This window comes from Terrabacter sp. MAHUQ-38, from assembly GCF_014518425.1.
Lineage (GTDB): Bacteria > Actinomycetota > Actinomycetes > Actinomycetales > Dermatophilaceae > Terrabacter.
In genome coordinates this window covers 1-55,047 of the sequence record NZ_JACVCU010000007.1, presented here as the reverse complement: position 1 = coordinate 55,047, position 55,047 = coordinate 1, and the positions used below count along the sequence as shown (strand labels likewise).

The following is a 55,047-nucleotide window of genomic DNA, read 5'->3' as shown; positions in this document are numbered from 1 at the left end:
CGAGCTGCCGTATGCCGCCCCGCTCGTCGAGCTGCGCGACGCGGTGCTCGCGGGTGGCCGGCTCACCGTCTGCACGCAGTGCGCGGCCCGGCGCGAGCTCAGCGAGGAGCAGCTGGTCGAGGGCGCCGTCATCAAGGGCGCGGCCGTCTTCGTCGAGGAGGTCCTGACGCCGGGCGCCCAGGCCCTCGTCTACTGATCCGTCAGGCCCCGACGTCTGGCCTCAGACGGTGCAGAGCGCGGGTCAGGTGAGGACGGAGAAGACGTGCACGACGGCGCCGACCGCGAGCACAGAGCCCGCGCCTGCCCCGATCTGGCCGCGCAGCGTCAGCATCGCGGGCTGGAGCGCGAGGACCCTGCGGAACGACCACGAGACGGTGCCGACGGCGGCCCCGATGCCGACAGCCTCGAGCGCACCGACCTCGGCGACGCGAGTGGTCGCGACGACGGCGGCGAGCACGGCAACCACGAGCGCGACGGCTCCGAGCAGCGGCGCGGCGGCCCGCACCCCGGCCAGCAGGTCGGTGACGACGGCGGCGCCGACGGCGGCCATCGCCACGACTGCCACCGCCTGGCCACGGTCGCTGTTGGCGGCGACGACGGCCGTGGTGCCCGACGCGATGATGACGAGCCCGCCGAACGCCGACAGGAGCGTCAGCACGAGCCCCTCGCGGCCGGTACGGCGCACGAGCTGACCGAAGAAGGCGAGCACGACGCCGAACGCGGCGGCGGCCGGCACCCACAAGAGGTCCTCTCGGAGCGCGCTCAGCACCATCGCGACGGCGGCGACGGCGAGCACCCCGGTCGTCGCCGACGGCGTGAACGACCCGGTGAGGACGGGCCATCCCCAGGCGACCGCGAGGGCCAGCACCAGCGTCACGGCCAACGTGGCGGCATACCCGGTGCCCTGGGCGACCAGGAGCGCGACCGCGGCGACGAGCGTGGCCGCGACGCTCGCCCAGCGGACGCGGTCCGCGCCGACCGGCGTGAGGGGCAGCCGGAGCGACCCGCCGAGGACGCCGCCCGGGACGTCACGCGAGGCCCCGTCGTCGTCGGGGCCGGGCTCGCGGAGGGCCGCACTGTCCTCAGGCACGGGGGCCATTGTGCATCACCCGCCGGCGAACGGCGGCAGGACCTCGACCGTCGCGCCGTCGCTGACGGGAGCCTCGCGCGTGACCTTGCGGCCGTCGAGCAGGAAGCTCGCGACCCGTGCCACGCGGGCGAGCTCGGGATGCGCTGCCACGGCAGCGTCGACGACCGCACCGACCGTGCCGCCGGGGAGGACTTCGCCGTCGGTGCCCGCAGCCGCACGCGCCGCGGCCCAGTAGCGCACCGTCACGGTCGTCGTCGCGCGCATCTCGCTCCGTCTCAAGGTTCATCGGGTCTGGTCCCTGCGTGACCAGTCTCGCCTATCCTGCAGGAGATGGCCCGACTGCTGCTGCTGACCAACGCGCTCGCTCCGAGCGCCGAGGTGCTGCCTGCCCTCGGGCTGCTGAGCCACACGGTGCGCATCCTGCCCGCCGAGGCCACCGCGCTCGTCGACTCGCCCGACTGCGACGTCGTCATCATCGATGCGCGGCGGGAGCTGGCCAGTGCCCGCTCGCTCTGCCGGGTCCTGCGCACGACCGGGATCGGCACCCCCCTGCTGGCCGTCCTCACCGAGGGCGGCCTCGCCGGCCTCACGGCCGAGTGGGGGCTCGACGACGTACTCCTCGACTCCGCGGGCCCGGCCGAGGTCGACGCACGGCTGCGCCTGGCCATGACGAAGGGGCAGGACGACGAGGCCGACCTCGACATGCCGATCACCTCGGGTGAGCTCGTCATCGACGAGGCCAGCTACTCGGCGAGGTTCCGTGGGCACCCGCTCGACCTGACCTACAAGGAGTTCGAGCTCATCAAGTACCTCGCGCAGCACCCCGGCCGTGTCTTCACGCGTGCCCAGCTGCTGCAGGAGGTCTGGGGCTACGACTACTACGGCGGCACGCGCACCGTCGACGTCCACGTGCGTCGCCTGCGGGCGAAGCTCGGGCCCGACCACGAGGCGCTGATCGGCACGGTCCGAAACGTCGGCTACCGCCTTGTACCCGACCGCGCCGGGGCGGACGCCCCCGCCAGCAGCCCCCAGCCGGCGACGACCTACCCGGTCGACTGAGCGGACGGCCCGGCCCCCTTGTGGGGACCGGGCCGCCGCTCTCTGCTGTCAGTGTCCTCCGAGTCTCACGGGACGAACGTGACCCGGTCGAGCGGGCCGGGAACGTACGGCGAGTGCGCCTCGAGGTAGTTGGCGAACGCGTCGATGTCGAGCCCACCGAAGTACTTGCCGGTCCCGTCCCGGAACGCCGGGAACCCGTCTCCACCGTCCGCGAGGAAGTTGTTGGTCACCACCCTGTACGTCGCGGCCAGGTCGATCGGAGCACCGTTGATCTGGACGTTGCTGACCGTCGCCCGGTCATGGGTGTAGGTCAGTCCCGCACTCGTCGCGAGGACGTAGGGACGGGTCGGCGCACCCGAGGAGTTGACGAACTGCTGGTTCAGCACGTTCACGATCTGCTGCCCCGTCAGGTTCAGTGAGACGAGGTAGTTGTTGAACGGCTGCACCGTGAACGCGGCCTCGTAGGTCACGTCGCCCGCAGCGTTCTCCAACAGGTCTGCCCGGATGCCGCCCGGGTTCATGAACGACACGACCGGAGCTACGCCACCCGGCGGGATCGTCGACGGGTCGGCGAGCTGGGCGTCGGCGATGAGGTCCCCGAGCGGGGACTCGCCTGCGTCGTTGGCCGTGCGGCTGACCGAGGAGCCGGACACCTGGCCGATGACCTTGTTGGCGATCGATGCCACGAGCGTCTTGTACTTGGCGATGAGCGCGGACTCGCCGGCGTCCTTCGCCACGTCCCGCGAGACGATCCGGTTGACCGAGTCGGCCATCGTCGGGCGGATGATGTCGGACGTGCGACGGTCGTACTTGACGTTGGTCTCGGTGTAGAGGCGACCGAACGACGAGGCGGACGTGACGAGGCGCGGGTTGTCGGCCTTGTCGGGCAGCGCACACACGTAGGGCTGGTGCGTGTGACCGGAGACGATCATGTCGATGGCCGGGTCGAGCCGGCTGTTGATGTCGAGGAGCGCGCCCGAGAGCGTGCCGCCGCGACCGCAGACGTAGTCGTAGTCGGCGCTGACCTGCGAGGTGACACCGGTGGCCGGGTCGGTCCACGGCATACGGCTGAGGTTGCCACCCTCGTGGAGCAGGACCACGATCGCGTTGACGCCCTGCTCCTTCAGGACCGGGACGAGGGCGTTCGCGGTGTCGGCCTCGTCCTTGAACGTGAGCCCTGCGACACCCGCGGCCGTGACGATGCTCGGCGTGCCCTCCAGGGTCATGCCGATGAAGGCGACCTTCGCGCCGTTGAACGTCTTGATCGCGTACGGCGGCAGGATCGTCTTGCCCGTGGCGATCTCGACGACGTTGGCGGCGAGGTAGGGGAAGGATGCGCCGGCGAAGGAGCCGTCGGGACACGAGTTCTGGTTCGCGGCGCCGTCACCGTCGTCGATGCACCCGCCCGCGTCGAGGCGCTGCAGCTCGCGGAAGCCCTCGTCGAACTCGTGGTTGCCCACCGCCGCGACATCGAGGCCCAGCTCATTCATCGCCTCGATCGACGGCTCGTCGTGGAAGGCCGCGGAGAGCAGCGGCGTGGCGCCCACGAGGTCGCCCGCGGCGACGGTGACGGTGTTCTCGTGCCCGGCGCGGGCCTGCGCGAGGTGCGTCGCGAGGTACTCCACGCCACCGGCGTTCGGCCCGGACTCGAGGATCTCGGTCACGTTGCCGTCCCTGTCGGTGTCATTGACATCGACGAAGTGGCCCGTGACGACACGGGCACTCGATCCGCTCGGCGTCTCGAGGTTTCCGTGGAAGTCGTTGAACGACAGGATCTGGATGTCGATCTGCGACTTGCCTGGCGCCTTGCTCGCGTCCGGCGCGGCGGTCGGTGCCGCCAGAGCGGGTGCCGCGAGCGCCGCGACGCAGGCACCTGCGATGGCGACGCCGGCGATGCGGCGGGTGGAACGGGACATGTCTTCCCCTTGTTCATCGATGGTGATCGTGCCGTGGGCACACCGGCGGAGGGTGATCCCCCGGTGCGGGCGAAACGGGGCTCGGGCACGTGCAGGTCTCGTGAGTGCAGTCCGGCGTGCCGTTCGCCTCGACTTCTTCAGGTGTCAGCGGGCTCCCCGTTGCCCCCTGACGCGGACCTTAACCCCAAACAGCCGCCTCCGGGGGGTTGCGAGGGACTGTGGTGGAATCGCCGTATGCCGCGCCCGACGGTCGCCCTGCGCGACGCGATCACTCCGCTCAGCCCCGACGAGTCAGAGGCTGTGCTGGCGCTGGCCGGCGACGCCGCGGCGGCCGACGGCTCGCAGCCCTTGTCCGAGCAGTTCCTCCTGGCCGTGCGGTCTCGCGAGCACGTCGGCGTCGTGCACCTGCTCGCCCACTCCCCCGACGGTGTCGTCGTCGGCTACGCACAGGGCCGGTCCGGTGACGGCCTGCCGTCCGGCGAGCTCGTCGTGGCGCCGGCAGCCCGGCGGACGGGCGTCGGCACGGCCTTGCTCCGGGGCCTGCCGGACGGCATACGCGTGTGGAGCCACGCGACCGGCGACGCGGCGTCGGTGGCATCGGCGTTCGCCGTGGCGAACGGCCTCGTGCCCGTGCGCTCGCTCCATGTCATGGGCCGCTCGCTGCGCCGCGGACCCGCGTGGCCGGCTCCGTCGCTCGACCCCAGGTATGCCGTGCGCTCCTTCGTGCCGGGGCGTGACGAGGACGCGTGGCTGGCGCTCAACGCGGCGGCGTTCGCGCACCACCCGGAGCAGGGGTCGCTGCGCCGCGCCGACCTCGAGCAGCGGATGGCCGAGCCCTGGTGGGACCCGGCCGGGCTCATCCTCGTCGTCGAGGCCGACCACCCCGACGTGCTCGCGGCGTCGCACTGGACGAAGGTCGACCCGCCCGGAGGCGAGGTCGGCGAGGTCTACGTCGTGGCGGTCTCGCCGGACCGGCAGGGCCAGGGTCTCGGGCGGGCCGTCACCGTGCTCGGCCTCGACCACCTTCGCGGGCTCGGCCTCGACCGGGTGGTGCTCTACGTCGACGAGGACAACGTCGCGGCGGTACGCACCTATGCGGCGCTCGGCTTCGAGGACCTCGAGGTGCACCGCCAGTACGCCCGGCCACCCGCGGACCGTACGGGGGCCGAGCCCGGTGAGCGCTGAGACGAGTTCACCCTCCCGTTGCCTTTCGGTGCCACGATGAACGCATGAGCACCGGCAGCCTCACCACGCCCGACCTCGACGAGCACGGCACGTCGCCCGCTGACGCGCCCGACGAGCTCGCCGACGACGCGACGGCCGAGGCGGGCTCGGAGGCCGCCGAGGTCAGCTCGTTCACGAGCACCGTCCCGACCCGTCGCGTCACGGCCCGGGCTCCCAACGGCCGGTTCGTCGGCCCGGGCGTCGCACCCGACCACGTGGGCGACCTGCCGGCCGACCGGTACCTCGAGCGCGAGCTGTCCTGGCTGCAGTTCAACGAGCGGGTGCTCCAGCTCGCGATGGACCCGGCCGTGCCGCTCCTCGAGCGCACCCGGTTCCTCGCGATCTTCGCCGACAACCTCGACGAGTACTTCATGGTGCGTGTCGCCGGCCTCAAGCGACGCATCGCGACCGGCCTCGCGGTGCGCACCGCTGCCGGCATCGAGCCTCGCGAGCTCATCGAGCGGATCGCCCGGCTCGCGCACGAGCTCATGCACCAGCACGCCGGCGTCTTCCAGCAGGACGTGCGCCCGGCGCTCGACGACGAGGGCATCACCATCGTGCGCTGGGACGACCTCGACGACGACGACAGGGAGCCACTGCACTACTTCTTCGCCGACCGCGTCTTCCCGGTGCTGACGCCCCTCGCCGTCGACCCCGCGCACCCGTTCCCCTACATCTCGGGCCTGTCGCTCAACCTGGCGGTGCTGCTGCAGAACCCCAAGACCGGCAGCGAGCACTTCGCCCGCGTCAAGGTGCCGCCGAGCCTGCCCCGTTTCATCCTCGTCGAGGAGGACCTCGACTCCGAGGTCGACCGCAAGCGCTTCGTGCCGCTCGAGGACGTCATCGCCAGCCACCTCGACCAGCTCTTCCCCGGCATGATCGTGCAGGAGCACTTCTCCTTCAGGGTCACCCGCAACGAGGACCTCGAGGTAGAGGAGGACGACGCCGAGAACCTCCTCACCGCGCTCGAGAAGGAGCTGACCCGGCGCCGCTTCGGTCCGCCGATCCGTCTCGAGGTCGAGGAGGAGATCGACCCCAAGGTGCTCGACATGCTCGCTCGCGAGCTGCAGATCAGCGAGCGCGAGATCTACCGCCTCCCGACTCCGCTCGACCTGCGCGGCCTGTTCACCATCGCCGACGTCGACCGTTCCGACCTCGAGTTCCCGAAGTTCTTCCCCCGCACCCACCCCGACTTCGCGCCGACCGAGAGCGCGAAGGCCATCGACCTGCTCACGGCGGTGCGCCACAAGGACGTCCTCGTCCAGCACCCCTACAACTCCTTCTCGACGTCGGTGCAGGCGTTCATCGAGCAGGCCGCGAACGACCCGAAGGTCCTCGCGATCAAGCAGACGCTCTACCGCACGTCAGGTGACTCGCCCATCATCGACGCCCTCATCGACGCCGCCGAGGCCGGCAAGCAGGTGCTCGCGGTCGTCGAGATCAAGGCCCGTTTCGACGAGGTCAACAACATCTCGTGGGCCCGCAAGCTGGAGGAGGCAGGCGTTCACGTCGTCTACGGGGTCGTCGGCCTCAAGACGCACGCCAAGCTGTGCCTCGTCGTGCGCCAGGAGTCCGACGGCCTCGTGCGCTACTGCCACATCGGCACGGGCAACTACAACCCCAAGACGGCCCGCGTCTACGAGGACTTCGGCCTCTTCACGACCGACCCGCAGGTCGGCGAGGACCTCTCGCGCCTGTTCAACCTGCTGTCGGGCTTCGCGCCGCGAAGCAAGTTCAAGCGCCTGCTCGTCGCTCCCCGGTCGGTGCGCTCGGGGCTCGTCGACCTCATCGATGAGGAGATCGCCATCCACGCTTCGCGCGCCAAGGGCGCCGAGCCCGGCCGCATCGTGCTCAAGGCCAACTCGATCGTCGACGAGGCGCTCATCGACGCCCTCTACAGGGCGAGCATGGCCGGGGTCCACGTCGACATCTGGGTGCGGGGCATCTGCGCGCTGCGTCCGGGCGTCGAGGAGCTGTCCGAGAACGTTCGCGTGCGCTCGATCCTCGGCCGCTTCCTCGAACACTCGCGGGTCTTCTGGTTCGAGCACGGCGGCGACCCACAGGTCTACATCGGCAGCGCCGACATGATGCACCGCAACCTCGACCGCCGCGTCGAAGCCCTCGTGCGCATCGCCGACCCGGGGCACATCGCGGAGCTCGCCGACCTCATCGACCTCGCCTTCGCCGAGACGACATCGCGTTGGGACCTCGGCTCCGACGGCCGCTGGGTGCGCCACCACCTCGCCGAGTCGGGCGAGCCCCTCGACGACCTCCAGGAGAAGCTCATCGAGCGCCACGACAAGCGGCGCCGCAAGGCCCGCCGCCGCTGACGGCACCCCGGACGCCGGCGCCCTCCCCCGGGGGTGGTGCAGGTCGTGCCGCCTACGGTGAGGCCATGAGGTGGCAGCGCACGAGCACCCAGCAGCTCACCGCCGACCCGGAGGCGGTGTGGTCGGTCGTCGGCGACCCGCGCCGCTGGCCGGAGTGGTGCGCGACCACCCACTCGGTCAAGCTCGACGGAGAGCCCCGCAGCGGCGGCTCGGGCAGCTTCCTGCCCGCGGCGGGCTGGGCGCGTGAGCTGCACCGTCGCACGGCACCGCCGCTGCGTCTCGTCACCGTCGCGGCGCCGCGGACCCTCGTGCTCGAGCAGCCCAACCCGGGTGGGGTGATGCGTGTCGAGTGGTCCCTCACGCCAGTCGACCGCGGCGGCACGCTGCTGAGCCAGCGGGTGCGCGTCACCGGGCCGCTGACCGCTCCCGTCGTCCTGGGCGTCGCGCGTGCCCTCGCGGACGGCTGGCCCGAGCAGGTCGCTCGCCTGGCGACGCTCGTCGTCCCGACCTCGACCGGGCTGCTCAAGGTCGTCGTCGCCGGCGGCTCTGGCACGCTCGGACGGGCTCTCGCAAGTGACCTGATGGCGCGTGGCCACGAGGTCGTCGTCCTCACCCGCCGCGCCGACGCGGCCCTGCCGTACCGGCAGGTCCAGTGGGACGGCGTGCGCCAGGGGCCGTGGACCAGCGAGCTGGCAGACCCGGAGCGGACCGCCGTCGTCAACCTCGCGGGGCGGCTCGTCGACACGCGCCCGACCCCGGCCAACGTCGCCGACCTCCGCGAATCGCGGGTCCGCCCCACGCAGGCCCTCGTCGAGGCGAGCAGAGCGCTCGAGCGGCCGCTGGCCCGCTGGGTACAGGGCTCGACGACCGCGATCTGGTCCGACGCCGGTGAGGCCAGGGTCACCGAGGCGACCCCGCTGCCGACCGGGCCGGCGGCCCTGCCGCAGATGACCGGCGTGGCTGCGCCGTGGGAGGCCGCCGCGCACGGCGCCGCGACGGACCACCTCGTCGTGCTGCGGACCTCGATCGTCATGCAGTCGGGCTCGCCCGCCTTCGATCGGCTGGCCGGTCTCACGCGCGCCGGGCTCGGTGGCCGCGTGGCGTCGGGTCGCCAGTGGTTCAGCTGGATCCACATCGAGGACTGGTTGACGCTCGTCAGGGCCGCGCTCGGGCTCGACCGGCAGGTCACGGTGCCCGCCGGGGTGGTCGTCGGCGCGGCGCCCGAGCCCGTGCGCAACGCCGAGCTCATGGCGAGCCTGCGTCGCCACCTCCGCCGCCCGACGTCACCGCCGACGCCGGAGCTGCTCGTGCGCCTCGGCAGCATCCCGCTGCGCACCGACCCCGCTCTCGGCCTCACCGGCCGGCACTGCACGTCGGACGTGCTGCGCGACGCCGGCTTCACCTTCGCCCACCCCACGCTCGACGGAGCGCTCGACGACCTCCTGCACTGACTGCTTGCACTGACCGGTTGCACCGACAGTTGCACTGGACTGCTGCACTGACCGGCATACGGGCACACCGCGCGCATGGGGCCCGTTCGGCGTCCGTGTCGGGCAGACTGACGCGCGTGGCCTCAGTGATCCCAGCCGCCGGCACGCTGCCGTGGCGCCGTCGTGACGGACAGCTGCAGGTCGCCATCGTCCACCGGCCGAAGTACGACGACTGGTCGTGGGCCAAGGGCAAGCTCGACCCCGGCGAGGACCCCAGTGTGGCCGCCGTCCGCGAGACGCTCGAGGAGACCGGTCTCGTCGTCCGACTCGGTCTGCCGCTGCCGCCGGCCGAGTACCCCGTGCTCGACGCGACCGGTGGACCCGCCACGAAGCAGGTGCACTACTGGGCCGCCAAGGTCGTCGGGGGCAGCGGCGTGCTCGAGCACGAGATCGACGAGGTGGCCTGGGTCGACGTGCGCACGGCACACGACCGCCTCGACTACGCGCGCGATCGCGAGCAGCTCCTCGCGCTCGTCCGCGCCGACCGCGCCGATGAGCTTCGCACCTGGCCACTCGCGCTCGTGCGGCACGCCAAGGCGACGCCGCGCGGAAAGTGGGACGGCGACGACCGGCAACGCCCCCTCGACGCCGTCGGCCGCGAGCAGGCTCGCGCCGTGGCCGGCGTGCTGGGGGCCTACGGCGTGACGCGCGTGGTGTCGTCCTCGTCGCAGCGATGCGTCGCCAGCGTCGAGCCGTATGCCGTGGCGCGCGGGCTGCGCCTGCGCACGCGGGACGCGCTCTCGGAGGAGCACTTCGCCGAGAGCCCCGCGGGGGCACTCGCCCAGGTCACGCGGCTCCTCGAGAAGGGCGACCCGTCAGCCCTGTGCAGCCACGGGCCCGTCCTGCCGGCCATCATCGAGATACTGCACGCCCGGGTCCTCCACTCCCCCGAACGCGGCCCCGTCGTCGCCGATCTGCTGCGGACCGCCGCGGACGGCTCCTTGCACAAGGGCGAAGTGCTCGTCTGCCACGTCGTCGGCAAGGGCGAGGACGCCCGCGTCGTCGACGTCGAGCGCATCCACACCTGACTGCTAAACCTTCATGGTCGGCCTGTTCGCGCGGCCCCGCATCCTGAGCCGGACCCGGACGCCAACCCGTCGACCGCCGTTCACCCTGCGTTAACCGCACGTGGGCGGCTGGTCATCCTGCGCGCCTATCTTCGCGATGGATCAACCGTCCAGCAGAGTCGCTCGGCAACGTCCCGAACGACCACCCAGAACATCCCATCGAGAGGGAACACACTCGTGTCTGTTTCGCGTATCAGCGCTCTCGGCGCCATCGCCCTGTCCGGCGCTCTTGCGCTCTCGGCGTGTGCGTCCGAGAACAACGGTGGCACCCCTGGCGCCGGCTCGACCGCCGCCGGCTCGACCGCCGCGGGCGACTGCTTCACCGGCGACCTCAAGGCCGAGGGCTCCTCGGCCCAGAAGAACGCCATCGACGAGGCCATCTCCGCGTACCAGGAAGCCTGCAGCGACGCCAACATCGACTACCAGCCCACGGGCTCGGGCGCCGGCATCAAGCAGTTCATCGCCAAGCAGGTCGACTTCGCCGGCTCCGACTCGGCGCTCAAGACCGAGCCGAAGGACGGCAGGATCGAGGCCGACGACGCGAAGGCCGCCTGCGGCTCCGAGGCGTGGAACCTGCCCATGGTCACCGGCCCCATCGCCATCGCGTACAACGTGAAGGGCGTCGACAAGCTCACGCTCAACGCCGAGGTCGCCGCGAAGATCTTCGACGGCAAGATCACGGCCTGGAACGACCCGGCCATCGCCGCGCTCAACTCGGGCGTCACGCTGCCCTCGACGCCGATCAAGGTCTACTTCCGCTCCGACGAGTCCGGCACGACCGAGAACTTCACGAAGTACCTCAAGGGCGCGGCCCCCGACGCCTGGTCCTACGAGACCGGCAAGAAGTGGACCGGCAAGGGCGAGGGCAAGGAGAAGTCGGCCGGCGTCGCCACCGCGACGAAGGGCCAGGACGGCGGCATCACCTACGTCGAGCTCTCCTACGCCCAGCAGAACCAGCTGAACACGGCCGCCATCGACACCGGGGCCGGTCCCGTCGAGCTGACCGCCGAGTCGGCCGGCAAGACGATCGCCACCGCCAAGCAGACCGGCACCGGCAACAACCTCGCGCTCAAGATCGACTACGCCACGAAGGAGGCGGGTGCCTACCCGATCGTCCTCGTGACCTACGAGATCGTCTGCTCGAAGTACGCCGACGCCGAGACCGGCAAGAAGGTCAAGAGCTTCCTCAAGACCTTCGCGTCCGACGACGTGCAGAAGAGCCTCGCCGAGCAGGGCTACGCGCCGCTGCCGGCCGAGGTGGCCACGAAGGTCAAGGCCGCGGTCGACGCGATCTCCTGACCAGCCGTCCGGCTGGTCCGGCGCGATCCGGACCAGCCCACGTCGCAGGGGCGGGCGCCGCACTCGGCGTCCGCCCCTGCGCCAGTCCCCCTCAACCAACTGAAGGAAGAGGCCACCACGTGTCGACACTGACCGGTGCGTCCGCCGCGGACGAGCTCCCCGGCCCCGACGGCAAGCGGCCCCTCGAGGGCGACCGCGCCTCCACCGGACGCCTCGGCGACCGTCTCTTCGGCGGGGCCGCCACCCTCTCCGGCGTCATCGTCATCGCCATCGTCAGCCTCATCGCGGTCTTCCTCATCGTGCAGGCCGTGCCGGCCCTGATGGACAATGACGCGAACTTCTTCACGAGCCGTGTCTGGGCGCCCGGGGGCGAGCAGCCGGCGTTCGGCATCCTCGAGTTCCTCTGGACGACCATCTCGGCCTCGACGATCGCGATGTTCATCGCCGTGCCCGTCGGCGTCGCCGTGGCGCTCTTCCTCACGCAGTACGCACCCACGTGGATGCGCAAGCCGGCGGCCGGCCTGGTCGACCTGCTCGCCGCGGTGCCCTCGATCGTCTACGGCCTGTGGGGCCTGGTCACGTTCGGCCCGTTCTTCAAGCCGGTTCAGGCCTGGATGGAGGGCGCGCTGGGCTGGTTCCCGCTCTTCTCCTCCACGGGCATCTCGGGCGGCACGATCTTCTTCATCGGCATCGTCTTGTCGATCATGGTCCTGCCGATCGTCACCGCGCTCTCGCGCGAGGTGTTCGACCAGACCCCGGTCACCCACAAGGAGGGCGCGCTCGCGCTGGGCGCCACCCAGTGGGAGATGATCCGCACCGCGGTCCTCCCCTTCGGCCGGCCCGGCGTCATCTCGGCCGCGATGCTGGCCCTCGGCCGGGCGCTCGGCGAGACCATCGCGGTCACGTTCCTCGTGTCCGCACTGTCCGACGGCACCGCCTGGACGTGGTCGCTCTTCAACGGGGGCGAGACGTTCGCCTCCAAGATCGCGAACAACGCGGCCGAGTTCAGCAACCCGAGCAAGACGGGCGCGTACATCGCCGCCGGCCTCGTCCTCTTCCTGCTGACCTTCGTCGTCAACAGCATCGCCCGCGTCGTCATCGAGCGCAGGAAGGCCTTCACCGAATGAGCATCGCCACCGACCGGCGCCCGGACGACGCGATCGTGCCGGACGACGCCGTGACGCCGCCGGGCGGACGTCCCGGCCGAGACGCGCTCGCCGAGATGCGCAGCCCGCACCGGGCTCGCGCGGTCAAGGACGTCGTGGCCCGGATCGTCATGTGGGGAGCCTTCGCCCTCGCAATGGTCCCGCTCGTGTGGATCCTGTGGACCGTCATCGGCAAGGGCGCCCACATGCTGACGACGGCCACGTGGTGGACGGGCAACCAGCGCAACATCAACTCCGACGACTTCGGCGGCGGCGCCCGGCACGCCATCGAGGGCACGCTCGAGATGGTCGGTCTCACGGCGCTCATCGCCGTGCCGATCGGCATCCTCACCGCCGTCTACCTCGTCGAGTACGGTCGCGGTCGCCTCGCCAAGGCGATCAGCTTCACCGTCGACATCCTCTCCGGTGTCCCCTCGATCGTCGCGGCACTCTTCATCTATGCCGTGTGGGTCACGACGCTCGGTATCGGCCGCTCGGGCTTCGCCGCGTCGCTCGCCCTCGTGCTGCTCATGATCCCCGTGGTCGTGCGCTCCACCGAGGAGATGCTCAAGCTCGTGCCCAACGAGCTGCGCGAGGCGTCGTACGCGCTCGGCGTGCCCAAGTGGGTCACCGTCGTCAAGGTCGTCCTGCGAACCGCGTTCTCCGGCATCGTCACGGGTGTGCTGCTCGGCATCGCCCGCGTCATGGGTGAGACGGCGCCGCTGCTGATCCTCGCGCCGTACACCAAGAACTTCCAGCGCGACCTCTTCAGCGGCAACTTCCCCACGCTCCCGATGATGATCAACCAGGACCGGGGCGACTTCGCGCTGGAGACCGCCGCCGAGCGCATGTGGGGCGCGGCGCTCACCCTCATCATCCTCGTCCTGCTGCTCAACCTCATCGGCCGGGTCATCGCGCACTACGGCTCGGTCAAGAAGTAAGAGAAAGCGAACCCATAGCGATGGCAAAGCGAATCGACATCACCGACCTCAACGTCTACTACGGCTCCTTCAAGGCCGTCGAGGGCGTCTCGATGACGGTCGAGCCCCGGTCCGTCACGGCCTTCATCGGCCCCTCCGGATGCGGCAAGTCGACCTTCCTGCGCACCCTCAACCGCATGCATGAGGTGATCCCCGGCGGTCGCGTCGAAGGCAAGGTCATGCTCGACGACCAGGACCTCTACGCCACCGGCATGGACCCCGTCACGGTCCGCCGCACCGTCGGGATGGTCTTCCAGCGACCCAACCCGTTCCCGACGATGTCGATCTACGACAACGTCGCCGCGGGCCTGCGCCTCAACGGCGTCAAGAACAAGAAGACCCTCGACGGCATCGTCGAGACCTCGCTCAAGGGCGCCAACCTCTGGACCGAGGTCAAGGACCGCCTGGGCAAGCCCGGGGCCGGCCTCTCCGGCGGTCAGCAGCAGCGCCTCTGCATCGCCCGGGCCATCGCCGTGCAGCCGCAGGTGCTGCTCATGGACGAGCCGTGCTCGGCGCTCGACCCGATCTCGACGCTCGCCATCGAGGACCTCGTCAACGAGCTCAAGAGCGAGTACACGATCGTCATCGTCACGCACAACATGCAGCAGGCGGCCCGCGTCTCCGACCGCACCGCGTTCTTCAACCTCAAGGCGACGGGCGAACCGGGCCGCCTCATCGAGATCGACGACACGACCCGGATCTTCAACAACCCGACCCAGCAGGCCACGGAGGACTACATCTCCGGCCGCTTCGGCTGATCCGGCGCCAACACATCCCCTCCGAGTCGAGTGGTCAGTTCCGTACGCCCCACCTCGCGTGAAAGTGACCACTCGACGGGTGAAGAGGTCGAGTGGTCACTTCGGTACGCCCCACCTCGCGTACGAAAGTGACCACTCGACGGGTGAAGAGGTCGAGTGGTCACTTCGGTACGGCAACACCGCCGACTTGTGCGGTCCCGTCAGCGGAAGATGGCGGTGGCGTACCAGGCCATGACGGCCACCAGGCCGGCGCCCGGGAAGGTGAGGACCCACGCGCCGACGATGTTGCTCGCGACGCCCCAGCGGACGGCGGAGAACCGCTTCGTCGCGCCGACGCCCATGATGGACGAGGTGATGGTGTGCGTCGTCGAGATCGGCGCACCGAACGCGAGACCGGCGACGTAGAGGATCGCCGCGGCGGTCGTCTCGGCCGCGAAGCCCTGCGGGGGCGTCATGTGGATGATGCGGCGGCCCAGCGTGCGCATGATGCGCCACCCACCGGCATACGTGCCGAGGGAGATGACGATGGCCGACAGCACGAGCACCCAGATCGGGATGCTGTCGCTGTCGTGGTGGCCCGAGATGTTGAGGGCCAGCACGACGACGCCGGCGGTCTTGGCGGCGTCCTGGAGACCGTGGCCGAAGGCCATCGCCGCGGCCGAGGCGGTCTGGGCGGTGCGGAAGCCGCGGGAGACTCGCCCGGGGTTGGCGTTGCGGAAGATCCACAGGATCGCCGACATGACCAGGTAGCCGAGCCCGAGGCCGATGATCGGCGAGGCGATCATCGGGATGACGACCTTCTCCCAGATGACGGTCCACTGGACGGCGACGCCGGCGACGAGTGCCGCGCCGCCGAGACCGCCGATGAGGGCGTGCGAGGACGAAGACGGCAGGCCGAACCACCAGGTGAGCAGGTTCCAGCCGATGGCGCCGACGAGGGCTGCCGCGACGAGCCACAACCCGTTGACGCCCATCGGCTGCTCGATGATGCCCGAGCCGATCGTCTTGGCGACCTTCGCGCCGAAGAAGGCCCCGAAGAGGTTGGCGATGGCGGCCATGCCGAGGGCCACCCGGGGCGTGAGCGCTCGCGTCGACACCGAGGTCGCGATCGCGTTGGCCGCGTCATGGAAGCCGTTGGTGTAGTTGAAGCCCATGGCCAGTGCGATGACAGCACCGACTCCCAGGACCGAGATGCTCGTGTCCATCAGGGGGTCAGGACTCCTTGACCGCGATGCCCTCGACCACGTGTGCGACCTTCTCGAACGCGTCTGCAGCGTTCTCGAAGCCGTCGACGATGGCCTTGACCTTGATCAGCTCGACCGGGTCCGGCGAGTTGTTGAAGAGGCTGGCCACCATCTTGCGGTGGAGCGAGTCGGCCTGGTTCTCGAGGCGGTTGATCTCGATCCAGTAGCTCTTGAGGTCCTTGAGCGAGCGCAGCCGCGGCATGGCCTCGGCGGTCACCTCGGCCATGCGCGCCAGGATCTCGAACTGCTCGGCCAGCCCGTCCGGGATCTCACCGACGCGGTAGAGCACGATGAGGTCGGCGGTCTCCTCGATGAGGTCCATGCAGTCGTCCAGCGAGGCCGCGAGGTTGTGGATGTCCTCGCGGTCGAAGGGCGTGATGAACGAGCTGTTCACCTTGTTGATGAGCTCGTGCGTGGCCTCGTCGGCCGCGTGCTCGAGCTCCTTGAGCCGGTCGGCCACCGCCGTGCGCTTCGAGGGCTCGACCTCGAGGAAGCGGGTCAGCTCACGGGTGGCATCGACAAGCAGCTGTGCAGAGGACGTGAAGAGGGTGAAAAAGCTCGTGTCCTGGGGTGTGATGCGAAAACCCACGGGGTTGCTCCGGTCGATCGGGGTCTGGTCCGGGGAAGATGCTACGGCGTAGTCGTCGCTCCAGCGCAACCGAGCCGCCATCCGGCGTTCACGTCGCCCGCGCGCGGCGGGCACCTTGCGCTAGTCCGCGGGGTCGGCCACCGAGGGGCTCTCGGGCACGGCGGCGGGGCCGGCGAGCGCCGGATCGTCCGCTCCGCGATCGATGATCCCGAGCAGCTCGTCCACCTCGTCGGGCGTGAAGTGGCGCGGGCTGGACGACGCAGCGACGACGAGGTCGCTCACCAGCTCGATCTCGTCGGCGAGTGCGACGTCGAGCAGGTCTCCGGTCCGCTCGTCCTCGGGCGTCATGGGATCAATCTAAGGGCCCGCGGGCGACCCGTGTGCGTAAGTCCGCAACGAGATGGGGCGAGACGGGCTGGGCCCGTGGTCGGCCGCCGACGCGAGGACGCCCTGGGGGTGGCGGGAGAGGTTGCGTCGGGTCGGGAGCGCCTCTCGGCACAGGGCCGCTCGTAGCGGCTGAATTTGGGACCCGGGGCTACCACGACCCGACGCGCAGCCAAGGATAAAGGCGGTCCGCCGCGATCACCAAAGACGTCAGAATGCAAGCCCTGGGCGCGTTCAGTCCAGTGTGCCGGCGCGCCAGAGCCGGGCGCACACCGTGAGGTCCTCGGCCATGACGAGGACGTTGGCGGCCTGCTCGGCGCTCTCGTCACCCGACGAGATGTCGGCGCGACCCGCGGACACCACGCGGCAGAACGCGGCCGCTCGCTCGAGGGCCACCGCGAGGTCACCTTCGAAGACGCCTTGGAGGACCTCGTCGATGACCCGGCCCATCTCCTGAGGACCGGGCGGTTCGGCGGCTCCGGCGACGGCGTGGTTGGGGCCCGTGAAGCGGATGCCGGCGGCATACTCACGGCTCGCCTCGTCAGGGGCCCGCTGCACCCATTCACGCAGCACGTAGAGGCGCCACAGCGCGCCGGGCAGCGACCGGGCGGGGCGCTGGGACCAGAGCTCGGCGAGGGTGGAGAGGCCGATGTCGTCAACCAGCGCGACGAGCTTCTGGGTGACGGCGGGGTCGGCAGCGGCACGGCCGGCGTGCACGAGTGCGAGAGCCGTCTCGTGGGCGACGTGGATCTGCTCGGTGGGGTCGTAGGCGGGGCCGTGCGCCTCGAGCGCGGCCTCGCTGAAGAAGGCGGGCCGCCTGGGGGCGCGGTGGTCGCTCTCACTCATCTCTGAAGGCTAGACCTCGGGCCAGACGCGACACCGGCGGCTCGCGCGTGACCCAGCCGTGACGTCTCGGGGACTTGTGAAGTGTTCAGTCTTTGTCTAGCGTTCTGCCTGTCGGTCAAGAAAGCGCCGCCACCCACTCTGGATGGAGACGACATGACAGACCCTCGCCGTGCCCCCCGCAAGGACGCCTGGACCCGAGAGCTCATCGCCACCTTCCGCACCGCACCGAGCGAGGCCGAGCGGTCACGCGCGCTCGAGACCGTGACCCAGCTGCACCTGCCGCTCGCCCGGTCCCTCGCCCATCGCTACACGGGCAAGGGACTCGACCGTGAGGACCTCGAGCAGGTGGCGTTCCTGGCCCTGCTCAAGGCGATCCACCGGTTCGACCTCGACCAGGAGACGGAGTTCGGCGCCTACGCGACGCCCACGATCACCGGCGAGCTGCGCCGCCATTTCCGCGACCACGGCTGGCTCGTGAGGCCTCCGCGCGGCCTGCAGGAGCGGCGTCAGCTCGTCACCGACGCCCGCGCGCGGCTCGAGCAGCGGCTCGGCCACGAACCGGACCAGGGCGACCTCGCCGACGCCCTCGGGCTGACGGTGGACGAGGTCAAGGAGGCCCAGGTGGCCTCGACGAACCTGCGACCGACGTCTCTCGACGCGACGACGGCCGATGGCGGCCGGCCGGTGCTCGACCTCGTCGACGCTCGCGCCGACCGCCGGTCCGACCCGGGGCTCGACGAGGGCATCGTCGTGCGCACGGCCCTGCGCCGGCTGCCGGCCCGTGACCAGAAGCTCGTCGAGCTGCGTTTCACGCACGACCTGACACAGTCGGAGATCGGCGAGCTCCTGGGCCTGAGCCCCATGCAGGTCAGCCGGCTCCTGCGCCGCGTGCTGGCCGAGCTGCGCGAGCAGCTCGAGTCCGCGGAGCTCCTCAGCGCCTGAGGCCGGCCCGACACCTGGTCGACGACGGCACGACCCGTTGCGGACGCGGATCGTCCGCAACGGGTCGTACGGTCGGTCCATGACGACCAACGCGACCCCCTGGGAACCACCGCTCGCCGGCACCGAGGTCGAGCACCTCGTCGGCGCGCTCGAACGCCTCCGCACGACGTTCCGCTACAAGGCGGACGGCCTCGACTCCCCCGGGCTGCAGGAGCGCATCGGTGCGTCGACGCTCACCATCGGTGGACTGCTCAAACACCTCGCGGCCTGCGAGGACTACACCTTCACGCACAAGCTGCGCGGCGAGCCGATGGGGGCGCCGTGGGACGCGACCGACTGGGACGGCAGCAACGACTGGGAGTTCCAGTCGGCTGCCGACGACTCACCCGAGCAGCTGTACGCCTTCTACGACGGCGCGGTCGACCGGTCCCGCGAGCGCCTCACGGCCGCGCTCGCCGACGGTGGGCTCGACCAGCTCGTCCACGTGTCCATGCCCGACGGCACGCACGCGAGCCTGCGCCGCCTCGTCTTCGACCTCGTCGAGGAGTACGGGCGGCACACGGGGCACATCGACCTGCTGCGCGAGGCCGTCGACGGGCGCGTCGGCGAGGACCCTCCGGAGGGCTGGACCGCGACGTCCGGGGGCTTCCGCCTGCCTGACGCCATACGCGGCTCGCCCGCGACGCACGACGCGCGCTCAGTGCTGGTAGGTCCCGTGGGTCACGGCGCGCGCCAGCGTCTTGAAGGCGAGGTTGAACGAGACGACGGCAGGTGAGGCCGACTCCTCGACGCCGAGCGCCGGTTCCGACACGGCGTGCACGACGAAGAAGTAGCGGTGCGGCATGTCTCCCTTGGGCGGAGCGGCACCCATGAAACCCGCCTCACCGCCGTCGTTGCGCACGTGGAAAGCATTGCCGGGCAAAGCCTTTGACGCAGCGCCGGCCTCGAGGGAAGTCACGTCGGCCGGCAGGTCGACGAGCACCCAGTGCCAGAACCCGGACGGTGTCGGGGCGTCGGGGTCGAAGCACGTCACGACGTAGCTCCGGGTGCCCTCGGGTGCGCCGCTCCACGACAGCTGCGGCGACGTGTTGCCCGCGTCGGCGACCTGGTCGTCCTTGAGGGGCGCACCGTCCGTGACGTCGTCACTGGTGACGGTGAACGAGGGCACCTGGGGCAGCAGCTCGTACGGGTTCGGTGCGACCGGTCGGTCGAGGCTCATGCGGTCCTCCTGCGAAGTCGTCGACGTCTGCACCATACCCACCGACGCCGTATGCCGTGTGGCGCGCGCGCGTGCGGTGCGGGGGCGGTGCGCCGGCGCGTCGGAGCAGATCAGCGTGACGTCCGCACGGATCGAGCCGGCCGCGGTTACCCTGAAACGAGAAACGGACAAATGCGACAGGGGTGTCCATGAACCAGGAGTCGGGCTCGGTCTCAACGGTTGGCTTCCCGGTCTTCGCCGTGCGGGAGTGGGCCGCCCGCCTCTACGAACAGGAGCGGCTGGAGCAGGACGCCGCGTGGTGGCGCCTGGCGTGGCCGTTCCTGCTCGCCCTGACCCTGGGTGCGGCTGCGGTCGCCGTCGCCTGGCGGTGGCCGATCCGGCGGTCCGACTACGCGTTCGGCAGCGTCGTCGTGCTCGCCGCCGCGGCCGTCGGTGTGGTGGTCGGCGGGCTGCTCCGCCTACGCGCGGTCAGGAAGCGCCGAGCCGCGGCGGCAGCCCGGCCGGCCACGGTCGAGAGCCTGCCCGAGAGCGCGCGGGCCGCCGTGCTCGCATCACCGCGGCTCCGGTTCCGTTGGCCCGCAGACGAACCCAGCTTCACCGCTGCCCGCGACAGCGTGGCGTCGCTCGCCCCGATGGGCGAGTTCGCCGCAGCGGTGCTCGTGTGGGCACTGACGATGCGGGGCCGCGTCGACGGCACGCTCGAGGACTGGGTCCGCGGCCGCCATCCTTGACCACGGTCAGGTCCTCACGGGGGGCGGCTCCTGGCCGATGGCGTGGAGCTTCTCAGGCGCTCGCGGTCAGGCGAGGCGCGAGGCTCTCCACGCGGCTCGCGAGATCCTCGACGGCGCGGTCGAACGCGTCGTCGCTGCCGTCCGGCACCGGGTCGGGGATCGACCAGTGCGCCCAGGCCAGGCCACGGAGCTCTTCGTGGGCCCGGTCGCAGACGGTGATGAGCAGGTCGCCGGGCCGGCTCGCGTCATCGAGCCGGCAGGGAGCGACCTGCGGCAGGTCGAGGTCGTGACGTGCCGCGGTGGCGATGGCCCGGGGGTTGATCGCCTCGCCCGGGTGGGTGCCGGCCGAACCAGCCTCGAGTCCACTCGCGCGTCGCCAGAGTGCGGCGGCCAGATGCGACCGGGCCGTGTTGGCCGTGCAGACGAAGAGGAGCCGCTGCGGGATGCGGGTGGGGCGGCGGGGCCCGCCGGCCGGGTCGGCAACGCAGTCGCCGACGGCCAACGAGTAGTACCACCGTCGGGCGTCGCCCTCGGATCGCCGGCGGGTGACGAGCCCGACCCGCTCGAGCACCTTGAGGTGGTGGGCGAGCAGGTTCGAGGGGAGCCCGAGCTCGACCCCGATCTCGGATGCTGACGCGTCGGTCACCGCGAGGTGGTCGACGATCTGCAGCCGCGACACGTCCGCGAGGGCGGCATGGACGTCAGCCCGCCGCTCCAGGGGAGACGTTCGCTCAGCATTCATTGAGTCAAGTTTGACTGAGCCAGTTGTCAGCCGTCAACATGGGCGCGTGAGCACCCCTCCCGCCCCCGACCTGCGCCGCAGGCTCTTCGCGGAGCTCGTCGGCACGGCCATGCTCGTCGTGGTCGTCGTCGGCTCCGGCATCGCCGCGCAGCGGCTCTCGCCCGGCGACACCGGGCTCCAGCTGCTCGAGAACAGCACCGCCACGGCATTCGGGCTCACCACGCTGATCCTGCTGTTCGGCCCGGTGTCAGGGGCGCACTTCAACCCGGTCGTCTCGATGGCGGACTGGGTGCTGGGTCGCCGTACCGGGCACGGGCTCACCCTGCGCGAGGTGGGCGCCTACGTCGCCGCACAGGTCGTGGGCGGCGTCGTGGGCGCCGTGCTGGCGAACGTGATGTTCGAGGTCGGCACGTCGGTCTCGACGAAGAGCCGCGCCTCCACGGGCACCCTTGTCGCCGAAGTCGTCGCGACGACGTTCCTCGTCGCACTCGTCTTCGCGCTGGCCAGGTCGGGCCGGGGTGCGGTCGCCGCCCCGGCCGTCGGGGCGTACATCGGGGCCGCCTACTGGTTCACCAGCTCGACGTCGTTCGCGAACCCCGCCGTGACCGTCGGCCGCATCTTCTCCGACACGTTCGCCGGTATCGCACCCGGCTCGGCCGCCGCCTTCATCGCCATGCAGGCTGTGGGACTCGCCGCCGGCGTCGGCGTGACCCTCGTCCTGCAACCCGACGCGAGTACGCGTGCCGACGACGTCGTCCTCCCCCACGCCAGCACGTCCCGGACCGACTACATCGACCTGGAAGGACAGCCATGACCTCCGACACCGCCCGCCCCCGCGTGCTCTACGTCTGCGTCCACAACGCAGGTCGCTCGCAGATGGCAGCGGCCTACACGCACCACCTGTCCGGGGGCGCCGTCGAGGTGCGTTCGGCCGGGTCGGCGCCCGCCGACGAGGTCAACCCCGCCGTCCGTGAGGCGATGCTCGAGGAGGGCATCGACATCTCGACCGAGACGCCCAAGATCCTCACCACCGATGCCGTTCGGGCCTCCGACGTCGTCATCACCATGGGTTGCGGCGACACCTGCCCGATCTTTCCCGGCAAGCGCTACGAGGACTGGGAGCTCGCCGACCCGGCCGGGCACGGCGTCGACGCCGTCCGTCCGATCCGCGACGAGATCAAGGAGCGCGTGCGCACGCTGCTCACCGAGCTCGGGGTCGAGCCCGTCGAGCTCGCACCGGTCACGCGTCGGGAGTGAGCAGCGCGGCCATGACGGCCAGGACCCCGGGCGCGACCCGGTAGTACACCCACGTACCGCGACGCTCCGACTCGAGGAGCCCGGCCTCGCGCAGCTTCTTCAGGTGGTGCGAGACGGTCGGCTGTGACACCCCGACGTCCTGGATGTCGCACACACAGGTCTCGCCACCGTCCGCTGAGGCGACGTTCGAGAAGAGGCGCAGCCGCACAGGGTCGCCGAGCGCCTTGAACATGCCGGCGGCGCGCTCCGCGTCCTCCACTGCGAGAGGCGCACGAGTCAGCGGCGTGCAGCACGGCTCGGCGACAGCAGTGGCGCTGGACGACACATCGAGGACCGGCAGCAGATTCGACATATGTCTATGTTGACATCTGTCGATACGAGGCGCAAGATGGCGCCTGTCAGGACATCGACAGCCGTCGAATCAAACCAGGTGGCCGTTTCCCCTGAGCGACCACGGTGCCCGGAGGTTCCCATGAGCAGCACGCCCACCCTCGCCCCGTCACCGGGCCCGAACGCCGCCGCACCCGTTGTGGTCATCGGAGCCGGGCCCATCGGCCTCGCCGCCGCGGCGCACCTGCTCGAGCGCGGCCTCGAGCCCGTCGTGCTCGAGCGGGGGAACCGCGCCGGGGCGTCCGTGGCCTCGTGGGGCCACGTGCGGCTGTTCTCCCGCTGGGCCGAGCTCGTCGACCCGGCCGCTCGGAGGTTGCTCTCCCGGCGCGGCTGGAGCGAGCCCGACCCGGCGCGCTACCCGACCGGCGCCGAGTGGGCCGAGCGGTACCTGCAGCCGCTCGCTGACGCCCTGGGCGACCGCGTCGAGTACGGCGTCACCGTGACGGGCGTCGCCCGGCTAGGTCGTGACCGCGTCGTCGACTCGGGTCGCGACAGTCAGCCCTTCACCATCCACGTGCACCACCCCGACGGGCGCACGCGGCGCCTCATCGCCACCGCCGTCGTCGACGCGTCCGGCACATGGACGCGCCCCAACCCACTCGGGAGCGACGGCTACCCCGCCGACGGCGAGCACGACCCCGCCGTCGCCGAACGGGTCTCCTATCGGGTCCCGGACACGCATGACCCCGGCGACCTCGCCCGGTTCGGCGGCAGGCGCACCGCCGTGGTCGGATCCGGCCACTCCGCGCTGACCGCCCTCGTCGCCCTGGCCGCGCTCGCCGAGCAGGTGCCGGGCACCCGCGCGGTCTGGGTGCTGCGTCGGGGAACGGTGGGCAACGCATACGGAGGCGGCGACTCCGACCAGCTGCCCGCGCGCGGCGCTCTCGGGCTGCGCGCCCGCGACGCGGTGGCGGCAGGACACGTCGAGGTCGTCGCCGGCTTCCGCACCGAAGTCGTCGAGCTCGACGGAACGGACGCGGAGGACGTGACGATGAGCCTCGTGAGCGAGGACGGGCGCCGCGTCGACGGCCTGGACGAGGTCATCGGCCTGACCGGCTTCCGGCCCGACCACTCGATCATGTCCGAGCTGCGCCTGCGCCTCGACGACCGGCTCGAGGCTCCCGTCGGCCTCGCACCGCTCATCGACCCCAACGTGCACTCGTGCGGCACCGTCTACCCGCACGGGGCGGCCGAGCTCACCCACGACGAGCAGGGCGTCTACGTCGTCGGGATGAAGTCGTACGGACGCGCGCCGACGTTCCTCGCGATGACCGGCTACGAGCAGGTCCGGTCTGTCACCGCCGCGCTCGCGGGCGACCACGAGGCTGCCTCGCGCGTCGAGCTCACCCTCCCGGAGACCGGTGTCTGCGGCGGCGCCGGGCTCTTCGACGAGCCGGATGCCGCCAAGGCCGACGGGAGCGGCGCCCCGGGCGGCTGCTGCTCCGCCGCGCCCCAGCTGATCCAGATCGGCGCCCCGTCGAGCGCAGGAGCCGCCGGATCCGGCGGATGCTGACGTCGGACACCCGGCGGTCGGCGAGCCGGGCGGCGCGACCACGCTTGGCGCTGCCGGCGCTGTGCGTCACGCAGGTCGTCGGTTGGGGCGTGCTCTACTACGCGTTCCCCGTCATGCTGCCCACGATCACCCGCGACACCGGGTGGTCACCGACGTCCGTGACGGCGGCCTTCTCGACGGCGCTCGTCGTCTCCGCCGTGGTCGGGATCCCCGTCGGGCACCTCGTCGACCGCACCGGCCCACGCCGGGTGATGGCCCTCGGTTCAGTGCTCGGGGCGGTGGCGTTCGCAGTGATCGCCACCGCCGGGAGCCTGCCCGTGTTCGCTGCCGCGTGGGTGCTGGCCGGGTTCGCGATGGCCGCGACGTTCTACCAGCCGGCGTTCGTGGCCCTCACCCGCTGGTACGGCCCCCAGCCCGTCCGCGCCCTGACGACCGTCACGCTCGCCGGCGGCCTCGCCAGCACCGTCTTCGCCCCCGTCACGGCCGCCCTGACCGACACGCTCGGGTGGCGCCAGGCCGGTCTCGTGCTGGCCTTCGTCGTCCTCGTCGTCGCGGCGCCCCTGCACGCGGTCGCTCTCCGCGGCCCCTGGGCACCGCTGGTCCCCCAGCACCGGTCCCACGGCTCGCCGGAGGGCCCCGGAACCGACGAGGTCTCCACGAGCATCGTCCGCAGCCGCCACTTCCTGCTCCTGGCCGCGGCGCTAACCCTGTCGGGGTTCGCCATGTATGCCGTCGTCTTCGGGCTCATCCCGCTGCTGACACACCGTGGCGCCACCACCAGCGAGGCCGCGTGGGGGCTCGGCCTCGGTGGCCTCGGACAGACCCTCGGCCGCATCCTCTACGCGCCACTGGCCGCGCGAACCCGTGCGCGGACCCGGACGGCCGCACTCATCCTGGCCGGCGGAGCGACCACGGCGCTGCTCACTGCCGTCTCCGGCCCCATCTGGCTGCTGACCGTGGCAGCGATGGCGGCCGGCGTGGTCCGCGGCAACCTGACCCTCCTGCAGGCGACCGCGGTTCCGGACCGGTGGGGCACCGTGGCCTACGGGCGACTCACCGCCACCCTGGCCGCCCCAGTCACCATCGCCGGCGCCCTCGCCCCGTGGGCCGGGGCAGCGCTGACCACCCCCTTGGGCGGCTCCCCGAACGTGTTCTGGCTGCTCGCAGCCGTCTCGACCGCTGCGGCGCTGCTCGCCTGCGCGACGGGTGAGGCTCCCGCCCGGTGGTCCGGGCATCGGTGAGGACGTGTGAGGACCGGTGGGGACGCGGTGGGCACGCCGTCGGTGTCGTGCATACTGGGCGGCACGACGGCGCACGACTGGAACCACCCGACGGATGTTCCTACCGTTGCTGGTGCAACACTGCGACGTCCCGGGCCTCTAGCTCAGTCGGTAGAGCGTCGGACTTTTAATCCGCTGGTCGTCGGTTCGAGCCCGACGGGGCCCACGAGCACCTGCTGTGGCATGCGCCCTGCCGCATGCCGTCCGCTCCGACGAGGAAGTCCCCGACCGTGATCGACGCGTTCGTCTACGACGCCGTCCGCACTCCGTTCGGCCGCTACGGCGGCGCCCTGGCGGGGACCCGACCCGACGACCTCGCCGCCCTCGTCGTGCGGTCGGTCGTCGACCGCTCCCCCGGCCTCGCCGGCGACGGCGCCGGGCAGGTCGACGAGGTGGTCTTCGGCAACGCGAACGGCGCCGGTGAGGAGAACCGCAACGTCGCGCGCATGGCCACACTCCTGGCCGGCCTGCCGACCAGCATCCCGGGCTCGACGGTCAACCGCCTCTGCGGGTCGAGCCTCGACGCGGCGATGATCGGGTCCCGCCAGATCGCGACGGCCGATGCCGACGTCGTGCTCGTCGGCGGCGTCGAGTCGATGAGCCGTGCGCCGTGGGTCCTGCCGAAGACCGAGAAGCCTTATCCCGCAGGCAACCTGGACCTCTCATCGACGACCCTCGGCTGGCGGCTCGTCAACCCGAGGATGCCGTCCGAATGGACCGTGTCGCTGGGCGAGGCGACCGAGCAGCTGCGTGAGCGGCACGGCATAACACGGGAGCGGCAGGACGCGTTCGCCGCGCGGTCCCACCGGCTCGCCGACGCCGCCTGGGCCGATGGCTTCTACGACGACCTCGTCGTGCCCGTCCCGGGTGTCGACCTCGCGCGCGACGAGTCGATCCGGGCGGACACGACACCCGAGCGCCTCGCCGGGCTGCGCACGTCCTTCCGCACGGAGGGTGGCACCGTCACGGCCGGCAACGCCTCGCCGCTCAACGACGGCGCCTCCGCGGTCCTGCTCGGCAGCGAGCGCGCGCAGGAGCGCCTCGGGCTTCCCCCACTGGCCCGCATCGCCGGCCGCGGCGCGAGCGCGATCGACCCGCAGTTCTTCGGTTTCGCACCCGTCGAGGCGGCGGACATCGCACTCGCCCGCGCCGGCATCGGCTGGGGCGACGTGTCAGCGGTCGAGCTCAACGAGGCTTTCGCCGCCCAGTCGCTCGCCTGCCTCGATGCGTGGGGCATCGACCCCGAGATCGTCAACCGCCACGGCGGCGCCATCGCCATCGGCCACCCGCTCGGCGCCTCGGGCGGCCGCATCCTCGGCACCCTCGCCCGGAGCATCCAGCGTTCGGGCGGGCGCTGGGGCGTCGCGTGCATCTGCATCGGGGTCGGCCAGGGTCTGGCCGTGGTCCTCGAGAACGTCACAGCCTGACCGGGACCCGACGCGCAGCTCGGGGTCGCAAGTACGGACCTCTGCGGCGCTACCGCTCAGCCCAGCGAGGCGCCGCCGCAGATGACGATCGTCTGACCGGTCACCATCGCACCGGTCGGCTCGAGCAGGAACCGGGTCAGCGCCGCCACCTCGGACGGCTCGACGAGACGGCCGAGTGGCGGCTGGACGGGCGGCACCGACGCACGGTTCGGGTCGTCGAGCATGGCCGTGCGCGTCGGCCCGGGCGCCACGACGTTGACGGTGATCCGACGCGGTGCGAGCTCGGCCGCCCACGCGCGGGCCATCGCGGCGAGCGCGGCCTTCGTCGCGGCGTACTGGCTCTTGCCGGGCACGCCGGTCATCGTCCGGCTGCCGACGAGCACGACGCGGCAGTCGTCGACGAGGGCATCGACGAGCCCGCCGACCACGAGCTCGGCCCCGCGCACGTGCACGGCCCACATCTGCCCGCCGTGGTCGGGCCGCAGGCGCCCGACTCCGGCCGAGTACTGCAGCCCGGCGGCATGGACGACGGCGCCGACGCCGCCGGCCAGGGCCTCGCGCACCGCCTGCACGGCTTCGCCGGTCGACGTGAGGTCGGCCAAGTCGCAGGGCACCCACGTGGCGGCGTCCGACAGCGCGCCGCGCGAGCGGCTCAGGCCGAGCACCTCCCACCCGGCCGCTACGAGGTCGTGGGCGATGGCGAGCCCGATGCCCGAGCTGGCCCCCGTCACGACCGCGCTGCGTGCTGCGGGATCCCTCACCGCGATGCGCTCGCTCGGAAGCGGTCGACGACGTCGGCGGGCAGGTGCACGTGCTTGATGGCCCGCCGGTGGTACGTGTAGGCGACGTGCAGGTCGCCGTCACGGCCGGGCAGCACCGAGGGATAGGAGAGCTCGCGGTTGAGGCCGTCGCGCGAGTTGTTGGACATGCAGTAGCCGTCGCCGGTCTCGAGGTCGACGGTGACCGGCCACGAGCGCCCGTCGTCCGGGCTGAGGCCGAGCGTCATCGGTGCTCGCGGAGCACCCCAGAAGGCGGTCCGCCGGCCCTCGGCCGTCTCGGGCGACGGCTCCGCGACGACCGGACCCTCGAGCCCGTCACGCACGCCCTCGTCGTCGATCTCGTCGTAGAGCGACATCCGGCGCTCGGTGGCATCGGCCGACGAGCTTCGGTTGAAGACGAGCGCGACCTCTTCTCCACCGAGGCCGGCGGCCTGTATCGAGGAGTTGTTGTTGGGCAGCCCGGTCGGCGTCGGCGCGGCCCACGTCAACCCCTCATCGGTCGACGTCGTCTCCCAGATGTGGTCGGCCCAGCGGCTGCGGAAGCACGCCCAGAGCGAGCCGTCCTGTCGCACGATGATGTTCATGTGGACGCAGCCCAGCGACCCGGGCACCGCCGTCTCGGCCCACGTGGCGCCACCGTCGTCGCTCCACCACACGCTCGACGTGTCCGCGTTGCCGACCCACTTCTCCCCCGGCACCGTCACGCAGTTGAAGACGGGCAGCAGGATGCGGCCACTCGCCAGCGTGACGGGCGGCTGGCGCACGAACACACCGCCGGCCGACGTCGCCGGCAGCAGCACCGTCGGAGGCTCCCAGGTGTCGCCGCCGTCACGCGACACACGCCGGCGCACCTCCGAGGTGTCCTGGTTGCCGGCGAGCTGAGCCGTGTAGAGCAACCACAGGTCGCCGTCGGGTGCCGTGAAGAGGACAGGGTTCTGTTCCGAGCGCGAGGGGTCGTCGCTGAGCGGCACCGGGTCGAGCCACGTGTCCGAGCCGGACGGCATACGCGAGAGGTACGCGGTGATGTCGCTGACACCCTCCTGCGTCCCGCCGAACCAGGCGCACGCGAGGTCGCCGTTGGGCAGCCACGCGAGGTTGGCCGCGTGGCACTGCACCGTCGGGGTCGGGAGGTATGCCGTGCGGCCGCCCCCGTCACGCGGCCGCAGGACACCGTCGGCCGGGATCGTGCCGGCGCCGGCCAGGCTCACGACGCTCCCCGGGCGGCCTTGAGGTGGGCGGTCGCCGCCTGCTCGAGGTGGATGAGGTCGGAGGAGACCGTGGCGAGCGTGAAGCCCTGGCCGAGACGCTTGGCCGCGACCTCCCCACTGGGAGTGTGGAACCCGGCAGCAATGCCCGCCGACTCGGCCGCCCGCAGGACCCGCTCGACAGCTGACTCGAACGCCTCGCCGACGGCTGGGTCGGTCGACGTCGCACCACCGACGGCGATGCGCAGGTCGGACGGACCGATGTAGAGCCCGTCGATGCCCGGCGTCGCCGCGATGGCCTCGACGTTCTCGAGGCCCTGTGGCGTCTCGATCATCGCGAGCACCACTGTCGCGGCGTTCGAGTCGGCCGGGTTGGGGCCGATGCGCAGCTGCGAGCGCATCGGGCCGTAGGAGCGGATGCCGTCCGGCGGGTACTTCGCGAACGACACCGCACGAGCCGCGTCCTCGGCCGTGTTGACCAGCGGCACGATGATGCCGGCAGCGCCCGAGTCGAGGGCCTGGCCGATGAGGAACGGGTCGTTGGCGCCGACCCGCACCATGCCGACCGACTCGCCGCCGGCGTCGATCGCCGTCATCCCGGCGAGGATGCCCTTGTAGTCCAACAGCCCGTGCTGGGCGTCGAAGCAGACGTAGTCGTAGCCGAGCCGGGCGATCCGCTCCGTCGACACCGGCGAGTCGATGATGACCCAGTAGCCGAGGATCGTCTCTCGCGCCCGCACCCGTCGGGCGTAGTCGAGCACACGCTCGCGACTGCGCTGCATCGCCGTGCTCATCGGTTGTACCCCGGCATCGACCCGGCGATCGCCAGGCCGGCCTCGTCGCACGCGGCGACGACGTCGTCGGGGAGCGGACCGGCTTGTGCAGCAGTGATGTTGGCCTCCAGCTGGTGTGGTTTGGATCCACCGAGCAGCACCGACGACACGACCGGCTTGCTCAGCAGCCAGCGCAGCGACAGCTCGGGAAGGGTGATGCCGGCGTCCGACGCGATCGCGCCGAGCGCCTCGACGACCGCGAACGTCTCGGCGTTCCAGTAGCGGTCCTTGTACATCGTCGAGAGCGCCGACGAGCCGAAGCGGCCCTCGGTCGGCGACTCGGCGAACGAGTGCCGCCCGGTGAGCAGGCCGCCGCCGAGCGGGTTGTAGACGATCGTCGCGAGCCCCTTGGTCGTGGCGAACTCGGCGTACTCGGCCTCGATGCGCCGGGCGACGAGGTTGTAGAGCTGCTGGGCGAGGATCGGCCGTGGCGCTCCGAGCGCGTCGCAGGCCGCGAAGACGTCGCCGATCTGCCACGCGGAGAAGTTCGAGACGCCGATGGCGCGGACCTTGCCCTCCTTGACGAGCTCGCCCAGGGCGGACACGGTTTCGTCGATCGGCACGGCCCGGTCGGGCTGGTGCAGGTAGTAGACGTCGACGTGGTCGGTGCGCAGCCGGCGCAGGCTCGCCTCGAGCGACGAGCGAAGCCCCGCCGCGGAGAGCAGCGGCGCGTCACCGGCGTCACCGGGGTAGATGCCGGCCTTGGTGGCGACCGTCGCCGCGTGTGGCCGGCCGGCGAGGATCTCGCCGAGCATCTCCTCGCTGCGCCCGGCGGCATACCCGTTGGCGGTGTCGATCGAGGTGATGCCGGCGTCGAGCGCCGTGTCGACCATCGTGCGGGCGGTGTCGAGGTCGACGGTGTCGCCGAAGGTCATCGTGCCGAGCACGAGCTGGGAGAGCGGCCGGTCGAGGCCGGGCAGGTCGATGGTGGGGAGGGTCATGAGGCCTTCTCGGTCTCCGCCGTCCGGGAGGCGGCGATGTGTCGGATGAGGTGTCGCGGTTTGATACCGGTCATGAGACCCGGCTCGAGGGCCGAGCGGCGCAGCCGTTGGGTGTACTCCTCCTGCGGGCGCGAGAGCAGGTCGTCGGTGCGGCCGCTCTCGACGATCTGGCCGGCCCGCATGACGAGGGTGTCCTGCGAGATGGCCCGCACCACGCCGAGGTTGTGCGAGATGAAGAGGTAGGTCAGGCCGGTCTCCTTCTGGATGTCGGCGAGCAGCTCGAGCACCTGGGCCTGCACCGACACGTCGAGCGCGCTCGTCGCCTCGTCGCAGACGAGCAGCTCCGGGCCGGACGCGAGAGCGCGGGCGATGCCGATGCGCTGGCGCTGCCCACCGGAGAACTCCGGCGGCTTGCGCTCGAGCGCCGTCTTGGGCAGGCCGACGCGGTCGATGAGCTCGGCGGCCTTGTCGCGCTGGATCTTTCGCGACTTCTCGCCGCGGACGGCGATCGGCTCGGCGACGATCTCCTGGGCCGTCAGGTGCGGGTCGAGCGAGCCGTACGGGTCCTGGAAGACCATCTGCACGCGGTGCCGCTGCGGTCGCAGTCGCTTCTCGGGGAGCTGGGCGAGGTCGGTGCCGTCGAGGTCGATCTGACCCGACGTCGGCTTGAGCAGCCGCACCAGCGCCTTGGCGATCGTCGACTTGCCGCACCCCGACTCGCCGACGATGGCGAGGGTGCCGCCCCGCGGCACGCTGAACGACACGTCGTCGACGGCGCGGAACACCTCCTTGCCGGTGCGGTACTCGACGACGAGGTTGCGGACGGTGAGCAGGTCGTCAGCCATGGCTGGCCTCCTTGTCGAGCCCGGGGACGTCGCTCACGGCATACGCCTCGGGTTGCGCGAGCGCGGGGTCCTCCCACGGGCCCAGCTCGGGGATCGCACCGAGCAGCTTCTGGGTGTACGGGTGCTGGGGGTGGTCGACCACGTCGGTGACGGGACCGCCCTCGACGAACGCGCCCGACTTCATGACGTGGACGCGGTCGCTCATGAGGCGCGCGACGCCGAGGTCGTGCGTGATGAGCAGCAGCGCGATTCCTGTCTGTTCCTGCAGCTCGAGCAGCAGGTCGAGGATGCCGGCCTGGACCGTGACGTCGAGGGCGCTCGTGGGCTCGTCGGCGACGATGAGGTCGGCGTCGGTCGAGACCGCCATCGCGATGAGCACGCGCTGCAGCATGCCGCCCGACAGCTGGTGCGGGTAGGCGTCGAACTGCTTGGCGGGGTTGCGGATGTGGACCTGCTCCATGAGCGACAGCGCCCGCGCCTTCGCCTCCGCCTTGCCCAGCTTCGGGTACTTCACGCGGACGGCCTCGGTCATCTGCGCCCCGATCGTGCGGATCGGGTTGAGCGCCGTCATCGGGTCCTGCGGGATGAGCGCGACGGCGCGCCCCCGCAGCTTGTCGATGACCTTGCGGCTGCCGGTGACGTCCTGGCCCGCGATGCGCGCCTCACCCGAGATGACCGCAAGGTCGTCGGGCAGCAGCCGGAGGACGGCCATGGCCGTCGTCGACTTGCCCGAGCCGGACTCGCCGATGATCGTGACGGTCTCACCCTTGTCGATGTGGAAGCTGACCCCGTCGACGGCGCGGACGACGCTCGAGCCGGTCATCAGCTCGACCTGGAGGTTCTTGACCTCTAAGACACTCATCACTGGTCTCCCTTCGCGCGGCGGACGCGGTCGCGCAGGCCGTCTCCGACGAGGTTGACACCGACGACGAGCAGGGCGATGACGACACCCGGGATGGTGACGAGCCACCACTTGCCGGTGACGAAGAGCTCGCGGCCGTCGGAGATGATGCCGCCCCACGTCGGGTAGGGCCGCTGGACGCCGGCGCCGAGGAAGCTCAGGGCACTCTCGAGCAGCACAGCCTGGGCGAGGAGCAGCAGCACGACGACGAGCACCTGCTGGAGCACGTTGGGGATGACGTGCCTGGCGATGATCGAGACGCGGTGCAGCCCCAGCACGCGGGCGGCCGCCACGTAGGGCTTCTCCCGCTCGACGAGCACGAGCGCCCGGGTGATGCGGGCGGGCTCGGGCCATTGCGCGAACGCGATGACGAGCGTGATGACCGGGATCGACGGGCCGAAGAGCGCGACGACGAGCAGCAGCATGAGCAGCAGGGGCAGCGACATCTGGGCCTCGAGCAGACGCGAGACGATCGTGTCGACCCAGCCGCCGAAGTAGCCCGCCGCAGCCCCCGCCGCGATGCCGACGAGGCCCGAGACGATGATGGCGAGCACGCCGATGACGAGCGAGGTCTGCCCACCGTGCAGGATGCGGCTGAGCAGGTCGCGACCGTTGGGGTCGGTGCCGAAGAGGTGCCCCGGGCTGAACGGCGGCAGCGACGACTCCGACAGGGCGCCGACGATCGGGTCGGGCAGCGGCAGCACCTGGGCGAGCGCCACGGGGATGACGACGAGCCCGGCGCAGACGACGCCGACCCAGATCTTGATGGTGCTGTAGCGGGCGCGGCGAGCGGCGGCCGAGCGGCGCAGCAGGAGCCTGGTGACGGCCGACTCGCGACCGAGGATCGAGCCGGGGACCTCGCTGAGGTTCGGCGTGGAGGTGGTCATGCGCTGGCCTCTCCGAGTCGGACCCGCGGGTCCATGAGCGGGTAGAGCAGGTCGACGAGGAGCTGGACGACGAGGGCCAGCACGACCGTGACGAGGACCGTGGCCTGGATGAGCGGGAAGTCGCGCTGCTTGAGGGCGTTGACGACGAGCTCCCCCACACCGGGCCACTTGAAGACGACCTCGACGATGACCACACCGTTCAGCATCGCTGCGAACCGGGTGCCGAGCGCCGTGACCACGGGGATGGCCGAGTTGCCGAACGCGTAGCGCCACGTCAGTGCGCGTTCCGAGATGCCACGTGACCGCGCCACCGTGAGGTACGGCGAGGCGAGGTTGACGACCATCTCTCGGCGCACGAGCCGCGAGATGAGGGCCACCTGCAGGATCGCGATCGTCACGGTCGGCAGCACGATCGAGCTCGCCGAGTTGAACCCGGCCGGCGAGAACCAGCCGAAGTTGACGGCGAAGATGATGAGCAGCACGAAGCCGATCCAGAAGTCGGGCATCGACTGGCCGGCGATCGTCGCGATGTTGGCTCCGAGCTCCTGTGCCGTGTTGGCCCGGCGGGCCATCCACACGCCGAGGGGGATCGCGACCACCGCCGTGACGACGATCGCGGCCACCGCCAGCGTGATGGTGTAGGGCAGGCGTTCCATGACGACCTCGAGCGCGGGGCGCTTGAAGAAGAACGAGGTGCCGACGTCACCCTGGAGGAGGTGCTGCAGGAAGGTCACGAACTGCACCGGGATCGACTGGTCGAGTCCGAACTGCTGGCGGATGGCCTCGAGCTGGGCCGAGGTGGGGTTCGGCGGGGCGTAGTTCGCCGCCGGGTCGCCCGGGGCCATCCGCAGCAGGACGAAGACCGTCGCGGTCGCGAGGAACGCGGTGAGCACGGTCTGCCCGATGCGCTTGAGGACGTAGGTCAACATGGGATCACCTTGGTGCCGTCGGGTGCAGCGCTGTCGATCAGGCCGAGACCGTCACGGCGTCGAGGTCGTAGGAGTTGATGGCGCGCAGCTTGAGGCCGCCGACGCGCTTGCGCTTGGCGAGGACGTTGTTGGGCGTCCAGGCCCACATGGCCGGCCACAGAGCCCAGATCTTCTCCTGCGCCTGCTTCAGCAGGTCGTTGCGCTTGGTCTCGTCGGCCTCGGCGCCCGCCTGGTCGAGCAGCGCCGTGATCTCGGGGACGACGAAGCCGTGGTAGGTGTCACGCGTCTTCTCCTTCTCCGCCGTGCCGCCGTACTGGCCCTGGAGGTTCGTCAGGGCCAGGCCCGTCTGGTTGCCGTAGCCGTTGGCCAGCACGTCCCAGTCGCCCGCCTCGCCGCGACGCCACGCGTTGATCTCGCCGCCCTTGGGGATCATCTTCAGCGTCGCGGTGACGCCCACGGCCGCGAGCATCTGCGAGACGGCCTCGAGGACGCGCGAGGCGCCCGCGAACTCCGAGTCCTCCCAGATGAAGGTGAGCTTGAGGCCGCTCGCACCGTTGTCGGCGAGCATGCTCTTGGCCTTCGCCGGGTCGTACGTGTAGTCGCCCGTCTTCGCGAAGCCCGCGAGGGTCTTGGGAACGACGCCCTCGGCCGACGTGACCTGGTTGTTCATGAGGGCCTTGATGAGCGAGTCGTGGTCGATCGCGTAGGAGAGCGCCTCGCGCACCTTCGGGTTGGCGAGCGGGTGACCCTTCGGCTTGCGGAAGTTGAAGAAGAGGTGGATCAGGCGCGTGCCCGGCGTCTCGATGACGTCGATGTCGGCGTTCGTCTTGAGCGCGGCCGCGGACTCGGGGGTGATCGTGTCGATGACGTCGGCCTGGCCGGACGTGATCGCGATGACGCGGGCGCCCTCCTCCTCCTGGTAGGAGACGTTGACCTCCTGGAGCTTCGCCTTCTCGCCCCAGTAGTTGTCGTTGCGCGTCAGCTTGTACGTGCCGGTGCCGGTGTCGGCGTTCGCGATGACGAACGGCCCTGTGCCCAGGCCGGTGCTCAGCTCCTCTGCCTTGTTGTCCTTGGCCGGCGTGATGAGGATGTTCGACATGAGCGAGTCGAGCGTCACGACGGGGTTCTTGGTCGTGAGCGTGAAGGTCTTGTCGTCGACCTTGGCGAAGGTGGGCTGCTCGGGGAACTGCGACGCGACGTAGCCGGCCTTGACCTCGAAGTAGAGCTTGAGCGCGGTCTCGACGTCCTCGACCGTCACGGGCGACTTGTCGGAGTAGTGGATGTCGCTGCGCAGCTTTACGGTCCACTCGGTGGGCTTGCTCTGCTCGAACGACTCTGCGAGGACGAGCTCGGGCTTGAGGTCGTCGCCGATCTTCGTCAGGGCCTCGCGCACAGCGCGCTGGACGGTGACGGCCGCGTCGTACTGGTTCAGCTTGTTGTCGAGGCTGACCAGGTTGCGGTTGAGCACGATGCTCAGGGCGCCACCCGCGGCGCCCGCCCCGGCGGTGCTCGCGTTGCTGGCGGACTTGGGCCCTGCACACGCGGCGAGCGCGGGAGCGAAGATGGCTCCGGCACCGGCCAGCGAGGCGAGCTTGAGGATCGAGCGACGCGAGACCTCCCGCGTCGGGTGGTCAGACGGGGGAAGCAGTGCAGGCTGCTGGGGCATCGGGACTCCTCGTTGAGCGGTGGCCTCTCCGTCGGTGGCGCACGCTGCGCCCCTCGGGTTCCTCAACCTTGACACCATTGCGCGATTCGCGCAATACCTGTAGCGTTTTTTGTGAAGGAACGGTTCGCCGTATGCCGTCCGGGCCAGTCTCCCAGACTGGAGCACCCTCCCTTCATTCCACCGGCAAGGTCGCCAATCCCCTTGCCACACAGGCGTTACTGCTTCACGAGCACGGTGAGGAGGAGTCATGGCAGCACGGACCCTAGGCATCGTCGCGGACGACCTGAGCGGCGCCGCCGAGTGTGCTTCACATGCATTGCTGCGCGTTTCGCGCAGCATGGTCGTCCTGGCAGGACTCTCCGCCGCGGGTGAGGCGGTCGCCGTCACGACGTCCTCGGACGCAGCGGTGGTCACGGTCGACACCGACTCGCGCCGGCTGCCCACGGACGAGGCCGTGCGGGCGGTCCGCGTGGCCGCCGCCTTGGTGTCCGACACGCCGGTCGTCGTCAAGAAGGTCGACTCGTTGCTGCGCGGGCATGTCGCCGCCGAGGTGGCCGCGCTCGCGCAGGTGCTGCGGCGCACGCCCGTCGTCGCCGTCGCCAACCCGGCCCTCGACCGCGTCGTGCGCGACGGTGTGCTGCACGTGGGCGGTACGCCACTGCACGACTCCGACCTCTGGGGCGTCGAGCCGAACGCCGCCCCGACGCGGGTGGCCGAGGCCCTGCACCCCATGCCGACGGTCCTGGTCCCGCACGCCGTCATCGCGCTCGGCATCGACGCCGTGGCCGACGCCCTCGCCGCCGCAGCGGACTCCGGCGTCGTGGCGGTGTGCGACGCCGTCACCGACACCGACCTCGAGGTCGTGCACGCGGCCGCGACCCGCTCCGGTTCGCCGAGCCTGCTCGTCGGCTCCGGCGCACTCGTCGCCGTGGCCGTGCGGGCACTGCCCGACCTGACCCCTGCCGAACCGCCCGAGCGCCAGTCTCGCCCCGGCGGCGTCGGCGCGGCGCGGTCCATGCTCATGGTCCTGGGCACGCGTGCGCCGGGCGTGCCCGCGCAGATCGCGCAGGTCGGGTCCCTCGCGTCCGAGACCGTGCTGCTCCAGCCCGACGAGCTGCTCGCCGACCCCTCCGGCACGGCCGCGCGCCTGTCCGGTCTGCCTACTGACGGCACCGTCGTCGTCGCGCTCGACCCTGCGGCCCCCGCCGACCCCAGCCGCTCGCGTGCCCTCACCGGGGCCCTGGTCGACGCGGTCACGCCGCTGCTCGAGGGCTACGACGCGGCGTTCCTCGCCGGCGGAGAGACCGCCCGCGCGGTCCTCGACCGGCTCGGCGTCCACTCGCTCGAGATCGTCGACGAGATCGAGACCGGCACCGTCGTCAGCCGCCGACCCGGTGGCCGGACCGTCGTGACGCGCCCCGGCAGCTTCGGCGACGCCGACTCGCTCGTCCGCGTCATCACGCACCTGCTCACCGGCACCCGCCGCACCGCACAGAACCACCCCGCCGCCACCACCAACGCCCCCAGCGCCACCACCAACGCCCCCAGCGCCACCACCGAGGAGAACCCATGAGCGCCGTCCTTCCCCGTATCGCCGTGACGATGGGAGACGGCGCCGGCATCGGCCCGGAGATCATCGTCAAGGCCCTGGCCGACCCGCACGTCGCGACGATGGCGCGCACCGTCGTCGTCGGTGACGCCCTGCGCCTCAAGCAGGCCGCCGACCTCGCCGGCGTCTCGGTCGACATCGTGACGGTCACCGACGTCGACGACGCCCTCGAGCTCGCGGGCCGGATCAACGTCATCGACCTCGGGCTCCTGCCGGAGGACCTGCCGTTCGGCCGGCTGTCCGCTGTGGCCGGCGACGCGGCATACCACTACATCCGCGTCGCCTGCGAGCTCGCGATGGCCGGCAAGGTCCAGGCGATCTGCACGGCTCCGCTCAACAAGGAGGCGCTGCACGCCGGCGGTCACGTCTTCCCGGGCCACACCGAGCTGCTCGCCCAGCTCACGGGCACGCCCGAGGTGTCCATGATGCTCTCGACAGAGCGGGTCAAGGTCATCCACGTGACCACCCACATCGGCCTCCTCGACGCCGTCGCCCGCATCGAGCCTGGCCTCGTCGAGCGGACCATCAGGCGCGGGCACCAGGCCCTCGTCGACGCCGGCAACCCCCGCCCGAAGATCGGCGTCTGCGGCATCAACCCGCACGCCGGCGAGAACGGCCTCTTCGGCCACGGTGAGGAGGAGACGAAGATCAACCCCGCGGTCGAGGTCTGCCGCGCCGACGGCATCGACGTCCACGGCGCGCTGCCCGCCGACACGCTCTTCTTCCTCGCCGGCCGGGGCGACTACGACCTCGTCGTCGCGATGTACCACGACCAGGGCCACGGACCGGTCAAGGTGCTCGGCCTCGAGGCCGGCGTCAACGTCACGATCGGCCTGCCGGTCATCCGCACGTCCGTCGACCACGGCACGGCCTTCGACATCGCCGGCACCGGCGTCGCCGACCACCGCTCGATGATCGAGGCGCTGCGGCTCGGGGCGGAGATGGCGCCGCGGCCCGTGGACGCCTAAGGTGCCGAGCGTGGCGAAGCACACCGCGCAGACTCGACGGGGCGAGATCGTCCGCCTCGCGACGACGAGCGGCCTCGCCAGCGTCGAGGAGCTGTCCGACCAGCTGGGCGTGACAGCCTCGACGATCCGGCGTGACCTCGCCAAGCTGACCGCGCAGGGCAAGCTCGCGCGCACCTACGGCGGCGTCATGAGTCTCGCCCACCATCCCGAGGCCTCGCTCCGCCAGCGCCTCGGCGAGGCCCACGCGGCCAAGCGCGACATCGCCCACTGGGCCGCCGCCCAGATCGAGCCGGGCGAGACGGTGCTGCTCGACGCCGGCTCCACCACCGCCGCCCTCGCCGACGCCATCACCAAGACCCCCGAGCTGACCGAGCTGACCGTCGTGACCGCCGGCATCGGCGCGATGGCGACCCTGGCCGACAGCGTCGGCATCGATGTCATCGCCCTCGGCGGACGGCTGCGGCCCCTGAGCCAGGCCTTCGTCGGACCGCTCGCCGAGGCCGCCGTGCAGCGCCTCAGCTTCGACCGCGCCTTCATGGGCGCTGACAGCGTGCACGCGGAGCGGGGGATCTGCGAGGCCGACCTCGAGCAGACCCGGCTGAAGGAGCTCATGATGGGCCGGGCCGAGCACACGTACGTCCTCGCGCACGCCGACAAGCTCGGCCAGTCCCCGTTCCACGCCTGGGCCGTCATGCCCCGCCGCTGGACGCTCGTCACCGACGACTCCGCCGATCCCGTTGCGTTGCAAGCCTTTCGAGACCACGACGTCGAGGTGGTCGTGGCGCCGCGTCGCGACTGACCCTCACCCCTCGAGCGGGTGCGTGATGACCCAGTCGCGCACCGCGGGCATGTCCTCGAGGTGCTCGACGATGTAGCGCTCGTGCTCCTCCAGCTGCCTCTCGCACCAGGCCTTGACCTCGCTCGACCCGCGCACCTGCCGGCCGGCGTTGTTGATGGCGTCCATGACGAGGTGGTAGCGGTCGACGCCGTTGCGCACGACCATGTCGAAGGGTGTGGTCGTCGTGCCCTCCTCGCTGAAGCCGCGCACGTGGAAGCGGTCGGCCTCGGGGCGCCCGTGGACGAGCTGGTGGACGGCGCCGTGGTAGCCGTGGAAGGCGAAGACGACGTCGACATGGTTGGTGAAGAGCTCGCCGAACCGGCTGTCGTCCATGCCGTGCGGGTGGCTCCGCGGCCGCGGGAGCGTCATGAGGTCGACGACGTTGACGACACGGACCCGCAGCTGCGGCAGCTTCTCGCGCAGGATCTGCGCGGCCGCCACGACCTCCATCGTCACGACGTCGCCGGCACAGGCGAGGACGACGTCGGGGTCCTGGGTGCCGTCGTCGTTGCCCGCCCAGTCCCAGGTGCCCGCGCCGGCCGCGCAGTGCTCGACGGCCTCGTCCATCGTCAGCCACTGCGGCTGCGGCTGCTTGTCGATGACGAGCAGGTTGACGTAGCTCCTCGACCGGAGGCAGTGATCGGCCACGGACAGAAGACAGTTCGCGTCCGGCGGCAGGTAGACGCGTGACACGTCGCCCCGGGCGTTGAGGACGGTCTGGATGAGGCCCGGCCCTTGGTGCGAGAAGCCGTTGTGGTCGTTGCGCCACGCCGTCGAGGTGAGCAGGATGTTGAGGCTCGGCACCTCGGCGCGCCAGTCGAGGCGGTTGGCCTCCTGGAGCCATTTGCAGTGCTGCACCGTCATCGAGGCGCTGACCATGGCGAACGCCTCGTACGTCGCGAAGAGCCCGTGACGACCCGTCAGCGTGTAGCCCTCGAGCCACCCGTGGCAGTTGTGCTCCGAGAGCACCTCCATGACGCGCCCGTCGTGAGACAGCTTGACGTCCTCGGCCTCGACCCGCTCGGCCGTCATCCGGTTCGAGACGTCGAAGACGGCGCCCACGCGGTTGCTGTCCACCTCGTCGGGACTGAACAGGCGGAACGTCTCGGGGTTGCGCACGTAGATCTCGCGCATCAGCTCCCCGAGCGCACGCGTCGACTCGGCACGCACCGTCGCGGGCGCGGGCACGTCGCGGGCGAAGTCGCGGAAGTCGGGCAGGTCGAGGTCCCGCGTCAGCACGCCGCCGTTCGCGTGGGGGGACGCGCTCATCCGCAGGTCGCCCTCCGGGTTGGCCCTCAGCACGAGGTCGACGGGGCCACCCGACTCGTCGAAGAGCTCCTCGGGGCGATAGGAACGCATCCACGTCTCGAGGAGCTCGAGGTGCTCCGGGTTGTCCTTGACGCCCGAGAGCGGCACCTGGTGCGAACGCCAGGTGCCGGTGACCGGGACGCCGTCCACCTCGGCGGGCCCGGTCCAGCCCTTCGGCGTACGCAGGACGATGAGCGGCCACCGCGGCCGACGCTCCGGCTCCCAGCCGTCCGCGCGCGCGTCCGCCTGGATCTGCCTGATCCGGCCGTATGCCGTCGCGAGCGTCTCCGCGAAACGCTCGTGCATGCCGGGCAGGTCGTCACCCTCGACCTCGAGGACCTCGTAGCCGTGGCCCGAGAGGAGGCTGCGCACCTCGGCAGGGTCCTTGCGGCCGAGCACCGTCGGACCGGCGATCTTGGCACCGTTGAGGTGCAGGACCGGCAGCACTGCACCGTCGCGGCGCGGGTTGAGGAACGAGATGCCCTTCCACGAGCCCTCGAGAGGGCCGGTCTCGGCCTCCCCGTCGCCGACGACCGCGAGCGCGAGCAGGTCGGGGTTGTCCATGACCGCGCCGAATGCGTGGACGAGCACGTAGCCGAGCTCGCCGCCCTCGTGGATCGACCCGGGCGTCGTCACCGACACGTGGCTGGGGATGCCGCCAGGCGCAGAGAACTGCCGGAACAGCCGCTTCACGCCGGCCTCGTCGCACGTCACTCGTGGGTAGGTCTCGGTGTAGCTGCCCTCGAGATAGCCGGCGGCGACGAGCGCGGGGCCGCCGTGCCCGGGCCCGGTCAGATAGATCGTCTGCTGACCCGTGTGCCGGATCACCCGCGACATGTGCGCGTAGACGAAGGAGAGGCCGGGGCTCGTGCCCCAGTGGCCGAGGAGCCGGGGCTTGATGTCGTCCTCGATGAGATGGCGTCGCAGGAGGGCGTTGTCCTGCAGGTAGATCTGCCCGATCGTCAGGTAGTTGCTGGCCCGCCACCAGGCGTCCATAGACGCGATCTCGTCGGCGGTGGGCGGGGGCACGGATGTCTGGGGCACGGGAGTCCTGGTCACCGGTGTCGGGGTCGTCGTCACGGCAGCTCGCCTCTCGAGAGGGAAGAGATCGTCCTCAGAGCCTCACCGACGCTGCATCCACTGGCAAGGGCTCGGTTGGTGGCACGCAGTGGGCCGGCCCCCATCGGGGACCGGCCCACCCCACTCCGGAAGAGTCAGCGTTTGAAGGCGTCCTTGACGTCCTCGCCCGCGTCCTTGAGCCGCTCACCCCGCTGCTTGAGGTCGGCCGAGGCCTGGTCTCGCTCGCCCTCGGCCTCGAGTCGCTCGTCGTCGGTGACCTTTCCGGTGGCTTCCTTGGCCTTGCCCTTGAGGTTCTCTCCGAGGTTCTTGGCCTTGTCTTCAGTACCCACGTCAGGGCTCCTTTCGGCTCCGTTCGGATATCCGTCCCCTACCCGATGGCGGATGATCCGCACCGGCGTACGACGGCAGGTGTCCAGCGACGAGTCGCAGGTCACACAGCGTCAGTGCCCTTTGCGAGACTGTAGTGGTGCCAGCACCACCCGCCAGAGCTTCCGACGGATCCGGACGCATGCAGCAGCCACGCGACCTCAGCCGCTTCGCGTACCTCTCGATCGCGGCTGCCGTCGTCACGATCACGCTCAAGGTCATCGCCTGGCGGGTCACGGGTTCGGTGGGACTGCTCTCCGACGCGACCGAGTCGGTCGTCAACCTCGTCGCGGCCGTCGCGGTGCTGATCGCGCTCAAGGTCGCGGCGATGCCGGCCGACAAGAACCACCACTTCGGCCACACCAAGGCCGAGTACTTCTCCGCGGCCCTCGAGGGCATGATGATCTTCGTCGCCGCCGTGGTCATCATGGCCACGGCCGTCGAGCGCTTCATCCACCCGCGCCCCATCGACAACGTCGGCACGGGTCTCGCGATCTCGGTCGTCGCCTCTGGCGTCAACGGGGCCGTCGCGTTCGTGCTGCTGCGTGCCGGGCGACGGCACCGCTCGCTCACGCTGACCGCCGACGGCAAGCACCTGATGACCGACGTGTGGACCTCGGCCGGGGTCGTCGCCGGTGTCCTGCTCGTCGCCCTCACCCGCATCGAGCGGCTCGACCCCGTCATCGCCTTCCTCGTCGGCGTCAACATCGTCTGGGCCGCCTGGAAGCTCATCCGTGAGTCCACCGAGGGCCTCATGGACATCTCGATGTCCAAAGAGGACAACGGCGCGATCGCCGAGATCCTGGCCCGGTTCGTCACGCGCGAGGTGCACTTCCACGCGCTGCGCACCCGACTCTCCGGCCACCACCGGTTCGCGGAGGTGCACGTCCTCGTCCCGGGTGCCTGGACCGTCCAGCAGGGCCACGACCTCGTCGAGGAGGTCGAGGATGCCGTGCACCGCGAGTTCGGCGAGATCGCGCTGACGTGTCACCTCGAGCCCGCCGAGGACCCCCGCGCCTACGGCGACTACGCGGCCGAGTACCCCGTGCCGACTCACGACGACATCGTGGCGGCCCACCGGTCCACGACACGTGGTCAGGACGAACGGTGACCCGCTCCCACGTCGTGCTGCCCTCGCCCATCGGCGACCTCACGGTCGTGGCCGAGGACGGCGCCATCACGCACCTGCTCATGGACGCCGCCAAGTTCCGCCCCGCCGACCCCGACGTCTTCGGCGACGCGGGCGACCCCGCCGACGAGCCCTTCGCGGCGGCGGCGGTGCAGCTCGCCGCGTACTTCACGGGCGCTCTGACGCAGTTCGACCTGCCGCTCGCGCCGCTCGGCGACGACTTCCACCAGCGGGTCTGGGCACTGCTGCGCGAGATCCCCTACGGCGAGACCCGCAGCTACGGCGACCTGGCCCGGGCGCTCGGCGACCGCAACCTCGCCCAGGCCGTCGGCACGGCCAACGGCCGCAACCCGATCGCTGTCGTCGTGCCGTGCCACCGTGTCATCGGCGCCGACGGCTCCCTCGTCGGCTACGCCGGGGGGCTCGACCGCAAGCGCTTCCTCCTCGCTCTGGAGGAGCCCGCCGCCGACGAGGTCGGCCGCCTCTTCTGACCCACCGAGCTGACCCACCGAGCTGACCCACCGAGCTGACCCACCGAGCTGACCCACCGAGCTGACGCGCGAGAGCCGTCGTGCCGTCGTGCCGTCGAGGAGCCGCAGCGGCCGATCCGTCACACTGGGTGACCTCACACTTCCGCAGGCCGGAGCGTCTACAGGGCATGAAGCGACCGTTCGAGCAGGCCGTCACCGAGCACGGCGCCGTGGTGCTTCGCGTCTGCCGCGCCGTGCTCGGCCCCGTCGACGCCGACGATGCGTGGTCCGAGACCTTCCTCTCGGCCCTGCGCGCATGGCCCGACCTGCCCGACGACGCGAACGTCCGGGCCTGGCTCGTCACCATCGCGCACCGCAAGGCGCTCGACGTCGCCCGCGCGGGCACCCGTCACGCCGTTCCGGTCGCGACGGTGCCGGACACCAGGGCCCCACGCGGCGACCACCCGGAGGAGGCCCTCCCCGACGATGACCTCTGGTCGGCTCTCGCTGCCCTGCCTCACAAGCAACGCCAGTGCGTGGCCTACCACCACGTGGCGGGGCTTCCACACGCGGAGGTCGCGCGCATCGTCGGCGGCACGCCTCTGGCGGCGCGCCGTGCAGCTGCCGATGGCATCGCCCGGCTCCGATCCACCTACGCACCCCACGGAAGGGTGAGCACCCATGTCTGACAAGACGATCCAGCTCCTGACCCAGTCCGCCGACGCGGACGACGAACGCCTCGTGGCCCTGCACGCGGCACTTGTCCGGAGGGCCACCTCCGAGACGGTGGTCGACGCGACGTACCGCATCGTCGACTCCCCGGTCGGTCGTCTGCTGCTCGCCGCCACCGACTCCGGCGTCGTCCGGGTCGCCTACGAGGTCGAGGACCACGACCGGGTGCTCGACGCGCTCGGCGCGAGCATCGGCTCCCGGATCCTGCGCGGCGGCGACCGGCTCGACGACGCGGCCCGCGAGCTCGAGGCCTACTTCGGCGGGCGACGTCACGACTTCGACGTGCGGCTCGACCTGCGGCTCGCCCACGGCTTCCGGCTCGCGGTGCTGCGGCACCTGGGCGAGATCCCGTACGGCTCGACCGAGAGCTACGGCCAGGTGGCCGTCGCGGCAGGGAGCCCGAGGGCCGTCCGCGCTGTCGGTTCCGCGTGCGCGACGAACCCGCTGCCGATCCTCGTGCCGTGCCACCGGGTCGTACGCTCCGACGGCACCCTGGGCGGCTATCTCGGCGGGCTCCCGGCCAAGGAGCGACTGCTCGAGCTGGAGCGCGCCGCCTGACCGGACGTGGCCGCTCGACTGGGAGGATCGGGACATGCGAGAGCGAGACCGCCCGTGAGCTGGCCGGTGCGCGAGACGCGGGTCGTCTACGAGAACGCGTGGATCCGGGTCCGGGAGGACGCCGTCGTGCGGCCCGACGGCAGCGACGGGATCTTCGGCGTCGTCGAGCTGCAGCGCCCAGCCGTCTTCGTCGTCGCCCTGACCGACGCCGACGAGGTCGTCCTCGTGACGATCGACCGCCACACCGTCGGCAGGTCCCTCGAGGTCCCGGCCGGAGGCACGGACGGCGAGGACCCACTCGTCGCCGCGCAGCGCGAGCTCGCCGAGGAGACCGGGCTCGCGGCCCGCGAGTGGCAGCAGGTCGGCGCCGTGAACGCCCTCAACGGGGTGTGCCGCGCGCCCGAGGTCGTCTATCTCGCCACGGGCCTGCAACCAGCGCCCGGGTTTCACGGCGACACCGGCGAGAGCGTCCGCGCCGAGGAGGGCATCGCCGGCGTCCACCGCATACCCGTCGCGGCGGTGCTCGACCTCGTGCGCGACGGCGCGCTCACCGACGGCGAGACGATCGCCGCGCTCATGCTCGCGCTCGTGGCCCTGGGCCGGGTGGCCTGAGCGCAGCCTGAGGGACGCCCGTGCAACGGTTCGGCGTGCCCGGGTGTCCAAGCAGGTGTACGAAACAGTGACGACCCTGACGAGCGAGACCGGCGGGAGCACATGAGACGCAGGGACGAGGCGGCGTTCCGAGCCTTCGTGGAGGAGCGGCAGACCATGCTGCGCCGGCGCGCCTACCTGCTCTGCGGCAACTGGGCCGACGGCGACGAGCTCGTCCAGGAGGCGCTGGCCCGGGTCTACGTCGCGTGGCCGCGCATCGCGACGGGGGCCGAGACCGCCTACACGAGACGCACGATGATGAACCTCTACCTCAACGACCAGCGCAAACGGCGGCGCGAGGTGCTCACCGACGAGGCACCCGAGCCGGTGACGACCGACCACGACCGCGAGCTCGCGATGACCCTGAGCGACCTGCTGCGTGACCTGCCGGAGAAGCAGCGCGCCGTCCTCGTCCTCCGCTTCTGGGAGGACCTCACCGTGCCCCAGATCGCCGAGTGCACCGGCGTCGCCGAGGGCACGATCAAGAGCCAGATCTCGCGCGGGCTCGCGGCCCTGCGCGAGCGGCTCGCCGAGCCACCACTGACCGGGGCAGGAGCCGTCTCATGAGCGACGACACGACGCGCGGGCCAGAGGCGAACGCCCCCGAGGAGGGCGAGCTGCAGCTGCGAAAGGCGCTGGCCACCATGAACGACCTCGAACCACCTCGCGACGACCTCTTCGTCCAGCGCGCGCTCCTGCGCGGACGCGCCCGCACGTCCCGCCGCCGCTCCGCGGTGCTGGGTGCCGCGGCCGCCTTCGTCGTCGTCGGCGCAGTGGGCGGTACGTGGTTCGCGGCCGACCGGGGGCTGACGCCGAGCAGCATGTCAGCCGGCTCGGCCGCCGAGGCCCAGAAGGACTCCGGGTCCGACAACGGCGCCGCCGGCCCGGTGGAGCTCAGCAGGACCCAGCGGCCGAGCGACCCGGGCCTCGTCCCGTCGGCCCGTGAGTCGTCGCAGTGGTTCGAGGGGCCGGCCACGCCCCAGACCACCGCGTTCGCCACGGTCGAGCCCACCCTCGAGTCTCGCTGGCCCGACGTCTTCTCCGGGGCGTACGCAGTCGATACCGCGGGCACCCGCGTCGCGGTAGCCGTCACCCGCCACGACCCCGAGCTCGAGGCGCTCGTCACCGGGGCGATGCCTGCGCCGGGCGACGTGGAGTTCGTCGTCGTCACACACTCCTACGCGGAGAAGCAGCGCGTCGCTCAGCAGATCCGCGACGAGGCGCTGCTGTGGCGCTCCAAGGGAGTCAACATCCTCGGGGTCACCCTCGACGGCCGCAGCGACCAGGTCGTCGTCATGGCCGACGAGGGCAGCTCAGCCGGCCTCATCGCGCAGCAGTACGGCGACGTCGTACGCGTCGTGCCGGCGATCGCCGGCGCGCCCGGCAAGCTGCCCGACGGGACGACCCTGCCGACGCTCCACCAGTGAGCCCGGCTCGGGTCGGCGCCCGCGGTTAGGCTGGCCGGCATGCAGCAGCCGAGCCCCCCGCAGGCGCCGATCAGCCCGATCGACGCCCTGCGTCGCATCTGCTTCCTCCTGGAGCGGGGCCGCGAGAGCAGCTACCGCATCGACGCCTTCCGGCGAACGATCGAGGCCATCACCCTGATCTCCGACGCCGAGCTGAAGGAGCGCGTCGACAACGGAACCCTCAAGCAGATCAAGGGAATCGGCGACTCCAGCGCCGCGATCATCGCGCAGGCGGTCCGTGGCGTGATCCCCGCGTACCTGCTGTCGCTCGAGGAGAAGCAGGGCGAGCCCCTGACGTGGGAGGGAGCGGAGCTGTACGCCGCCCTGCGCGGTGACCTGCACACTCACTCCAACTGGAGCGACGGCGGCAGCCCCATCGAGGAGATGGTCCTCGCCGCCGTCCAGCTCGGCCAGGAGTGGATGGCCCTGACCGACCACTCCCCACGCCTCACGGTGGCCAACGGCCTCTCCCGCGAGCGCCTCGCCGACCAGCTGAAGCGGGTCGACGCGATCAACGCGAGCCTGGGCGACGCGTTCACGCTGCTCAAGGGCATCGAGGTCGACATCCACCTGGACGGCACCCTCGACCAGGACGACGACATGCTCGACCAGCTGGACGTCGTCACCGCGTCCATCCACTCGAAGCTGCGCCAGCCGTCGTTCGAGATGACGCCGCGCATGGTCGCCGCCGTACGCAACCCGCGCACCAACGTGCTCGCACACTGCACGGGCCAGCTCGTCACCGGCGGCCGCGGCAAGCGACCCCCCTCGCAGTTCGACGCCGAGAAGGTCTTCAAGGCCTGCCTCGAGCAGGACGTCGCCGTCGAGATCAACTCGCGGCCCGAGCGGCGTGACCCGCCCGACGAGCTCATCGAGCTGGCGCGCGACCTCGGGTGCCTCTTCACCATCGACTCCGACGCCCATGCGCCCGGCCAGCTCGACATGAAGTCCTACGGTTGCGAGCGCGCGGAGCACCTGGGCATCCCCGCCGAACGCATCGTCACGACGTGGCCGGTCGATGACGTGCGGGCGTGGGCGAAGGGCTGATCCGGAGGGGTCCGAGCCGATTTGGCCGGTGCCGGAAACTCCCCTATAGTTTCGACGTCCCAACGGATAGGTCGGGCAGGTCCCCATCGTCTAGCGGCCTAGGACTCCGCCCTTTCACGGCGGCAGCACGGGTTCGAATCCCGTTGGGGATACGCAGTACAGTTCCACACGCACCACCCAGTAAGGCCCCGTAGCGCAGTTGGTTAGCGCGCCGCCCTGTCACGGCGGAGGTCGCCGGTTCGAGCCCGGTCGGGGTCGCTTCACACAGAAGCGCCGCTCTCAGCTGAGAGCGGCGCTTCTCGCGTTCACCGCGCTCTCCTAGGGTGGTCCCGTGCGGATCGCGGTGCTCGACGACTACCAGGGCGTGGCCCTGACCAGCGCCGACTGGTCGCCGGTGACCGACCACTCGACCTCCCCGAGCACGGTCGACGTGTTCCGTGACCACGTGAGCGAGCCGGCGGCGCTCGTCGACCGACTCGAGCCCTACGACGCCGTCGTCGTGATGCGCGAGCGCACGCCGCTGCCCCGCGAGGTCCTGACCCGCCTGCCCCGGCTGCGGCTCGTGGTCACGACAGGCCGGCGCAACCCGAGCATCGACACCGGCGCCGCCGCCGAGGCCGGCATCACGGTCTGCGGCACCGACAGCCTGTCGAGCGCCCCGGCCGAGCTGACCTGGGCGCTCGTGCTCGGGCTGGCACGTCACCTCGTCACGGAGACGACGGCGGTACGCGACGGCGGGTGGCAGACCACGGTCGGGCGCGACCTCGCGGGGCACACGCTCGGCCTGGTCGGGCTCGGGCGCATCGGCACCCAGGTCGCCGCCGTCGGACGCGCGTTCGGCATGGACGTCGTCGCGTGGAGCCGGAGCCTGACGTCTGAGCGAGCCGCCGATGCGGGCGCTCGCGCCGCCTCCCTCGACGAGGTCCTCTCGACCTCCGACGTCGTCTCGATCCACCTCGTCCTCGCAGAGGGGACGCGCGGCCTCATCGGTGAGCGCGAGCTCGGCCTGATGCGCCCCGATGCGCTGCTCGTCAACACCTCTCGTGGGCCGATCGTCGAAGAGCGGGCCCTCCTCGCCGCTCTCGACAGCGGCCACCTGGACGGCGTCGGGCTCGACGTCTTCGACGAGGAGCCGCTGCCGGCCCGCCACCCCCTGCGCCGCGCGCCCCGCACGCTGCTGACGCCGCACCTCGGCTACGTCACGCAGGACGCCTACGCGACGTTCTTCACGGGCGTCGTCGAGGACGTGACGGCATACCTCGACGGCTCTCCGGTCCGCACCCTCTGACCGAGGGCGTATGCCGTCCGGACGGCAGACGGTCAGCGGCGGCCGGCGCGCAGCACGAGCTCCAGCTCGAACCGCACCTCGGGGTCGTCGAGGGCGTCGCCGAAGAGGTCTTTGAGCTGCGCGACTCGGTAGCCGACCGTCTGCTGGTGCACGAAGAGCTCTTCGGCGATCGGTGCCCGTTGGCCTTGGTGACGCAGCCACGAGAAGAGGGTCTCGGTGAGCCGCTCCCGCACGGCCGGACGCAGCCCCTCCAGGGGCGCGAGCCGGGTGCGGGCGAGGTCGTCGGTGGCGAGCGGCTCGGCGTGCACGACGAGCTCGGCGAGGTGCTCCTCGACCCACACGGGCTTCGCGTTGACGTGCGGCTCATCGGGGCCCGGCCCGACGCCGTGCGCGCCGGCCGACGTCGCGAGGTGGAGAGACTCGCTCGCCTGCTGCCACGAGCGTGGCGGTCCGACGATGGCGCGGCGGCCCCGCAGCGCGCGCTCGAGGTCGCGCCGCCGCGGCTTGCGGTTCACGAACGGGAAGACGACGACGACGTCGGTCCCGCGCTCGGCCACGAGCCCGTCGGGACCGAGGGCGCCGCGCAGACCGTCGACGTGCGGGAACGGCACGAGGGCCACGACGACGACCTCGGGCAGGGTCCATCCGACCGCGGCCGCGAGCCGAGCGACGCCACCGTCGCTCGAGTCGCCGCGCAGGATCATCTCGAGCAGCTCGCCGCGCAGGCGAAGCTGCTCCCCCGCCCGCTCGGACTGCTCCTGGGCGTAGCCCTGCGCGCTCGCCGCCGACAGCTCGTCGATGTACGCGAAGAGCGACTCGCCGAGCGCGAGGAGCGCGTCGGGCGGCAGCTGCGAGACGTCGATGGTGCGCGAGATGGCCCGGAAGGTGACGCGCGCGCCGTAGCGGTACGCGGCGAGCAGCGACTCGAGGCTGCGCCCGGAGCGCACCTCGCCACGTCCGAGGTTCTCGTAGACCCATTTGCCGTCCTCGGACAGCGCGGGAAGACGAGTCCCCGGCAGGTCGAGGAACCGGTTGAGCGCGATGCTCACTCCGCGCCTGACGCCCTGCCCGAAACGGCCCTCCATGGGCATCGCATAGACCGGCACGTCCCGAGGGATACCCTCGACGATCGCCTCGACGATGTCGCCGACGACGGGCCGTAGCACGGTCGTCACTTCGGCGGGTAGAGACAACCACGGCGGGTCGGACGTGGTGTGCACCACTTCGACCTCCTCAGTTTTGTCGTGACGCGATAGTTTCTTGCTCCAAAGAGTACGCGCTGCCCCAAGATACAAACGCCCTCCAGCGGGGAACATAGAAGGTATGGTCCAGATCAGAGCTCTACGGCGTGTGGCGTCGATCCTGACGACCCCGCGCACGCCCGAGGACTTCCTCGGTCTGGTCAACCCGCTCGTGTCCTCGCGACAGCTGCGCGGCGTCGTCACGAAGGTCGTCCGCGAGACGCCCGACTCGACGACGATCCATTTCCGCCCCGGACGCGGCTGGAACCAGCACGCGGCCGGGCAGTGGGCCCGCATCGGCGTCGAGATCGACGGCGTGCGCCAGTGGCGCAGCTACTCGCTGTCGGCCGCGGTGGGCCACGACCCCGCCGTCACCGTCACCGCCATCGGCTTCGTGTCGACGGCGCTCGCCCGCGACACCAAGGTGGGCGACGTCCTCTTCCTCGACACCCCGCAGGGCGACTTCGTGCTCCCCGAGCACCCCCGTCCTCTCCTCATGCTGACGGCCGGCAGCGGACTGACGCCGGTCATGTCGATGATCCGCACGCTCGTCCCCCGTCGTCCCGATGCCGACGTCGTGCTCATCCACTCCGCGCGAACCCGCGGTGACGCCCTCTTCCACGACGAGCTGCTCGAGCTCGCCGACCAGTTCCCGGGCCTGCAGGTCCGCCACTGGTTCACCCGCGAGGAAGGCGGCCGACGCCTCGACCTCTCCGGCGTCGCCGACCTCGAGACCCTGTGTCCCGACTGGCGCGAGCGGGCGGCATACGCCTGCGGTCCCACTGACTTCCTCGACGCCGCCACCGAGCTGTGGCAGCGCGAGGGCGCGGACGGCGCCGTCGGCGACGCGCCCGCCCTGACCATCGAACGCTTCGCCCCTGTGCTGCTCGACGGCGTCGGCGGCGAAGGCGGCCTCGTGACGTTCGAGAAGAGCGACAAGGAGGTCGAGGTCGGTGGCGACGTGCCCCTCCTCGACGCCGGCGAGGACTGCGGGGTCGTCATGCCGAGTGGATGCCGCATGGGCATCTGCCGCAGCTGCCTCACACCCCTCGTGGCCGGCAAGGTCCGCGACCTGCGCACCGGTGAGGTGCACGGCGACGAGGGTGAGCTCATCCAGACCTGCGTCAACGCGGCCGCCGGACCCGTCCACCTGGACATCTGAGAAGGGAACCACCATGACCGCCACCACGAACCGACCCACGACGACGCCCACCCGCGTCGGCACCGTCGACGGCGCCGCCACGACGATCCGGCCCAAGAAGCCGATCCTCGCGGCGACGGGCGGACCCGCCCACCGCCCGAGCGCGGCCGCGCACCTGACCGACGCCGACGTGGAGCGCCTCGGCCGGGAGCTCGATGCCCTGCGCGACCGCATCATCTCGACGCGCGGGGCCAAGGACGCGGCCTACATCCGACGCGTCATCCGCATCCAGCGCACCCTCGAGGTGGTCGGCCGCGCGACCCTGCTCCTTTCGAAGAAGAAGTCCGCCTTCGTCGCCGGCACGGCGATGCTCTCGGTCGCGAAGATCCTCGAGAACATGGAGATCGGCCACAACGTCCTGCACGGCCAGTGGGACTGGATGCGCGACCCCGACATCCACTCGACGACGTGGGAGTGGGACTTCGTCACGCCCGCGGCCGCGTGGAAGCACACCCACAACGACCTGCACCACACGTGGACCAACGTGCTGGGCAAGGACAAGGACGTGGGCTACTCGACGCTGCGCATGGCCGAGGACCAGCCGTGGCGACCCTTCAACATCCTCAACCCCGCCATCAACCTGATCCTCGCGCCGTTCTTCGAGTGGGGCATCGCCATCTACGACCTCGAGCTCGAGGCGGTCAAGGACGGCGAGAAGTCCAAGGACGACCTCAAGCGTGACCTCAAGGCCGTCGGCCGCAAGGTCGTACGCCAGTTCACCAAGGACTACGCCGCGACGCCGCTCGCCGCCATGCCGTTCGGCTCGGGCAAGCAGGCGCTCATCGGCACCTTCACCGCCAACGCGATCCGCAACGTCTGGGCCCACTCGGTCATCTTCTGCGGCCACTTCCCCGACGGTGTCGACACGTTCACCGAGGAGGAGATCGAGGGTGAGACCCGTGGCGACTGGTACATCCGCCAGATGCTCGGCTCGGCCAACATCTCCGGCAGCAAGCTCATGCACATCATGACCGGCAACCTGAGCCACCAGATCGAGCACCACTGCTTCCCTGACCTGCCGAGCAACCGCTATGCCGAGGTCGCGGTCGAGATGCGCGAGATCTGCCAGCGCTACGGCCTGCCGTACACGACCGGCCCGATGCCCAAGCAGGTCTACCAGGCGTGGGCCAAGGTGTTCCGCCTCGCCCTGCCGAACCGTCCGCGCCCGCTGCCGAAGAACGCCGCCCACGCCGTCAATGCCCCGGTCCCGCCGCGGCGCTCCGCCCTGCCGATGGTGGCCAGTGTCGGCTGAGGCGGAGGCACGACCCGCGCCGACGGCCGCGTTCTTCGACCTCGACCGCACGCTCATCCGGGGATCCGCCAACTACCCGCTCGCGATCGCCGCGTTCCGTGGCGGTCACGTGCCGTGGCGTGACCTCGTCAAGGACACCGTCAACGCGATCTCCTTCCACCGCAAGGGATCCACCGACGAGGGCTCCGAGGCACTGCGCGAACGCATCCTCAGGGCCGTCGCCGGCATCAGGCAGTCCGACATCATCCACCTCACCGACGCGATCGTGCCCGGCATCGTGCGCAAGGCGATCCCCGCGTCGATGACGCTGCTGTCCGACGCGCGGGCGCTGGGTCAGGACCGGATCGTCGTGTCGGCCTCCCCCATCGAGCTCGTGAGCCGCATCGCGGCGGCGCTCGGGCTCGAGGGTGCCGTCGCCACCCGAAGCGAGCTGGACGAGCAGGGCTGCTACACCGGTCATCTCGCGGGCGAGTTCTGTTACGGCGCAGGCAAGGTGATCGAGATCGAGAAGCTCGCCGCCGAGCGCGGCTACGACCTCGCGCGCAGCACCGCCTACAGCGACTCGATCAGCGACCTGCCCATGATGGAGCGGGTCGGCACGGCTGTGGCCGTCAACCCGGACCGGGAGCTGCGCGAGCTGGCCCGCGAGCGCGGTTGGCGCATCGTCGAGATCGGCCGCAAGCGCCACTGACCCCGTATGCCGGGTGGCGCGGTCACAACGTCCACCGACTCGCGCGCATGTGGACTCCCCTGTTGCTCATGCGCGCGTGAGCCGCGGCGGCCTGATGCTAGGGATGCGCAGCTGCTCCGCGCAAGACCCCTGCTTCGTCAGAAGGGTGGCGGATCCTCCGAGGGCTCGCCCCGAGTCGTGCCGTCGCGCGCTGCCCCATGGTCCGGCGGGTCGCCGGGCGAGTCGTCAGGTGTTCCTCGGGGTGTCGTGTGTCGCGGGCTGGAGCCGGGATCGCGTAGCGCTTCGCGCCAGTCCCTCGGGTAGGTGACGTACTCCCGGCCGGCGAGGCTGGTCCACCGCAGCCCCTCAACCTCGACCCGCTCGACCGTCCACGCCCCCGCGGTCTTGCCGTTGTGGCACACCCGGCTCAGCGACTCGAAGTTCGAGACACGCGTCTCACCCCGCGGCCACGGCACCACGTGGTCCAGGTCGCACCGCTCCGCCGGCACCTGACACCCCGGCGCCCGACACACCCCGTCCACCGCGCGCACCTGCGCGACCATCGCCGCCGTCGGCCGATAACAGTCGGTCGAGAGCTCCAACGCCCGGCCGGAGTCGACCTCGACCGCGAGCCGCTGCCACACCGACCCGGCCGCGGTCATGATCCACCGCGCGTGCCCCGCCGTGACCCAGCCGTGGCCCGGGATCTCACACGCGGCGTCGGACACCCCGGCCGCGACCTCGAACGGCACCACGATCCGAACCACCGCCGCCGGCGCCTGCCCCAGCAGCCGCGCATACACCGGCGGCACACCGGACGTCCCGGGGCCGGCGGTCACAGTGCCCGGCGGTGACGCACCAGGTCGTGAGTCGCCCTCCGCCGGGAGCGTGTCGGGCGGGACGGTGCCGTACAGGGCCAGGTCGCACAACACATCACTACGCAGCTGCTCCAACGAGCGCCCGTCCCCCGCCGCCCGGGCGGCCCGCGCCAACGCATCCGCCCGGTCCAGCACCCCGACCACCCGCTCCGCCGACGCGACGACGGTAAACGTGCCCATCCCGTCCTCGACGAGCCGGCCATACGCCGTACGCCGACGCGCCGCGGAACGCCGCCGCTCGTCCAGACCTCGCGCGTCCGCCGACCGCACACACCGCCGCAGCCGCGTCGCGAACAACCGCTGCGAAGCCACCGACCCATCCGGCGCCGGCGCCAGCACCGCCGCCTCCAGCCCCGGCAGCACCGCCTCGTCCAGCAGCCGCGTCTC

General features: G+C 71.2%; 56 protein-coding genes and 3 tRNA genes (1 of these 59 only partly in view). 36 read left to right on the top strand and 23 right to left on the bottom strand.

The window, feature by feature from the left end:
- Positions 1–196, top strand: the 3' portion of a protein-coding gene (locus tag H9I49_RS21575) for a DsrE family protein (RefSeq protein WP_188032469.1). It extends 176 nt beyond the left edge of the window; the window shows 196 of its 372 coding nt (coding positions 177–372); its start codon lies off the left edge, out of view; its stop codon occupies positions 194–196.
- Between the two features lie 45 nt (positions 197–241).
- Here the strand turns inward: H9I49_RS21575 and H9I49_RS21570 are convergent, their stop codons facing one another.
- The gene (locus tag H9I49_RS21570) at positions 242–1,099 is read right to left on the bottom strand and encodes a hypothetical protein (protein WP_188032468.1); all 858 of its coding nucleotides are present in this window, start codon (positions 1,097–1,099) and stop codon (positions 242–244) included.
- A 6-nt stretch (positions 1,100–1,105) separates the two neighbouring features.
- Entirely contained in the window at positions 1,106–1,354 is a 249-nt protein-coding gene (locus H9I49_RS21565) for a MoaD/ThiS family protein (RefSeq protein ID WP_188032467.1), read from the bottom strand.
- 66 nt (positions 1,355–1,420) lie between these two features.
- Between H9I49_RS21565 and H9I49_RS21560 the strand changes: the two genes are divergently transcribed.
- Entirely contained in the window at positions 1,421–2,149 is a 729-nt protein-coding gene (locus tag H9I49_RS21560; RefSeq protein WP_188032466.1) for a response regulator transcription factor, read from the top strand.
- A 65-nt stretch (positions 2,150–2,214) separates the two neighbouring features.
- On the opposite strand, the gene H9I49_RS21555 is transcribed toward H9I49_RS21560, so the two are convergent.
- Positions 2,215–4,065 carry a bifunctional UDP-sugar hydrolase/5'-nucleotidase gene (locus H9I49_RS21555; protein WP_188032465.1) on the bottom strand — a complete coding sequence of 617 codons (1,851 nt, stop codon included), beginning with the start codon at positions 4,063–4,065 and terminating at the stop codon, positions 2,215–2,217.
- A gap of 234 nt (positions 4,066–4,299) precedes the next feature.
- Between H9I49_RS21555 and mshD the strand changes: the two genes are divergently transcribed.
- The 8 genes from mshD to pstB all read left to right on the top strand — a co-directional run bounded on the left by mshD (position 4,300) and on the right by pstB (position 14,358).
- Positions 4,300–5,250, top strand: a complete 951-nt coding sequence (gene mshD / locus H9I49_RS21550) for a mycothiol synthase (RefSeq protein ID WP_188032464.1) — start codon at positions 4,300–4,302, stop codon at positions 5,248–5,250.
- A 44-nt stretch (positions 5,251–5,294) separates the two neighbouring features.
- Positions 5,295–7,619, top strand: coding sequence for an RNA degradosome polyphosphate kinase (locus H9I49_RS21545; RefSeq protein WP_188032463.1), 2,325 nt, complete (start codon positions 5,295–5,297; stop codon positions 7,617–7,619).
- A gap of 65 nt (positions 7,620–7,684) precedes the next feature.
- Positions 7,685–9,070, top strand: coding sequence for a DUF1731 domain-containing protein (locus H9I49_RS21540; protein ID WP_188032462.1), 1,386 nt, complete (start codon positions 7,685–7,687; stop codon positions 9,068–9,070).
- 116 nt (positions 9,071–9,186) lie between these two features.
- Complete coding sequence (locus H9I49_RS21535) at positions 9,187–10,137, top strand: NUDIX hydrolase (protein ID WP_188032461.1); 951 nt, start codon at positions 9,187–9,189, stop codon at positions 10,135–10,137.
- A gap of 216 nt (positions 10,138–10,353) precedes the next feature.
- Positions 10,354–11,475 (top strand): phosphate ABC transporter substrate-binding protein PstS, encoded by a 1,122-nt coding sequence (gene pstS, locus H9I49_RS21530; RefSeq protein WP_188032460.1) that lies wholly within the window; start codon positions 10,354–10,356, stop codon positions 11,473–11,475.
- Positions 11,476–11,594: 119 nt separating this feature from the next.
- Positions 11,595–12,602, top strand: coding sequence for a phosphate ABC transporter permease subunit PstC (gene pstC / locus H9I49_RS21525; protein ID WP_188032459.1), 1,008 nt, complete (start codon positions 11,595–11,597; stop codon positions 12,600–12,602).
- Positions 12,599–13,561 carry a phosphate ABC transporter permease PstA gene (gene pstA / locus H9I49_RS21520; protein WP_188032458.1) on the top strand — a complete coding sequence of 321 codons (963 nt, stop codon included), beginning with the start codon at positions 12,599–12,601 and terminating at the stop codon, positions 13,559–13,561. The genes pstC and pstA overlap by 4 nt, the downstream gene beginning before the upstream one ends.
- Positions 13,562–13,581: 20 nt before the next feature.
- Positions 13,582–14,358: a phosphate ABC transporter ATP-binding protein PstB gene (gene pstB, locus H9I49_RS21515; RefSeq protein ID WP_188032457.1), complete on the top strand. Its 777-nt coding sequence runs from the start codon at positions 13,582–13,584 to the stop codon at positions 14,356–14,358.
- Between the two features lie 200 nt (positions 14,359–14,558).
- On the opposite strand, the gene H9I49_RS21510 is transcribed toward pstB, so the two are convergent.
- The 4 genes from H9I49_RS21510 to H9I49_RS21495 form a co-directional block, all read right to left on the bottom strand.
- Positions 14,559–15,563, bottom strand: coding sequence for an inorganic phosphate transporter (locus H9I49_RS21510; RefSeq protein ID WP_188032456.1), 1,005 nt, complete (start codon positions 15,561–15,563; stop codon positions 14,559–14,561).
- Positions 15,564–15,570: 7 nt separating this feature from the next.
- The gene (locus H9I49_RS21505; protein ID WP_188032455.1) at positions 15,571–16,191 is read right to left on the bottom strand and encodes a DUF47 family protein; all 621 of its coding nucleotides are present in this window, start codon (positions 16,189–16,191) and stop codon (positions 15,571–15,573) included.
- A 120-nt stretch (positions 16,192–16,311) separates the two neighbouring features.
- Positions 16,312–16,539, bottom strand: a complete 228-nt coding sequence (locus H9I49_RS21500; RefSeq protein ID WP_188032547.1) for a hypothetical protein — start codon at positions 16,537–16,539, stop codon at positions 16,312–16,314.
- Positions 16,540–16,809: 270 nt separating this feature from the next.
- On the bottom strand, positions 16,810–17,421 hold the full coding sequence (locus H9I49_RS21495; RefSeq protein ID WP_188032454.1) for a hypothetical protein: 612 nt from the start codon (positions 17,419–17,421) through the stop codon (positions 16,810–16,812).
- A gap of 153 nt (positions 17,422–17,574) precedes the next feature.
- Here H9I49_RS21495 and H9I49_RS21490 point away from each other — a divergent pair, with 153 nt between their 5' ends.
- Positions 17,575–18,363 carry a sigma-70 family RNA polymerase sigma factor gene (locus H9I49_RS21490; protein WP_188032453.1) on the top strand — a complete coding sequence of 263 codons (789 nt, stop codon included), beginning with the start codon at positions 17,575–17,577 and terminating at the stop codon, positions 18,361–18,363.
- A gap of 79 nt (positions 18,364–18,442) precedes the next feature.
- Positions 18,443–19,138: a DUF664 domain-containing protein gene (locus H9I49_RS21485; RefSeq protein WP_188032452.1), complete on the top strand. Its 696-nt coding sequence runs from the start codon at positions 18,443–18,445 to the stop codon at positions 19,136–19,138.
- Here the strand turns inward: H9I49_RS21485 and H9I49_RS21480 are convergent.
- Complete coding sequence (locus H9I49_RS21480; RefSeq protein WP_188032451.1) at positions 19,061–19,582, bottom strand: YbhB/YbcL family Raf kinase inhibitor-like protein; 522 nt, start codon at positions 19,580–19,582, stop codon at positions 19,061–19,063. The two genes, H9I49_RS21485 and H9I49_RS21480, sit on opposite strands and share 78 nt — an antisense overlap.
- 188 nt (positions 19,583–19,770) lie before the next feature.
- On the opposite strand from H9I49_RS21480, the gene H9I49_RS21475 reads away from it, so the two are divergent.
- The gene (locus tag H9I49_RS21475) at positions 19,771–20,313 is read left to right on the top strand and encodes a hypothetical protein (RefSeq protein WP_188032450.1); all 543 of its coding nucleotides are present in this window, start codon (positions 19,771–19,773) and stop codon (positions 20,311–20,313) included.
- 52 nt (positions 20,314–20,365) lie between these two features.
- On the opposite strand, the gene H9I49_RS21470 is transcribed toward H9I49_RS21475, so the two are convergent.
- Positions 20,366–21,055 carry a helix-turn-helix domain-containing protein gene (locus H9I49_RS21470; protein WP_188032449.1) on the bottom strand — a complete coding sequence of 230 codons (690 nt, stop codon included), beginning with the start codon at positions 21,053–21,055 and terminating at the stop codon, positions 20,366–20,368.
- 46 nt (positions 21,056–21,101) lie between these two features.
- On the opposite strand from H9I49_RS21470, the gene H9I49_RS21465 reads away from it, so the two are divergent.
- Positions 21,102–21,869 carry an aquaporin gene (locus tag H9I49_RS21465; RefSeq protein ID WP_188032448.1) on the top strand — a complete coding sequence of 256 codons (768 nt, stop codon included), beginning with the start codon at positions 21,102–21,104 and terminating at the stop codon, positions 21,867–21,869.
- Positions 21,866–22,312 (top strand): arsenate reductase ArsC, encoded by a 447-nt coding sequence (locus tag H9I49_RS21460; RefSeq protein WP_188032447.1) that lies wholly within the window; start codon positions 21,866–21,868, stop codon positions 22,310–22,312. The genes H9I49_RS21465 and H9I49_RS21460 overlap by 4 nt, the downstream gene beginning before the upstream one ends.
- Here the strand turns inward: H9I49_RS21460 and H9I49_RS21455 are convergent.
- Positions 22,296–22,664, bottom strand: a complete 369-nt coding sequence (locus H9I49_RS21455; protein ID WP_188032446.1) for a helix-turn-helix transcriptional regulator — start codon at positions 22,662–22,664, stop codon at positions 22,296–22,298. The genes H9I49_RS21460 and H9I49_RS21455 overlap by 17 nt on opposite strands.
- Before the next feature lie 120 nt (positions 22,665–22,784).
- On the opposite strand from H9I49_RS21455, the gene H9I49_RS21450 reads away from it, so the two are divergent.
- The 4 genes from H9I49_RS21450 to H9I49_RS21435 all read left to right on the top strand — a co-directional run bounded on the left by H9I49_RS21450 (position 22,785) and on the right by H9I49_RS21435 (position 26,922).
- A complete protein-coding gene (locus tag H9I49_RS21450; protein WP_188032445.1) occupies positions 22,785–24,215 on the top strand; it encodes an FAD-dependent oxidoreductase in 1,431 nt (476 codons plus the stop codon).
- Positions 24,209–25,456: an MFS transporter gene (locus H9I49_RS21445; protein WP_188032444.1), complete on the top strand. Its 1,248-nt coding sequence runs from the start codon at positions 24,209–24,211 to the stop codon at positions 25,454–25,456. The genes H9I49_RS21450 and H9I49_RS21445 overlap by 7 nt, the downstream gene beginning before the upstream one ends.
- Before the next feature lie 132 nt (positions 25,457–25,588).
- A tRNA-Lys gene (locus H9I49_RS21440) sits at positions 25,589–25,661 on the top strand.
- A 64-nt stretch (positions 25,662–25,725) separates the two neighbouring features.
- Positions 25,726–26,922 (top strand): thiolase family protein, encoded by a 1,197-nt coding sequence (locus H9I49_RS21435; protein ID WP_188032443.1) that lies wholly within the window; start codon positions 25,726–25,728, stop codon positions 26,920–26,922.
- Positions 26,923–26,978: 56 nt separating this feature from the next.
- On the opposite strand, the gene H9I49_RS21430 is transcribed toward H9I49_RS21435, so the two are convergent.
- The 9 genes from H9I49_RS21430 to H9I49_RS21390 are packed head-to-tail and all read right to left on the bottom strand — an operon-like array spanning position 26,979 to position 35,908.
- Entirely contained in the window at positions 26,979–27,653 is a 675-nt protein-coding gene (locus tag H9I49_RS21430) for an SDR family NAD(P)-dependent oxidoreductase (protein ID WP_370587690.1), read from the bottom strand.
- Between the two features lie 26 nt (positions 27,654–27,679).
- Positions 27,680–28,909: an exo-alpha-sialidase gene (locus tag H9I49_RS21425; protein ID WP_188032441.1), complete on the bottom strand. Its 1,230-nt coding sequence runs from the start codon at positions 28,907–28,909 to the stop codon at positions 27,680–27,682.
- On the bottom strand, positions 28,906–29,700 hold the full coding sequence (locus tag H9I49_RS21420; RefSeq protein WP_255524185.1) for an HpcH/HpaI aldolase/citrate lyase family protein: 795 nt from the start codon (positions 29,698–29,700) through the stop codon (positions 28,906–28,908). The genes H9I49_RS21425 and H9I49_RS21420 overlap by 4 nt, the downstream gene beginning before the upstream one ends.
- Positions 29,697–30,680 (bottom strand): aldo/keto reductase, encoded by a 984-nt coding sequence (locus tag H9I49_RS21415; RefSeq protein ID WP_188032440.1) that lies wholly within the window; start codon positions 30,678–30,680, stop codon positions 29,697–29,699. Before H9I49_RS21415 ends, H9I49_RS21420 begins: the two co-directional genes overlap by 4 nt.
- A complete protein-coding gene (locus H9I49_RS21410; RefSeq protein WP_188032439.1) occupies positions 30,677–31,525 on the bottom strand; it encodes a dipeptide/oligopeptide/nickel ABC transporter ATP-binding protein in 849 nt (282 codons plus the stop codon). Before H9I49_RS21410 ends, H9I49_RS21415 begins: the two co-directional genes overlap by 4 nt.
- Positions 31,518–32,387 (bottom strand): ABC transporter ATP-binding protein, encoded by an 870-nt coding sequence (locus tag H9I49_RS21405; protein WP_188032438.1) that lies wholly within the window; start codon positions 32,385–32,387, stop codon positions 31,518–31,520. The genes H9I49_RS21410 and H9I49_RS21405 overlap by 8 nt, the downstream gene beginning before the upstream one ends.
- Positions 32,387–33,313 carry an ABC transporter permease gene (locus tag H9I49_RS21400; protein WP_188032437.1) on the bottom strand — a complete coding sequence of 309 codons (927 nt, stop codon included), beginning with the start codon at positions 33,311–33,313 and terminating at the stop codon, positions 32,387–32,389. Before H9I49_RS21400 ends, H9I49_RS21405 begins: the two co-directional genes overlap by 1 nt.
- Positions 33,310–34,242: an ABC transporter permease gene (locus tag H9I49_RS21395; RefSeq protein WP_188032436.1), complete on the bottom strand. Its 933-nt coding sequence runs from the start codon at positions 34,240–34,242 to the stop codon at positions 33,310–33,312. Before H9I49_RS21395 ends, H9I49_RS21400 begins: the two co-directional genes overlap by 4 nt.
- Before the next feature lie 37 nt (positions 34,243–34,279).
- The gene (locus H9I49_RS21390) at positions 34,280–35,908 is read right to left on the bottom strand and encodes an ABC transporter substrate-binding protein (RefSeq protein ID WP_188032435.1); all 1,629 of its coding nucleotides are present in this window, start codon (positions 35,906–35,908) and stop codon (positions 34,280–34,282) included.
- A 247-nt stretch (positions 35,909–36,155) separates the two neighbouring features.
- Here H9I49_RS21390 and H9I49_RS24120 point away from each other — a divergent pair, with 247 nt between their 5' ends.
- From H9I49_RS24120 to H9I49_RS21380, 3 genes are read left to right on the top strand one after another with little or no spacing between them, the layout of a single operon-like run.
- The gene (locus H9I49_RS24120; RefSeq protein WP_255524184.1) at positions 36,156–37,481 is read left to right on the top strand and encodes a four-carbon acid sugar kinase family protein; all 1,326 of its coding nucleotides are present in this window, start codon (positions 36,156–36,158) and stop codon (positions 37,479–37,481) included.
- The gene (gene pdxA, locus H9I49_RS24115) at positions 37,478–38,485 is read left to right on the top strand and encodes a 4-hydroxythreonine-4-phosphate dehydrogenase PdxA (protein ID WP_255524183.1); all 1,008 of its coding nucleotides are present in this window, start codon (positions 37,478–37,480) and stop codon (positions 38,483–38,485) included. Before H9I49_RS24120 ends, pdxA begins: the two co-directional genes overlap by 4 nt.
- A gap of 10 nt (positions 38,486–38,495) precedes the next feature.
- On the top strand, positions 38,496–39,284 hold the full coding sequence (locus tag H9I49_RS21380) for a DeoR/GlpR family DNA-binding transcription regulator (protein ID WP_188032434.1): 789 nt from the start codon (positions 38,496–38,498) through the stop codon (positions 39,282–39,284).
- Positions 39,285–39,287: 3 nt separating this feature from the next.
- On the opposite strand, the gene H9I49_RS21375 is transcribed toward H9I49_RS21380, so the two are convergent.
- Both H9I49_RS21375 and H9I49_RS21370 read right to left on the bottom strand, forming a co-directional pair.
- Complete coding sequence (locus tag H9I49_RS21375; RefSeq protein ID WP_370587689.1) at positions 39,288–41,711, bottom strand: phosphoketolase; 2,424 nt, start codon at positions 41,709–41,711, stop codon at positions 39,288–39,290.
- A gap of 134 nt (positions 41,712–41,845) precedes the next feature.
- Positions 41,846–42,040 (bottom strand): CsbD family protein, encoded by a 195-nt coding sequence (locus H9I49_RS21370; RefSeq protein WP_188032433.1) that lies wholly within the window; start codon positions 42,038–42,040, stop codon positions 41,846–41,848.
- A 179-nt stretch (positions 42,041–42,219) separates the two neighbouring features.
- On the opposite strand from H9I49_RS21370, the gene H9I49_RS21365 reads away from it, so the two are divergent.
- The 11 genes from H9I49_RS21365 to H9I49_RS21315 all read left to right on the top strand — a co-directional run bounded on the left by H9I49_RS21365 (position 42,220) and on the right by H9I49_RS21315 (position 49,418).
- Positions 42,220–43,188, top strand: a complete 969-nt coding sequence (locus H9I49_RS21365) for a cation diffusion facilitator family transporter (protein ID WP_188032432.1) — start codon at positions 42,220–42,222, stop codon at positions 43,186–43,188.
- Positions 43,185–43,697 (top strand): methylated-DNA--[protein]-cysteine S-methyltransferase, encoded by a 513-nt coding sequence (locus tag H9I49_RS21360; protein ID WP_188032431.1) that lies wholly within the window; start codon positions 43,185–43,187, stop codon positions 43,695–43,697. The genes H9I49_RS21365 and H9I49_RS21360 overlap by 4 nt, the downstream gene beginning before the upstream one ends.
- Positions 43,698–43,864: 167 nt before the next feature.
- Entirely contained in the window at positions 43,865–44,365 is a 501-nt protein-coding gene (locus H9I49_RS21355) for an RNA polymerase sigma factor (RefSeq protein ID WP_188032430.1), read from the top strand.
- Entirely contained in the window at positions 44,358–44,966 is a 609-nt protein-coding gene (locus H9I49_RS21350; RefSeq protein WP_188032429.1) for a methylated-DNA--[protein]-cysteine S-methyltransferase, read from the top strand. The genes H9I49_RS21355 and H9I49_RS21350 overlap by 8 nt, the downstream gene beginning before the upstream one ends.
- A gap of 54 nt (positions 44,967–45,020) precedes the next feature.
- A complete protein-coding gene (locus tag H9I49_RS21345) occupies positions 45,021–45,578 on the top strand; it encodes an NUDIX hydrolase (protein ID WP_188032428.1) in 558 nt (185 codons plus the stop codon).
- Between the two features lie 102 nt (positions 45,579–45,680).
- A complete protein-coding gene (locus tag H9I49_RS21340) occupies positions 45,681–46,184 on the top strand; it encodes a SigE family RNA polymerase sigma factor (protein ID WP_188032427.1) in 504 nt (167 codons plus the stop codon).
- Positions 46,181–47,044, top strand: a complete 864-nt coding sequence (locus H9I49_RS21335) for a hypothetical protein (RefSeq protein ID WP_188032426.1) — start codon at positions 46,181–46,183, stop codon at positions 47,042–47,044. The genes H9I49_RS21340 and H9I49_RS21335 overlap by 4 nt, the downstream gene beginning before the upstream one ends.
- A gap of 39 nt (positions 47,045–47,083) precedes the next feature.
- The gene (locus H9I49_RS21330; protein WP_188032425.1) at positions 47,084–48,130 is read left to right on the top strand and encodes a PHP domain-containing protein; all 1,047 of its coding nucleotides are present in this window, start codon (positions 47,084–47,086) and stop codon (positions 48,128–48,130) included.
- Between the two features lie 79 nt (positions 48,131–48,209).
- Positions 48,210–48,282: transfer RNA gene (locus tag H9I49_RS21325), tRNA-Glu, on the top strand.
- Between the two features lie 32 nt (positions 48,283–48,314).
- Positions 48,315–48,388, top strand: a tRNA-Asp gene (locus H9I49_RS21320).
- A gap of 73 nt (positions 48,389–48,461) precedes the next feature.
- A complete protein-coding gene (locus H9I49_RS21315; protein WP_188032424.1) occupies positions 48,462–49,418 on the top strand; it encodes a D-2-hydroxyacid dehydrogenase family protein in 957 nt (318 codons plus the stop codon).
- A 32-nt stretch (positions 49,419–49,450) separates the two neighbouring features.
- Here H9I49_RS21315 and H9I49_RS21310 read toward each other — a convergent pair whose 3' ends face one another.
- Positions 49,451–50,641: a PucR family transcriptional regulator gene (locus H9I49_RS21310; RefSeq protein ID WP_188032423.1), complete on the bottom strand. Its 1,191-nt coding sequence runs from the start codon at positions 50,639–50,641 to the stop codon at positions 49,451–49,453.
- Positions 50,642–50,741: 100 nt separating this feature from the next.
- Between H9I49_RS21310 and H9I49_RS21305 the strand changes: the two genes are divergently transcribed.
- The 3 genes from H9I49_RS21305 to H9I49_RS21295 are packed head-to-tail and all read left to right on the top strand — an operon-like array spanning position 50,742 to position 53,803.
- Complete coding sequence (locus tag H9I49_RS21305) at positions 50,742–51,821, top strand: ferredoxin reductase (protein WP_188032422.1); 1,080 nt, start codon at positions 50,742–50,744, stop codon at positions 51,819–51,821.
- A gap of 13 nt (positions 51,822–51,834) precedes the next feature.
- Entirely contained in the window at positions 51,835–53,112 is a 1,278-nt protein-coding gene (locus H9I49_RS21300) for an acyl-CoA desaturase (protein WP_188032421.1), read from the top strand.
- The gene (locus H9I49_RS21295; protein WP_188032420.1) at positions 53,102–53,803 is read left to right on the top strand and encodes an HAD-IB family hydrolase; all 702 of its coding nucleotides are present in this window, start codon (positions 53,102–53,104) and stop codon (positions 53,801–53,803) included. The genes H9I49_RS21300 and H9I49_RS21295 overlap by 11 nt, the downstream gene beginning before the upstream one ends.
- Positions 53,804–53,940: 137 nt before the next feature.
- On the opposite strand, the gene H9I49_RS21290 is transcribed toward H9I49_RS21295, so the two are convergent.
- On the bottom strand, positions 53,941–55,047 hold a 1,107-nt coding region (locus H9I49_RS21290; protein ID WP_223129075.1), incomplete at its 5' end, for an HNH endonuclease signature motif containing protein.

What these genes read in the sequence shown, in the direction of transcription:
- H9I49_RS21570 (WP_188032468.1), bottom strand. Translation starts at nt 1,099, where the DNA reads ATGGCCCCCGTGCCTGAGGACAGTGCGGCCCTCCGCGAGCCCGGCCCC.
- H9I49_RS21565 (WP_188032467.1), bottom strand. Translation starts at nt 1,354, where the DNA reads ATGCGCGCGACGACGACCGTGACGGTGCGCTACTGGGCCGCGGCGCGT.
- H9I49_RS21560 (WP_188032466.1), top strand. Translation starts at nt 1,421, where the DNA reads ATGGCCCGACTGCTGCTGCTGACCAACGCGCTCGCTCCGAGCGCCGAG.
- H9I49_RS21555 (WP_188032465.1), bottom strand. Translation starts at nt 4,065, where the DNA reads ATGTCCCGTTCCACCCGCCGCATCGCCGGCGTCGCCATCGCAGGTGCC.
- mshD (WP_188032464.1), top strand. Translation starts at nt 4,300, where the DNA reads ATGCCGCGCCCGACGGTCGCCCTGCGCGACGCGATCACTCCGCTCAGC.
- H9I49_RS21545 (WP_188032463.1), top strand. Translation starts at nt 5,295, where the DNA reads ATGAGCACCGGCAGCCTCACCACGCCCGACCTCGACGAGCACGGCACG.
- H9I49_RS21540 (WP_188032462.1), top strand. Translation starts at nt 7,685, where the DNA reads ATGAGGTGGCAGCGCACGAGCACCCAGCAGCTCACCGCCGACCCGGAG.
- pstA (WP_188032458.1), top strand. Translation starts at nt 12,599, where the DNA reads ATGAGCATCGCCACCGACCGGCGCCCGGACGACGCGATCGTGCCGGAC.
- pstB (WP_188032457.1), top strand. Translation starts at nt 13,582, where the DNA reads ATGGCAAAGCGAATCGACATCACCGACCTCAACGTCTACTACGGCTCC.
- H9I49_RS21510 (WP_188032456.1), bottom strand. Translation starts at nt 15,563, where the DNA reads ATGGACACGAGCATCTCGGTCCTGGGAGTCGGTGCTGTCATCGCACTG.
- H9I49_RS21500 (WP_188032547.1), bottom strand. Translation starts at nt 16,539, where the DNA reads ATGACGCCCGAGGACGAGCGGACCGGAGACCTGCTCGACGTCGCACTC.
- H9I49_RS21495 (WP_188032454.1), bottom strand. Translation starts at nt 17,421, where the DNA reads ATGAGTGAGAGCGACCACCGCGCCCCCAGGCGGCCCGCCTTCTTCAGC.
- H9I49_RS21490 (WP_188032453.1), top strand. Translation starts at nt 17,575, where the DNA reads ATGACAGACCCTCGCCGTGCCCCCCGCAAGGACGCCTGGACCCGAGAG.
- H9I49_RS21485 (WP_188032452.1), top strand. Translation starts at nt 18,443, where the DNA reads ATGACGACCAACGCGACCCCCTGGGAACCACCGCTCGCCGGCACCGAG.
- H9I49_RS21480 (WP_188032451.1), bottom strand. Translation starts at nt 19,582, where the DNA reads ATGAGCCTCGACCGACCGGTCGCACCGAACCCGTACGAGCTGCTGCCC.
- H9I49_RS21475 (WP_188032450.1), top strand. Translation starts at nt 19,771, where the DNA reads ATGAACCAGGAGTCGGGCTCGGTCTCAACGGTTGGCTTCCCGGTCTTC.
- H9I49_RS21470 (WP_188032449.1), bottom strand. Translation starts at nt 21,055, where the DNA reads ATGAATGCTGAGCGAACGTCTCCCCTGGAGCGGCGGGCTGACGTCCAT.
- H9I49_RS21460 (WP_188032447.1), top strand. Translation starts at nt 21,866, where the DNA reads ATGACCTCCGACACCGCCCGCCCCCGCGTGCTCTACGTCTGCGTCCAC.
- H9I49_RS21455 (WP_188032446.1), bottom strand. Translation starts at nt 22,664, where the DNA reads ATGTCGAATCTGCTGCCGGTCCTCGATGTGTCGTCCAGCGCCACTGCT.
- H9I49_RS21450 (WP_188032445.1), top strand. Translation starts at nt 22,785, where the DNA reads ATGAGCAGCACGCCCACCCTCGCCCCGTCACCGGGCCCGAACGCCGCC.
- H9I49_RS21445 (WP_188032444.1), top strand. Translation starts at nt 24,209, where the DNA reads ATGCTGACGTCGGACACCCGGCGGTCGGCGAGCCGGGCGGCGCGACCA.
- H9I49_RS21420 (WP_255524185.1), bottom strand. Translation starts at nt 29,700, where the DNA reads ATGAGCACGGCGATGCAGCGCAGTCGCGAGCGTGTGCTCGACTACGCC.
- H9I49_RS21415 (WP_188032440.1), bottom strand. Translation starts at nt 30,680, where the DNA reads ATGACCCTCCCCACCATCGACCTGCCCGGCCTCGACCGGCCGCTCTCC.
- H9I49_RS21410 (WP_188032439.1), bottom strand. Translation starts at nt 31,525, where the DNA reads ATGGCTGACGACCTGCTCACCGTCCGCAACCTCGTCGTCGAGTACCGC.
- H9I49_RS21405 (WP_188032438.1), bottom strand. Translation starts at nt 32,387, where the DNA reads ATGAGTGTCTTAGAGGTCAAGAACCTCCAGGTCGAGCTGATGACCGGC.
- H9I49_RS21400 (WP_188032437.1), bottom strand. Translation starts at nt 33,313, where the DNA reads ATGACCACCTCCACGCCGAACCTCAGCGAGGTCCCCGGCTCGATCCTC.
- H9I49_RS21395 (WP_188032436.1), bottom strand. Translation starts at nt 34,242, where the DNA reads ATGTTGACCTACGTCCTCAAGCGCATCGGGCAGACCGTGCTCACCGCG.
- H9I49_RS21390 (WP_188032435.1), bottom strand. Translation starts at nt 35,908, where the DNA reads ATGCCCCAGCAGCCTGCACTGCTTCCCCCGTCTGACCACCCGACGCGG.
- H9I49_RS24120 (WP_255524184.1), top strand. Translation starts at nt 36,156, where the DNA reads ATGGCAGCACGGACCCTAGGCATCGTCGCGGACGACCTGAGCGGCGCC.
- pdxA (WP_255524183.1), top strand. Translation starts at nt 37,478, where the DNA reads ATGAGCGCCGTCCTTCCCCGTATCGCCGTGACGATGGGAGACGGCGCC.
- H9I49_RS21365 (WP_188032432.1), top strand. Translation starts at nt 42,220, where the DNA reads ATGCAGCAGCCACGCGACCTCAGCCGCTTCGCGTACCTCTCGATCGCG.
- H9I49_RS21355 (WP_188032430.1), top strand. Translation starts at nt 43,865, where the DNA reads ATGAAGCGACCGTTCGAGCAGGCCGTCACCGAGCACGGCGCCGTGGTG.
- H9I49_RS21350 (WP_188032429.1), top strand. Translation starts at nt 44,358, where the DNA reads ATGTCTGACAAGACGATCCAGCTCCTGACCCAGTCCGCCGACGCGGAC.
- H9I49_RS21340 (WP_188032427.1), top strand. Translation starts at nt 45,681, where the DNA reads ATGAGACGCAGGGACGAGGCGGCGTTCCGAGCCTTCGTGGAGGAGCGG.
- H9I49_RS21335 (WP_188032426.1), top strand. Translation starts at nt 46,181, where the DNA reads ATGAGCGACGACACGACGCGCGGGCCAGAGGCGAACGCCCCCGAGGAG.
- H9I49_RS21330 (WP_188032425.1), top strand. Translation starts at nt 47,084, where the DNA reads ATGCAGCAGCCGAGCCCCCCGCAGGCGCCGATCAGCCCGATCGACGCC.
- H9I49_RS21305 (WP_188032422.1), top strand. Translation starts at nt 50,742, where the DNA reads ATGGTCCAGATCAGAGCTCTACGGCGTGTGGCGTCGATCCTGACGACC.
- H9I49_RS21300 (WP_188032421.1), top strand. Translation starts at nt 51,835, where the DNA reads ATGACCGCCACCACGAACCGACCCACGACGACGCCCACCCGCGTCGGC.